Here is a 57,671-nt window from a genome sequence, read left to right on the forward strand (position 1 = left end):
GACACCCCCATCATCACCCTCGACGCACGCCGCCGGGACAGCGCCAAGAGCGCCCTCATCACCCTCGTCGAACACGCCCTCCTCGCCCGACTCCGGTGACGAGCGGCACGGAAAAGGGCCCACCACGTCCGTGGCGGGCCCTTTCTGACTGACCGTCGGCTTTCCCGGTGTGCTCAGAGCTCTGGTGCGCTCAGGCCTCCGGGTCCAGACCGGCCCGGATCAGGCCGTAGGTGTAGGCGTCCTCCAGGGCCAGCCAGGAGGCGCCGATCACGTTGTCCGCCACGCCCACGGTGGACCAGGTGGCCACCCCGTCGGTGGACTCGATCAGCACCCGGGTGCGCGAGCTGGTGCCGTGCGCGCCCTCCATGATGCGGACCTTGTAGTCCACCAGCTCCATCTTGGCCAGCGGCGGGTAGATGTGCTCCAGCGCCGTGCGCAGCGCCTGGTCCAGCGCGTGCACCGGGCCGTTCCCCTCGCCGGTGGCGATCCGCCGCTCGCCCTGGGCCCAGAGCTTCACGGTGGCCTCGTTGCCCGGACTGCCGTCCGCCAGCTGCTCGCTGATGGTCCGCCAGGACTCCAGGCTGAAGAACCGCGCCTTGCTGCCGCGCACCTCGTCGCGGAGCAGCAGCTCGAACGAGGCGTCGGCGGCCTCGTAGGTGAAGCCGAGGTTCTCCTGCTCCTTCACCTTGGCCACCACCCGGCCGACCAGGTCGCGGTCGGCGGAGAGGTCGTAGCCGAGCTCCTTGCCCTTTAGCTCGATCGAGGCCCGGCCGGCCATGTCGGAGACCAGCATCCGCATGGTGTTGCCGACCAGCTCGGGGTCGATGTGCTGGTAGAGGTCCGGGTCCACCTTGATCGCGGAGGCGTGCAGGCCGGCCTTGTGCGCGAAGGCCGAGAAGCCCACGTACGGCTGGTGGGTGGAGGGCGCGAGGTTGACCACCTCGGCGATCGCGTGCGAGATCCGGGTCATCTCGGGCAGCTTCCCGGCGGGCAGCACCCGGCGGTCGTACTTCAGCTCCAGCGCACCGACCACCGGGAAGAGGTTGGCGTTGCCGACCCGCTCGCCGTAGCCGTTGGCGGTGCACTGCACGTGGGTGGCGCCCGCGTCCACGGCGGCCAGCGTGTTGGCCACCGCGCAGCCGGTGTCGTCCTGGGCGTGGATGCCGAGCCGGGCGCCGGTCTCGGCGATCACGTCGGCGACGATCTCCCGGACGCCGCCGGGCAGCATGCCGCCGTTGGTGTCGCAGAGCACGACCACGTCGGCGCCGGCCGCGTGGGCGGTGCGGACCACGGCGAGCGCGTAGTCCCGGTTGGCCTTGTACCCGTCGAAGAAGTGCTCGCAGTCGATGAACACCCGGCGGCCCTGGGCCTTGAGGTGCTCGACGCTGTCCCGGACCATCTCCAGGTTCTCGTCCAGGGTGGTGCGCAGGGCCAGCTCGACGTGCCGGTCGTGCGACTTGGCCACCAGGGTGACCACCGGGGCGCCGCTGTTGACCAGTGCGGCCAGCTGCGGGTCGTCGGCGGCCCGGCCGCCCGCCCGGCGGGTGGCGCCGAAGGCGACCAGCTGGGCGTGCTGGAGGTCGAGCTCGGCGGCGGCGCGGGCGAAGAACTCGGTGTCCCGCGGGTTGGCCCCGGGCCAGCCGCCCTCGATGAAGCCGACGCCGAACTCGTCCAGGTGCCGGGCGATGGTCAGCTTGTCGGCGACGCTGAGGTTGATGCCCTCGCGCTGGGCGCCGTCGCGCAGCGTGGTGTCGAAGACGTGGAAGCTGTCGTGGGGTCGGCTGCTGGCCTCGGTCATGGCCGTCGGTTCTCCGTTTCGGGGAGGTACTTCTCGGTTGGTTGCCGGGATACGAATCCGGCTCCACTGTCCAGCATCCCGCGCGCCTCCCGGTGTCCCCGAGCCCCCTCGTGAGGGGCCGGTGGCCGGTCCGGGAAAACGAAAAGACCCCTCGCGGATGCGAGAGGTCTGCGCGCGGGTCTGGACGCTGGTGGTCGCTCCGCGTATCGGTGGTACGGGAGCGGTCACTGCGGACCGGCGCGCCTGCTGCTAATAATCAGCGAAAGCGAGGACACGCTCGCAGTCTGGCACACCATCCGCGATCCGGCCCCCGCGTCTCGCCATCCGGGACGTGTCGGGTCAGCCGCTCGGTCGAGCGGGATCCGGGCCGCCCCGCATCCCCGGCGCTCGGCTTCGCGGTCCCGTCCGGGCTTGCGCGAGGTCACCGGGGTCAGGGCGCCCCGGGGTGGGGCGCCCTGAGGGTGGGTCAGAGGATCTTGTGGAGCCAGCCGTGGGTGTCGGGGAGCTGGCCGCCCTGGAGGGCGAGGAGGGTCTTGCGGAGCTCCATGGTGACCGGGCCGGGCTCGCCCTTGCCGACGGTCCAGTCGGCGCGGGCGGACTTGACCGAGCCGACGGGGGTGATGACGGCGGCGGTGCCGCAGGCGAAGACCTCGGTGAGGGTGCCGTCGGCGTTGGCCTCGCGCCACTCGTCGGTGGAGATCTTCCGCTCCTCGACGGCGTAGCCGAGGTCGCTCGCGAGGGTGAGCAGGGAGGCGCGGGTGATGCCGGGGAGGAGGGCGCCGGAGAGCTCGGGGGTGACGATCTTCGCGTCCTTGCCCTCGCCGAAGACGAAGTACAGGTTCATGCCGCCCATCTCCTCGATCCACCGGTGCTCGGCGGCGTCGAGCCAGACGACCTGGTCGCAGCCCTTCTCGGCGGCCTGGGCCTGGGCGACCAGCGAGGCGGCGTAGTTGCCCGCGCACTTCGCGGCGCCGGTGCCGCCGGGCGCGGCCCGGACGTACTCCTCGGAGAGCCAGACGGAGACCGGCTTCACGCCGCCGGGGAAGTAGGCGCTGGCCGGGGAGGCGATGACCATGAAGAGGTACTCGTTGGCCGGGCGGACGCCGAGGCCGACCTCGGTCGCGAACATGAAGGGCCGCAGGTAGAGGCTCTGCTCGGCCTCCTGGGGGACCCAGGCCTCGTCCGCGCGGACCAGCAGGTCGACGGCCTCGACGAAGGCCTCGACCGGGAGCTCGGGCATGGCCAGGCGACGGGCGGAGGCGGCGAAGCGCTCGGCGTTGGCGGTCGGGCGGAAGGAGGCCACCGAGCCGTCGGGCTGGCGGTAGGCCTTCATGCCCTCGAAGATCGCCTGGCCGTAGTGCAGGGTCATGTTGGCCGGGTCGATCTCCAGCGGCGCGTACGGCGTCAGCTGGGCGTCGTGCCAACCCCGGCCCTCGGTCCACCGGATGGTGACCATGTGGTCGGTGAAGACCCGTCCGAAACCGGGGTTGGTCAGCCGGGCCGCGCGCTCACCGTCGGAGAGCGGGTGCGCGGAGGGCTTGAGGTCGAACGTGATGGGCGCCTGGGTGGGCGTACTCATGACTGTCTGTCCTTCACCGTGGGGTTGGTCCGGGCCGGTGCCCCCCTGTGAATGAACGCACGAAGGCACGGCCCACTGTCGATACTCGCATCCAGAGGGCCGTGCCGAACAGCCGGTCGGGCTGTGGTTCGTCTGGTTCCGGCCCGCGGGCCGGAGGTGCAGTCGTGCTGCTACCGGCCCGTCAGCCGGATACTCGGGCGGCGAGCGCGTCGCCGACCTCGGAGGTGGACCGGGTGCCGGAGCGCTCGGTCAGGTCGGCGGCGACGGCGGCCTCGACCTTGGCGGCCTCCTCGGCGAAGCCGAGGTGGTCCAGCAGCATGGCGACCGAGAGCACGGTGGCGGTCGGGTCGGCCTTGCCCTGGCCGGCGATGTCCGGGGCGGAGCCGTGCACCGGCTCGAACATCGACGGGAAGGCGCCGGTCGGGTTGATGTTGCCCGAGGCGGCCAGGCCGATGCCGCCGGTGACGGCCGCGGCCAGGTCGGTGAGGATGTCGCCGAACAGGTTGTCGGTGACGATCACGTCGAAGCGCTCGGGCTGGGTGACGAAGAAGATCGTCGCCGCGTCCACGTGCAGGTAGTCGGTGGTGACCTCGGGGAACTCCTGGCCGACCTCGGCGAAGATCCGCGACCAGAGGTGGCCGGCGTGCACCAGCACGTTGTTCTTGTGCACCAGGGTGAGCTTCTTGCGCGGGCGGGCGGCGGCGCGCTTGTAGGCGTCGCGGACCACGCGCTCGATGCCGAACGCGGTGTTCAGGCTGACCTCGGTGGCCACCTCGTGCTCGGTGCCGGTGCGCAGGGTGCCGCCGTTGCCGACGTACGGGCCCTCGGTGCCCTCGCGGACCACCACGAAGTCGATCTCCGGGGCGCCGGCCAGCGGGCCCTGGACACCCGGGAAGAGCTTGCCCGGGCGGAGGTTGATGTGGTGGTCGAAGGCGAAGCGGAGCTTCAGCAGCAGACCGCGCTCCAGCACGCCGGACGGGACGCTCGGGTCGCCGATGGCGCCGAGCAGGATCGCGTCGGCGCCCTTGAGCTCCTCCAGCACGGCGTCCGGGAGGGTCTCGCCGGTGCGGTGGTAGAGACGGGCACCGAGGTCGTACTCGGTGGTCTCCACCTTGACGTCGGCGGGGAGGGCGGCGGCGAGCACCTTGAGGCCCTCGGCCACGACTTCCTGGCCGATGCCGTCACCGGGGATCACTGCGAGACGAAGGCTGCGAGACATGCGGCCGACAGTACTCCGCGTCCCAAGCGGTGACATCCGATGTCCACCATTCGGACGGCGCTTGGCGGGCCGGAGCCGGCCTCCGCCACCCTATGCTCGGATCCGGACAAATGGTGACGGAACGTCAGGGGTACCTGGTCGGTGAGCGGCTGGACATCGGCGCACGGGCGCCGTGCGGAGCTGGGGTCCGCGGGGCTGACGACGGCGGCCTACACCGCCGCCGTGGCCGCGCGGCAGGAGTACCCGTTCGGCCCAGTGGCGGTGGCCGGGGCGGAGTCGGTGCCGTACCACGCGCACCTGCGGGACCTGCTGCACGGCGGCACCACCGGGGACCTGCTGTTCAACTGGGGCAGCGGCTACGGTGTCCCGTTCCTGCCCGACCTCGCCGCCTACCTGGCCAACCCGTTCTCCTGGCCCGCCGCCGCCGTGCTCCCCCGGGGCTCGATCGCGCTCGCCGCCTTCCTGGTGCCGCTGCTCAGCCTGGGCCTGGCCGCCGCCCTGATGACCCGTCTGCTCGGCCGGCTGCACCCCGGGCCCGGCTGGCAGCGGGCGCTGCTCGGCGCCGGGTACGGGCTCTGCGCCTGGGTGGTGCAGGACGGGGTGACCACGCCGGCCTGGCTCTGGGGCACCGTCTCGCTGCCGCTGCTCTGCCTGGCCGGGGACTGGTGCCTGCGCGGCCGGCACCGGCTGGTCGGCATCCTGGCGGTGGCCGCCGCCCTGGCCGGGAACCTGGTGACCGGGGTGGCCGCCATGGCGGGCGCCGGGCTGGTGCTGCTGCTCCGGCTGGTGCTGACGGACCGTCCGGCCCGGGCCCGGCTCGGCGCGCTCTGGCGGGCCGGCTCGGCCGGACTGCTCGGGGCGCTGCTGGCCGCCCCCGTGGTGACGGTGGGCCTGAAGGCCGCCCGGACCGCCCAGCCGGGACCGCTCACCGGGTACCAGGGCGCGCCCGGAGTCGCCGAGTACCTGGGCCAACTGCTGCCCGGCGGACGGCCCGGGCTGCCGCTGCCGGACGTCTCGGTGGGGATGCTCGGGCTGCTCCTGGTGGCCACCCTGCCGTTCAACCGGCGGGTCACGGTGCGGGAGCGGATCGGCTGGCCGGTGCTGGTGGTCCTGGCCGGGGTCGGCCTGGTCTGGCGCCCGGAGGTGCTGCTCTGGCACGACCCCGGGCTGACCACCGGCACCGGCACCCCGTACCTGGCGGCCTTCGTGCTCAGCGGACTGCTGGTGACGGCGGCCTGGGTCTCGCTCTCCCGGCCGCCCGGCCCGGCCGCGCTGGCGGGCGGGGCCGCGCTGGTCGCGGTGGTGGTGACGGTCGCTCAGGTCTGGGGCGGCGGGCTGACCGGGGCCGCCTGGCTGCTGGTCGCGGTGGGCGGGGCGGTGGTGGCCGGCGGCGTGTGGCTGCTCGGTCGGGGCCGGGCCGAACGGCTGGTGGCGGCCGGGCTCACGACGGCGGTGCTCGCCGGGGCCGCGTACGCGGCCTACGCGGGTGCGCCGGCAGGTGGGTCACAGCTCGACGCGGGACAGCTGCGGGAGGCGTACCGGGCCCTGCGGGCGGGCTCCGACTGGCCGGACGGGCGGGCCGATCCCGGGCCGCACGCCTTCACCGACAACGACCCGATGCTGCTGGACGGCCAGGGCGGCGGCTACCGCTCCGGGCGGCTGCCGCGGGTGACGGCGGAGCTGCTGCACGACCTGGGGGCCGGCTGGTCCGCCGGCGGGCGGCAGACCCTCAGCCCGGCGGATCCGGTGGGGCGGGCGGTGTTCGGCGTGCGGACCTTCCTGGCGGACGGCACCGGCGGGTTCGTGGTGGAGCGGGCCGCGGCCGCGGCGCCGCTGGTCACGGTGCGGGCCGGGGTGCCGGTGGTGGACGGGTCCTCGGTGTGGGCGCGGCAGGCCTCGGTGCTCGACGCGCGGGGGCTGTACGAGGTGCCGCAGGTGACGCCGGTTCAGGGCGGGCCCGCAGCACCGACCTCGCACGGCAGCAGCGGGTGGTCGGTACCGGCGGGCGGGGCGGGCTTCGAGGCGAGCTGCTCCCCCGGGTCGGCGGCGTACTTCTACGGGCCCTGGTTCGCCGGGACGGTGGAGGCGCTCGGGAGTTCCTACGTCAGCGCGGGGCAGCAGCCGGTGGTCTCGGAGCCGGTGCACCTGCTCGGGGCCGTGCCGGGTGACGGGCGGATCCGGGTGTGGCTGCGGGCCGGGGCGGTGAGCCAGGTGCCGGCGCTGCCGCTCGGCTGTCTGGCGCCGGGGGCACTGGAACGGGCGGTGGCGGGGCTGACCCCGGCGGAGCGGGTGACCGCCGGCGGGCACACGCTGACGGCCGAGCTGCCGGTCGGGGCCGCCGGCACCGCGGTCGTCGCCGCCCCGGCGGTGGAAGGCTGGACCTGCCGGGTGAACGGCGGGCCCGAACGCGCCCCCGGCTCCCTCCTCGGCCTGATCGCCGTCCCCCTCGGCGACGCCGCCACCGACGTCGCGTGCTCCTACCGCCCACCGGGCCTCACCGACGGCCTGGCCATCAGCGCGGCAGCGCTGGCCGTGCTGGCCGCGGTCGTCCTGCTCTCCCTGGCCCGCCGGCGGCCTCGGCGGTAGGCGGACACACCGGGGGCGCGGGGCTCTGCTGATGTGCGGCTGCGCCGCGTGGGCGCGCGGTGGTGGTTACCCCGGGGGCGCGGGGCTCTGCTGATGTGCTGCTGCGCCGCGTGGGCGCGCAGTGGTGGTTACCCCGGGGGCGCGGGGCTCTGCTGATGTGCGGCTGCGCCGCGTGGGCGCGCGGTGGTGGTTACCCCGGGGGCGCGGGGAACTGCGCGAGGCGGAAGGACGAGACCCGTGTGCCGGGTACGGAGGCTCACGTGCAAGTGGCTGTCCGTACCCGGCACACGGGTCGCTGTCTTCCGATGCGCGCAGTTCCCCGCGCCCCTGACCGCCCTCCGGGCGGTCAGGCCCTAGCGGAGGCGGACCACCTCGCTGCGGCGGCCGTCCGGGTTGAGGTGGTGGACCAGGAGGAGCCGGTCCGCGGCGGGGTTGCGGCGGCGGATCTCCAGGGCGGTGCCGGGCTGTTCGGGGGTGGCGATGGCGGCCGGGCCGGCTGCTCCGTTGCGGATGTCCAGCGCCGGGTTGAGGACGTCGAGCACCAGGGTGGGCTTCCCGTCCTTCAGGCCGACCGAGGAGAGCGCCTCCTTGGCGTCCGGCAGGCCGGGAGCGGCGAAGCCGGTCCAGAGGGCGTAGCGGATCCGGGAGGTGGACTGCCGCAGGCCGGGCAGCTTGTTCAGCCGGACCGGGAGGACCAGGGTGTCGCTGTCGAGCAGGTCGGTGTCGGTGTCGCCCCACCGGGCGTTGAGCGGCTGGACGTCCAGCTCCTCGCCGGTCTTGGCGTCCAGCGTCCGGGCGACCAGGACGTCGCTGCCCTTGAGCCGGTCGGCGGCCACCACCACGTCGGTCTTCTGGTCCCCGTCGGTGTCCAGCGAGGCCCGGACGGCGAACTGGCCGACGGGGGTGGGCGCCGGGGCCCAGAGCGAGGCGGCCAGGTAGAGGGTGCCGTTCTCCAGGGGCTCACCGCCGACCGCGGGGGCGTCGCTGGCGGCCCCGGCGGCCCGGAGGTTGGCCGCCCGGTCGCCGGGGCGGGTGACGCAGAGGTCCGGTGTCTTGTCCTGCTCGGCGGCGGTGCCCGGCGGGCAGTCCGGCCAGCGCGGGGCCTCGCCGCCGAGGGCGAAGGCGGAGAGCAGGCCGCCCGCTGCGGAGGGTGCGGCGGTGCCGGTGAGGGTGAGCAGCGAGCTGCTCCGGCCGAGCCGGGCCTGCTGACCGGCCGTCAGGTCGGAGGCGGCGCGCGGCGCGGCGAACAGCGGCACCCGCAGTTCGCCGGCCGTGGTGTCGGCGGGGGTGAGCAGCAGGCGGCCGGAGAGCTCGCCGCGGTAGCTGCGGGCCTTGCCGCCCTGCACCAGGTCCAGGGTCGGGTCCGGTGCGCGGTCCAGCTGCCCGGGCACCCGGAGGGTGACCTTGACCCGAGCGGTGCCTCCGGCCGGGACGGTCACCCGGCCCGGGGTCAGTTCGAAGGCGGCGCCGGGCACTTCGGTGGCCGCGGCGTAGCCGGTGCGGTACTCCAGCGGGCGGTCGGCGAAGCTGCGCAGCTCCACCTCGCGGGTGAGCTCGGTGGGGCCGGTGACCGGGACGGGGCCGAAGGAGAGGCCGACCACGCCGTCCACCGCCTCCCCGGCCGCGTAGGCGACCACGGGGGTGGCGACGGCCCGGTCCACCCGGGCCCGTCCGGCGCCGGTGCGCTCGGGGCCGTACACCGGGCCGCGCTGACCGTCGTTCAGCCAGGTGTCCCCCGCGGTGTTCATCAGTGCGGCCTTGACCTGGGCCGCCGTCCAGTCGGGGTGCGCGCCGCGGACCAGGGCGGCCAGGCCGGCCACGTGCGGGGAGGCCATCGAGGTGCCGTCCTCGCGCATGCCGCCGGAGCCGGAGCCGACCTTGGCGGACCAGATGGTCTCGCCGGGGGCGGCGAGGTCGGGCTTGACCAGGCCGGGCAGGCCGATGCCGCGGGAGGTGAAGGAGGTCAGGGTGTCGGTGCGCTGCGGCTGGTCCTGCGCCACCGCCCCGTGCAGGGGGTTGCCGGGGGTGGCCAGTTGGACCGTGACGGGGCCGGCCTGGGCGGCCTTGCGCAGGCGCTCGCCGTCGGCCCTGGCCAGGATGGCGGCCGGGATCCGGTCGTTCCCGGCGATCTCGCCGAGGTGGTCGCCGTCGGCGGCGAACAGGGTGCCGACGGCTCCGGCGTCGGCGGCGTTGTTGGCCCGGGGCGCCGATCCGCAGGCCCGGTCGGGCTCGCGGGTGCTCCAGGCGAGGACCGCGATCCGGTCCTTGAGCCGGGCGGCGTCGGCGGCGGAGAAGGGCTTGCAGCCGTCCGACTGGTCGGCGGGCAGGGCGAGCAGACCCTGCACCTCGCGGTCGTCCCAGTGCTGGTACTTGGCGCTCCAGTGCGCGGGGACGAGTCCGGCCAGGGTCTCGGGGGCCAGCACCCGCAGGCCGTCGGCGTCGCCGTGCGGGTCGACCGAGGCGGCCACGGTGAGCACCCGGGGGGCGGTGCCGGGGCTGCCGCCGATGGCGTGGACGTCGCCCTCGTTGCCGGCCGCCGCGACCACCACGGTGCCGAGTGCGGCGAGCCGGTCGGCGGTGAGGGCGTCGGCGTCGTCGGGGCCGCCGAAGGGGCTTCCGAGCGAGAGGTTGACCACGTCCAGACGGTCCGTCAGGTCGCCGTCCTGGTCCGGGTCGGCGGCCAGGTCGAGCGCCTCGGTGAGCTGGTCGGTGGAGCCGGAGCAGCCGAAGACCCGGATCGGGTAGAGCCGGGCCTCGGGGGCCGCGCCGGGGCCGACCTTGAAGCCGGCCGGGTCCAGCCCGGGCCGGTACGGGCCGCGGTAGGTGGCGCCGGAGGAGGTGACGCCGAGGCCGGCGGCGGTGCCGGCCACGTGGGTGCCGTGGCCGTTGAGCGCGCAGTCCAGCGGGTTGTCGTCGGGCACCGGGTGGCTGCCCTCGTCCGAGGAGGGGTCGTAGGCGTCGCCGACCAGGTCCTTGCCGCCGAAGACCTTCTCGGTCGGGAAGAGGCCGGCCGGCGCGGGCTTGGCGCCGTCGACGGCCTTGAAGGCCTCCTCGGTGCCGGGGCCGCCGAAGTCGGCGTGGGTGTAGTCCAGGCCGGAGTCGATGATGCCGATGCTGACGCCCCGTCCGGTGGAGCCGGTGGCACCGGCGCCGGACCAGACGGCGGGGGCGCCGGTCAGCGGCACCGAGTACGAGTTGACCCGCTCCTTGAGCGCGATCGGGTGCACCGCCCGTACCCCGGGCAGCCGGGCGAGCCCGGGCACCGCGGCGGCGGGCACGTTCACCGCGACCCCGGAGAGCAGGGTGTGGGTGCGGTAGAGCTCGTGGGCGGCGGGGACCGAACGCCGTAGGGCGGCGGCGAGTTGGCCGGCCGCCCGGTCGGTGGCCCGGCGCCGTTCGGCGCCGGCCTCGGCCCCGGCCCGGCGGACCGCCTCGGGGCTGCGGAGCTGCCGCCTGGCCTGCTCGGTGGCCTGCTGCCAGGCGGTGGCGGCGGTCTCGGTGTCGAGTTCCAGCAGGACGCTGCGGCGGCCCGCCGGGTCGGGGTCGGTCGAAGCGCGCTCGGCCGCCGCACCGGAGAGCGGTACGGCGGCGAGGGCGAGCGAGCCGGTCAGCAGCAGGGTGCCGAGCCGGACGAGGGTGCTGGTGCGCAAGGGCCTGTCTCCCCCGGCAGGGGTTGCGGTAGGCCCGCGCCGTGCGGAGCTCGATCACCCTTCCGGAGGCACCAAATTAGGATCATCGCGCCGGGTCCGGCGAGCACCGTCCCTCCTTGGAGTCGCTGTTGCACTCCTGTGGGTGACGGATCGTCAGGCGTTCGGCGCAGCGCCCGTGACCTGCGGCGCGACCCGGCGCACCAACCGGCTCAGTGCCCGGTCGAGCCGCCGTTGTCGCGGCGGTCCAGCGAGCGCTGCAGGGCGGCGTTGGCACGGGGGTCGGACTGGGCGCGGCGACGGCGGCGGGGGGCGGCGGTCTCGGCGGCGGGGGCGTGGCGGTCTGCGGTGGCGGGCATACCGAACTCCTTGGGACGTGCGCGTGGGGTGAGGGATTTCGGGTACGCCGGTCAGGGGTCGCCTGCCATGGTGCGTACGGGCACACGGGCCACGCGCCCTCGTTGGAGGGGTGGCACACCGTATGACTCCTTCACGGTACGACGCCGGACGGGTCCTGTCTGCACGGATAGTTGGATTTCCTAGTATCTGAGACGGGACTCACCCGGGAGACGCAAGAGGGCCCGGTCCGCCGAGGCGGACCGGGCCCTCTGACGTGCTGTCAGCCGAGGTTCACGGCGCGGGAGAACTGGGCGCCGATCGCCTTGGAGATCTCGGTCAGGACCTCCTGCGAGACCTCGCTGTCCACGGTGATCGAGGCGAGCGCCTCGGAGCCGTCGCGGGCGACCTGCATGCCCGCGATGTTGATGCCGGCGTCGCCGAGGATGCGGCCGAGGGTGCCGACCACGCCGGGGCGGTCCTCGTACTTGAAGAAGGCCATGTGGTCGGTGAGCGCCACGTCCACGTCGAAGGCGTCCACGCCGACGATCTTCTGGGTCTGCTTCGGGCCGGAGAGGGTGCCGGAGATGGCGATCTCCGAGCCGTCCGAGAGGGTGCCGCGCACGGTGATCACGTTGCGGTGCTCGGGGGACTCGCTGGAGGTGGTGAGGCGGACCTCGACGCCACGCTCCTGGGCGAACAGCGGGGCGTTGACGTAGGACACCGTCTCCGCCACCACGTCCTCGAACACGCCCTTCAGGGCGGAGAGTTCGAGCACCTTGACGTCGTGCTGGGTGATCTCGCCGCGGACCTCGACGTCGAGGCGGACGGCCACCTCGCCGGCCAGCGCGGTGAAGATCCGGCCGAGCTTCTCGGCCAGCGGCAGGCCCGGGCGGACGTCCTCGGCGATCACGCCGCCCTGGACGTTGACGGCGTCCGGCACCAGCTCGCCCGCGAGGGCCAGGCGGACCGACTTGGCGACGGCGATGCCGGCCTTCTCCTGCGCCTCGTCGGTGGAGGCGCCCAGGTGCGGGGTGGCCACCACGTTGTCGAAGGCGAACAGCGGGGAGTCGGTGCACGGCTCCTTGGCGTAGACGTCCAGGCCGGCGCCGGCCACCCGGCCGTCGCGCAGCGCGGAGGCCAGGGCGGCCTCGTCCACGATGCCGCCGCGGGCGGCGTTGACGATGCGCACGCTCGGCTTGACCTTGTGCAGCGCCTCGTCGCCGATCAGGCCGATCGTCTCGGGGGTCTTGGGGAGGTGCACGGTGATGAAGTCGGAGACCTCCAGCAGCTCCTCGAGCGAGAGCAGCTTGACGCCCATCTGGGCCGCGCGGGCGGCCTGGATGTAGGGGTCGTAGGCGACGATCTTCATGCCGAAGGCGGACATCCGCTGGGCGACCAGCACGCCGATCCGGCCGAGGCCGACCACACCGAGGGTCTTCTCGCTCAGCTCGACGCCGGTGTACTTGTTGCGCTTCCACTCGCCCTGCTTGAGCGCGGCGTTGGCGGGCGCGATGTTGCGGGCGACCGAGATCAGCAGACCGCAGGCGAGCTCGGCGGCGGTGACGATGTTGGAGGTCGGGGCGTTCACGACCATCACGCCGGCCTTGGTGGCGGCGGAGACGTCCACGTTGTCCAGGCCGACGCCCGCGCGGGCGACCACCTTGAGCTTCTTGGCGGCGGCCAGCGCCTCGGCGTCCACCTTGGTGGCGGAGCGGATCAGGATGGCGTCCACGTCCGCGATGGCGGTCAGCAGCTCGGTGCGGTCCGCGCCGTTGCAGTGGCGGATCTCGAAGTCCGGGCCCAGTGCGTCGACGGTGGCGGGGGACAGCTCTTCGGCGATCAGAACGACGGATTTGCTCACGACAGTGTCCTTAACTGTCCGGTTCCCGAAGGCCCTCACGAAGGTGGCGTGGCAGGGCGGGGGAAGGTGGCATGCCGCGTAGGTAGACGCACGACGCTGTGGGCCTGACGCGCACTCGGAAGTGTATCGACGGTGATGCGCCGCGGCTGCTCCCGTCCGGCGAAATCACCCGGACGGGAACAGCCGTTGTGTACAAGCGGGTTACGCGTTCTCGTCGACCCAGCTCATCAGCTTGCGGAGCTTCTTGCCGGTGGTCTCCAGCAGGTGCTCGGAGTCGGCGTTCTTGTACTCGTTGTACTTCGGCAGGCCCGCCTTGTACTCGGCGATCCAGGTGTTGGCGAAGGTGCCGTCCTGGATCTCCGCGAGGACCTTCTTCATCTCGGCCTTGGTGTCGGCGGTGATGATGCGCGGGCCGGTGACGTAGTCGCCCCACTCGGCGGTCTCCGAGATGGACCAGCGCATCTTCTCCAGGCCGCCCTCGTACATCAGGTCGACGATGAGCTTCAGCTCGTGGAGGCACTCGAAGTAGGCGATCTCCGGCTGGTAGCCGGCCTCGACCAGGGTCTCGAAACCGGCCTTGACCAGGGCGGCGGTGCCACCGCAGAGGACGGCCTGCTCACCGAACAGGTCGGTCTCGGTCTCCTCGGTGAAGGTGGTCTTGATGACGCCGGCCTTGGTGGCGCCGATGCCCTTGGCGTAGGAGAGCGCCAGGTCGAAGGCCTTGCCGGTGGCGTCCTGCTCGACGGCCACGATGGCGGGGACGCCGCGGCCCTCCTGGTACTGACGGCGGACCAGGTGGCCCGGGCCCTTCGGGGCGACCATGCAGACGTCGACGTCGGCCGGGGGCTTGATGAAGCCGAAGCGGATGTTCAGGCCGTGGCCGAAGAACAGCGCGTCGCCGGCCTTCAGGTTCGGGGCGATGTCCGCCTCGTAGACGTCGGCCTGGATCGGGTCCGGCACCAGGATCATGATGACGTCGGCCTCGGCGGCGGCCTCGGCGGCGGTGACCACGCGCAGGCCCTCCTCCTCCGCCTTGGCCTTCGAGGAGGAGCCCGCCTTCAGGCCGACCCGGACGTCGACGCCGGAGTCGCGCAGCGACAGCGCGTGGGCGTGGCCCTGGCTGCCGTAGCCGATGATCGCGACCTTGCGGCCCTGGATGATCGAGAGGTCGGCGTCGTCTTCGTAGAACAGCTCGGCCACGGGGGCACATCTCCTTGCGTGGTGGTGATGCCGGGTCCTGCAGGTCCTACCGTACGTGGACCCGGCGGGGGTGTGGGGCGGTGCTTCAGGGTGTGAGACGACAGGCCGTCAGGCCCGTGTCAGGCGCTGCGGTCCAGGGCCCGGAGCGAGCGGTCCGTGATCGAACGGGCGCCGCGGCCGATGGCCACCAGACCGGACTGGACCAACTCCTTGATGCCGTAGGGCTCCAGCATCTTGAGCATGGCCTCCAGCTTGTCCGAGCTGCCGGTGGCCTCGATGGTCACCGCGTCCGGCGAGACGTCGACCGTCTTGGCGCGGAACAGCTGGACGATCTCGACGATCTGCGAGCGCGACTCGGCGTCGGCCCGGACCTTGACCAGGACCAGCTCGCGCTGGACCGCGGCGGCCTGGTCGAGTTCGACGATCTTTATCACGTTGACCAGCTTGTTGAGCTGCTTGGTGACCTGCTCCAGCGGGAGGCTCTCCACGTTGACCACGATGGTCATCCGGGAGATGTCCGGGTGCTCGGTCGGGCCGACCGCGAGCGAGTCGATGTTGAAGCCCCGACGGGAGAACAGGGCGGCGATGCGGGCGAGCACGCCGGGCTTGTTCTCGACCAGGACGGAGAGGGTGTGCTTGGACATGGTGGTCATGGACTCTCTATCGGTTGGTCAGGGAGCGCAGTTCAGTCGAGGTCGTCGCCGAAGTCCGGGCGCACGTCCCGGGCGGCGAGGATCTCGTCGTTGCTGGTGCCGGCGGCCACCATCGGCCAGACCATGGCGTCCTGGTGGACGATGAAGTCGATGACCACCGGGCGGTCGTCGATCGCCATCGCCTGCTCGATCACCTTGTCCAGGTCCTCGGGGCGCTCGCAGCGCAGGCCGACGCAGCCCATCGCCTCGGAGAGCATCACGAAGTCCGGGATCCGGGTGCCCTGGGCCGGCGCCTCGATGCCGTCGTGCTCCGGGCCGGAGTGCAGCACGGTGTTGGAGTAGCGCTGGTTGTAGAAGAGCGTCTGCCACTGGCGGACCATGCCGAGCGAGCCGTTGTTGATGACGGCCACCTTGATCGGGATGTTGTTCAGCGCGCAGGTGACCAGTTCCTGATTGGTCATCTGGAAGCAGCCGTCGCCGTCGATCGCCCAGACCGCGGTGTCCGGCTTGCCCGCCTTGGCGCCCATCGCGGCCGGGACGGCGTAGCCCATGGTGCCCGCGCCACCCGAGTTGAGCCAGGTGGCCGGCTTCTCGAACCGGATGAACTGCGAGGCCCACATCTGGTGCTGGCCGACGCCCGCCGCGTAGATGGCGTCCGGGCCGACCAGCTGCCCGATCCGCTCGATCACCTGCTGCGGCGACAACCCGCCGTCGGGGGCCGCCTCGTAGCCCAGCGGGAAGGTGGTCTTCCACTCGTTGAGCTTCTCCCACCAGGCGGTGTAGTCGCCCTTGTGGCCGGCGTCGAACTCGGCCTGGACGGCGACGATCAGATCGGCGATCACCTCGCGGGCGTCACCGACGATCGGGACGTCGGCCGGGCGGTTCTTGCCGATCTCGGCCGGGTCGATGTCGGCGTGCACGACCTTGGCGAACGGCGCGAAGCTGTCCAGCTTGCCGGTGACCCGGTCGTCGAAGCGGGCGCCCAGGGTGAAGAGCAGGTCCGACTTCTGCAGTGCGGTGACGGCCGGGACGGAGCCGTGCATGCCGGGCATGCCCAGGTGCTGCGGGTGGCTGTCCGGGAAGACGCCCAGCGCCATCAGGGTGGTGACCACCGGGGCGCCGGTCAGCTCGGCCAGGATCCGCAGTTCGGCGCTGGCCTGCGCCTTGAGCACGCCGCCGCCGACGTAGAGGACCGGGCGCTTGGAGTTGACCAGCAGCTTGGCGGCCTCGCGGATCTGCTTGGCGTGCGGCTTGGTGACCGGGCGGTACCCGGGCAGCGAGGTCTCCACCGGCCAGCGGAAGGTGGTGGTGGCCTGCAGCGCGTCCTTGGCGATGTCGACCAGGACCGGGCCGGGGCGGCCGGTGGCGGCGATGTGGAAGGCCTCGGCGATCACCCGGGGGATCTCGGCCGGGTCGGTCACCAGGAAGTTGTGCTTGGTGATCGGCATCGTGATGCCGCAGATGTCCGCCTCCTGGAAGGCGTCGGTGCCGATCGCCTTGGAGGCGACCTGCCCGGTGATCGCGACCATGGGGACGGAGTCCATGTAGGCGTCGGCGATCGGGGTGACCAGGTTGGTCGCGCCCGGGCCGGAGGTCGCCATGCAGACGCCGACCCGGCCGGTGGCCTGGGCGTAGCCGGTGGCGGCGTGGCCCGCGCCCTGCTCGTGGCGGACCAGGATGTGACGGACCTTCTGCGAGTCCATCAGCGGGTCGTAGGCCGGGAGGATGGCGCCACCCGGGATGCCGAAGACGGTGTCCGCGCCCACGGCCTCGAGCGAGCGGATGAGGGACTGCGCACCGGTCATCGTCTCGGCCGCGCTGGGCGCGGGAGCGTGGGCGGCCGGGGTGTCCCCGCGGCGGGGGGCGGCGTGCTCGGTCATCTGCCTGTCTCTTCTCGGGTTCTGCCGTCCGCCAGGTGAGGGACCTGGTGGCGGTCGCCGGTCCTGCCTCCATCGTCCACCCGGCCCGTGTGAGGGGCTCGTACGTGGGCGAATCGGCCGGGGTATTGCCTCTTCGAACAGTTCCAGTGCAACAAAAAACCCCTCGTGCCAAGGGCATGCGAGGGGTGGCGCGTCGGTCTCTCCCGAGCGGGGCGTGTGCTGCCCGCTCTAGCCGACGCGCCCGCCAAGTACGAGAATTCGGGTGCGCATGGCACCGACCTTCCTCCTCGGCGGGGTCAAGTGTCAAGCAGGTGGGACGGAGGTCTCATCATGCGGACGTGCCCATGGACCGGGCAGCGGGAGGCGTCCGGGCAGGTCGGAGACGTTCTGGTGGTGCGCGGGCCGGCTCTGGGCCACCTCCGGGTGGCCACCCGAACGGGCGTCGGCGGCCAGGTAGGCGCGGCGCGCGGAGAGCGGCCCCAGCGGCCTCGGCAGCGGGTAGACCCGGCGCAGCAGCGCCCGGCGCAGCCGGTGCTCGTCCAGCGGCTGGGCGAAGGCCAGGCCCTGCCCCTGGCGGCAGCCCAACTCCTGCAGGACGGCGACCTGGCGCGGGTGGTCCACCCCCTCGGCGGAGGTCACCAGGCCGAGGTCGCGGCCCAGCCGCAGCGCGTGCCCGGCCAGTGCGCGGGTGAGGGTGGAGTCGGCCACGTCCTGGACCAGCGAGCGGTCCAGTTTGATCGCGTCGAGCGGCAGCCGGGCCAGCGCGCCGAGCGAGCCGCCGCCCGCGCCGAAGCCGGCCACCGCGGTGGAGACGCCGTGCCGGCGCAGCGCGTCGAGCCGGCGGCCGAGCTCGTCGGCCTGCGCGTCTGGCCCGGTGCGGGCCAGCTCGATCACCAACTGCTGGGCGGGCAGGCCGGTTTCGCGCAGCACCGCGACCACCGCCTCGTACATGCCGGGGGCGCAGAGCCGTTCGGCCGAGAGCCGGACCGAGACCGGGACGGCGACCATCCTGGGGCCGCCCCGGCGGGCCGCCGCGGTGACCGTCTCGTGCAGCATCCAGCGGGCGAAACGGGTGGCCGCGTCGCCCCGCTCGGCGGTGCGCAGGAACTCGGCGGGGGTCAGCAGCAGGCCCTGGGCGGAGCGCCACCTGGCCTGGGCCTCGACACCCGTCACGGCGCCGGTGGCGAGGTCCACCAGGGGCTGGTGGAGCAGGGTGAAGGTGCCCTCCCGGACGGCCAGCCGAAGCCGGTCCTCCAGCTCGGTGCGGCGCTCCAACTCGGCCCGCATGGCCGGGTGGTAGAGCACGACGCGCCCCTTGCCCTCGGACTTGGCCCGGTACATCGCGAGGTCCGCGTCGCGCATCAGCTCGTCGGCCCGCGCCCCGTCCTCCCCGTGGTCACGACCGTCCCGGGACGGGGAGGCGAAGGCGATGCCGATGCTGGCGGCCACGCCGAGCTCGGCCCCGCCGATCCAGTACGGCTCGGAGAGCGCCGAGCGCAGCCGGTCGGCCAGCTCCTGCACCTGGACGCGGCCGAGCCGCCCGGAGACCAGCGCGGCGAACTCGTCCCCGCCGAACCGGGCCACGGTGTCCCCGGCCCGGACGGCGCCCTGCAGCCGGCGGGCGGCCTGCACCAGCAGCTCGTCGCCGACCTGGTGCCCGGCGGAGTCGTTGACCGCCTTGAAGCCGTCCAGGTCGAGGAAGAGCACCGCGACCGTCTCGCCCTCCTGGCCACCCGTCAGGGCGGCACCCAGGCGCTCGGTGAACAGCGCCCGGTTCGGCAGGTCGGTCAGCGGGTCGTGGAACGCGTTGTGCTGCAACTGCGCCTGCAGCATGACCCGTTCGGTGACGTCCCGGCTGTTCAGGATCAGGCCGTCCCGGTACCGGTTGACGGTGGACTCGACGTGCAGCCACTCACCGCCGCCGGAGCGGACCCGGCACTCGACCCGGGCCGAGGGTTCGCCGATGCCGTCCGGCAGGCCCTTCATCAGCCGCTTGACCTCGGCCAGCACCCGGTCGACGTCCTCCGGGTGGACCAGGTTGAGCAGGTTCCCGCCGACCAGGTCCTCCGGGTCGCGGCCGTAGACACCGAGCGCGGCCGGGGAGACGTAGGAGAGCACCCCGGTGCCGCCGGAGATCATGATGACGTCGCTGGAGCCCTGCACCAGGGAGCGGAAGTGCGCCTCCTTCTGGGCCAGCTCCTGGGCCAGCGAGAGGTTGTCCAGCAGGGTGACGCCCTGACGCAGGATCAGCGCCAGGCCGACGGTGCAGGCCGCCGCCACCACCACCCGATCCAGGTGGTGGCCGCCGAGCGCGTTGTAGAGGATGCCGACGGTGCAGACGGCGGCCGCCACGTACGGGGTGAGCGCGCTGAAGGTGGTGGAGACCCGGCGGCGCGGGGCGCCGCCGACCGAGGGGTGCTGGCGGCTGGGCGCGCTGGCGGCCCGGGGCGCCCAGGGGGCCCAGGCGAGCAGCACGCTGCCGGCGAACCAGCCGGCGTCCAGCAGACCGCCGGAGTGGTAACTGCTGCGCAGCTCGGGCGAGGTGAACAGGGCGTCGCAGACCACCGTGACGGCCAGGCCGACCATCGCGGTGTGCACCGCCGCGCGGTTGCCGTCCCGGCGGCGGAAGCGCAGCCCGACCACCAGGCTGACCAGCAGGATGTCCAGCACGGGGTAGGCGAGGCCGAGGGCCAGCCGGAGCGGGTCGTCCCCCTCCCCCGCCGCGACCCGGCCGAGCGCCAGGCTCCAGCTGAGGGTGAACAGCGAGCCGGCCACCAGCCAGCCGTCCAGCAGCAGGCAGAGCCAGCCGGCGGCGGTGCGCGGGCGCTGGGCCAGCACCAGCAGGCCGGTGATGGCGAGCGGGGCGAAGAGCAGGAAGGCGTACTCGGCCGGGGAGTCCTGCGGCAGGTCGGTGCGGAGCACCACCTCGTACCAGCCCCAGGTGCCGTTCCCGAGGGCGACCATCGAGGAGGAGAGGCCGAACAGCAGCCAGGCCGGGCGGGCCGGGCCGGCCGTGGTGCAGGCGTGCAGCAGGCAGGAGAGCGCGGCGGCCAGCGCGGCGCCGGCCAGGCCGAAGTCCCCCATGAACTGGGCGAGTCGGGGGGAGCCCCAGCCGAGGGCGGCACCCACCCCGTACCCGAGGCAGAGCACCGCCAGCAGGGCTCCGGGGAGACGGACCGCGCGGAAGCTCACTCGACCTCTCCCCCACGCCGTACCGGTGTTCCCGGTCCGGACCCTACACCAATTCCGTCACTCAATGACACGCACACTCCACTTAGAGTAATGGCGACGGGTGACGACGTGTCTCGTTTCGGGACGGATCGCCCCGGTTGGCCGCAGCGCACGGGGGCGCACTGAGCCCCGCGCCCCCGTGCGCCCGGGGGCCCGGGACGCCTCTCAGGCCCCCTGGCCGAGGAGTTGGAGCCGGTGCGCCAGGGCGGCGGCCTCGCCGCGGCTGCCGACCGAGAGCTTGGCCAGGATGTTCGAGACATGCACGCTGGCGGTCTTGGGCGAGATGTAGAGCTCCTCGGCTATCTGACGGTTCGTCCGGCCGAGCGCGAGCCGGTCCAGCACGTCGCGCTCGCGCGGGGTGAGACCGAACTCCTCGGCGGGGTCGGCCGGTTCGGCACTCCGCGGCTCGGCGGCCGGGCGCGCGGCGGCCAGACCGGCCCGGGCGGTGAGCAGGGCGGCGTCCTGCCGCAGGTAGCGCCCCGAGGTGACGAGCTCCTCCACCTCGCGCAGCAGCCCGGCCGCCTCCTCCCGGCGGCCCGCCGCCAGCAGTGCCTCGGCCTGCCGGTAGAGCGCCTGTCCGAGCGGGCAGCCCAGCCCGAGGGCGCGCAGCGAACCAACCGCCGCCGCCCACTGGCCGGGGCTGTCGGCGCCCTCGGCGCGGGCGAGTTCGGCCGCCAGCAGCTCGCTCCAGGCGCGGTGCAGCTCGGTGCCGGGCCGCAGCCCGGCGGCCACCTCGGCGATCCGCCGCAGCACCACCGGCCGGCCGAGGTCGGCACTGGGCACCCCGCGCGAATCGGCCTCGGCCGCCGCTCCCTCGACCAGCACCGGCAGCAGTCCGTTGACGCAGCCGTCGGAGAGCCCGTCCCCGCCCGGGCGGTCGGCCAAGCCGTCGAGCACGGCGAGCAGTTCGGCCCTGGCGTCGAGCGGGCGCCCGGCCCGCATCGCCAGCCGGATGGCCAGCCGGGCCACCGGAAGGTCGTGCTGCGGCTGCTGGACCACCCTCCCGGCCTGCCGGGCCCGCTGGAAGTACTCCTCGGCGGCCGCCAAGTCACCCCGGTCCAGGGCGAGTTCGCTGCGCAGCCGGTCCAGGAAGGCGTGGAAGGTGCCGGCCCGGGAGTCGTCCCACTCGGCCAGCAGCTCCTCGGCCTCCTGGCGGCGGCCGAGCACCAGCAGCGCCTCCACCAGGTTCCCCGCCAGGATGGCGCCGGTGTTGGCCAGCAGGCCGTTGCCCTGCGCCACCGCCAGGCCCTCCCGGGCCAGCGCCGCGGCCTCCTCGGCCCGGCCGAGGCTGAGCTCCATGCTGGAGAGGTTGTTGAGCGCCCGGCAGAGCACGTCCACCACACCGGCCGGCCGGGCCCGCTCGACCGCCTCGTGCAGCAGCGCCAGCCCGGCCTCCGGGTCACCCAGGTTGGCCCGCAGGGTGCCGAGCGTGGTGAGCGCGTGCAGCTCGACCATCGGGGCGTCCACCGCACGGGCCAGCTCGACGGCCCGCTCGGCCATCGCCATGTCCCCCGCCGACGGGTCCAGCAGCATCACGTGACCCACCGCCAGCGCCAGCACCTCGGCCTGCACCGGTGAGGGCCGCAGCCCGGCCACCAACTGCTGGGCCCGGTCGATCTCCTCCTGCGCTCCCCCGCGCCGCAGGTGACCGAACATCTGCGCGCGCTGGATCATGAACCAGGCGGCCCGCTCCGGCTCGGCCTCCTCGTCCACCAGCTTCAGCGCCCGCTTGGCCAGGCTCAGGCCGCGGTCCCGGTCCCCGCTGCGGCGGGCGGCCGTGACCGCCTCGGCCAGCACGTCGACCAGGTACAGCCCGGCGCAGTGCGCGCCGTCGCAGCCGCAGGCCGGGAAGGTGCCCGCCCAGTCGTGCGGCCGGACGCTGGTGTCGCGGATCTCCTCCGGCACCTCGTCCCAGAGCTCCAGGGCGCGCTCCAGCATCCGCAGTTGCTCGGCGAAGGCGTTGCGGCGGCGGGCCGCCCGGGCCGCCTCCAGCGCGGTCGGCAGGGCCTTGGCGGGCTCGTGCGCGTGGTACCAGTAGTTGGCCAGCCGGGCGTCCAGCCCGTTCCCGCAGACCAGCTCGCCCTGCTGCTCCAGCACCGTGGCGTAGCGGCGGTTGATCCGGTAGCGCTCACCGGGCAGCAGGTCGTCGGAGACCGCCTCGCGGACCAGCGCGTGCCGGAAGCGGTACCCCTCGCCGTCGGTGTCCGGGCGGAGCACGTTGGCGCCGACGGCCGTGCGCAGCGCCTCGGTGAGCGACTCCTCGCCCTCGTCCAGCACCGCCTCCAGCAGGCCGTGCTCGACGTAGCTGCCGCCCTCGGCGGCGATCCGCAGCACGCGCTGGGTCTCGTCCGGCAGCGCCTCCACCCGGACCAGCAGCAGGTCGCGCAGCGATTCGGTGAGGCCGGTGTGGCAGCCCTCCTGGTGGGCGGTGGCCAGCTCCTCGACGAAGAACGGGTTCCCCTCGGAGCGTTCGTGGATGCGGTCCACCAGCGAGCGGCCGGGGGCCTCGGTGCCGAGGATGCCGGCCAGCTGGGCGGCCACCTCGGCCCGGCCGAACCGGGCCAGCTCCAGCCGCTGCACGGTGCGCAGCCGGTCCAGCTCGGCCAGGAACGGGCGCAACGGGTGACGGCGGTGCAGGTCGTCGGTGCGGTAGGTGGCGACGATCAGCACCCGGGCCCGGTGCAGGGTGCGGATCAGGTAGGCGAGCAGCTCGCGGGTGGAGCGGTCGGACCAGTGCAGGTCCTCGATCGCCAGCACGATGGTCTGCTCGGCGGACAGCCGCTCGAACAGCCGGGCGGTGTGCTCGAAGAGCCGGGCCCGGCCGAACTCGTCGTTGGGCTCGGCGTCGTCGGCCCCGAACTCCGGCAGCAGGCGGGTGAGGTGGCCCTCCATCCCCTCGGCGGCCCGTTCGAGTTCGGCCCCCAGCCCGCGGTGCAGCCGGCGCAGCGCGGTGGCCAGCGGGGCGAACGGCAGACCCTCGGCGCCGACCTCCAGGCAGCCGCCCATGGTGGTCACCGCGCCGCCCCGGCAGGCGGTGCCCAGGAACTCCTCGATCAGCCGGGTCTTGCCGACCCCGGCCTCGCCGCCGATCAGCACCGCCTGGGGCTGGCCGGCGTCGGCCCGGCGCAGCGCGGCCTCCAGCGCACCGACCTCGGTGCCGCGACCGACGAAGACCGGGCTCACCGATGTCTGCTCCATGGCGCCGAGCATGCCACAGGCCGCCGACGCGGTCCGAGCGAGTATCTCGCGGTTCGGACCGGGCCCCGGCGGCCTGTGACGGTCTGTCAGCATTTGCACTGGCTCAGCTGTGCTTGAGCTGCGGGCGCGGACTCAGGGCCCGTACCCGGCGCTGTCGCAGCGCCCTCAGCAGGCCCAGGCGCAGCGCCGGGGCGGCCTCCCGGTCGGCCTCCAGGGCCTCCCGGACCAGCGCGTCGTGGCGGGCCTGGCGCTGCAGCTCCTGCGAGCGGGCCTGGATGAGCTCGTACTCGAACATCGTGGTCTCCCCTTGTTTTCCCTTGCGGGCTCTTCGTCCTGGGTAAGAGCTTCCTCCGGTAAGGGGGGTGGCCACATCGGGAGCATGCCGCATCTCCCGGGGCGTCAGGTCCTTAGACGAGGACCGCCCGCTCCGTAGGGACGGAGCGGGCGGTCCTCGTCGTGCCTAGGACGTCCTACTCGGGCGAGACGCCGAGCTTCTCGAAGATCATGTCCTTGACCTTCGCGGCGTCGGCCTGGCCGCGGGTGGCCTTCATGACCGCGCCCACCAGGGCGCCGACGGCGGCCACCTTGCCGCCGCGGATCTTGTCCGCGACGCCGGCGTTGTCCGCCAGGGCCTGGTCGATCGCCGCGCTGAGCGCGGAGTCGTCGGAGACCACGGCGAGGCCGCGGGCCTCGATCACGGCGTCCGGCTCGCCCTCGCCGGCCAGCACGGCCTCGATCACCTGACGGGCCAGCTTGTCGTTGAGCTTGCCCTCGGCGACGAGCGCGCAGACCCGGGCCACCTGGGCCGGGGTGATCGGCTGGTCGGCCAGCTCGGTGCCGGTCTCGTTGGCCCGGCGGGCCAGCTCGCCCAGCCACCACTTGCGGGCCTGGTCGGCCGGCGCACCGGCCGCGATGGTGTCCAGGATCGGCTCGACCGCACCGGCGTTGAGGATGGACTGCATGTCCTGGTCGGACACGCCCCACTCGGCCTGCAGCCGGGCCCGGCGGACCCGGGGCAGCTCGGGCAGAGCGGCCCGCAGCTCCTCGACCCACTCGCGGCTCGGGGCGATCGGGACCAGGTCGGGCTCCGGGAAGTACCGGTAGTCCTCGGCGTTGTCCTTGATCCGGCCCGAGGTGGTGGAGCCGTTGTCCTCGTGGAAGTGCCGGGTCTCCTGGACGATCGTCCCGCCGTCGGTGAGCACCGTGGCGTGCCGCTGGATCTCGAACCGGGCCGCCCGCTCCACGCTGCGCAGGGAGTTGACGTTCTTGGTCTCCGAGCGGGTGCCGAACTTCTCGGTGCCGTTCGGACGCAGCGACAGGTTCACGTCGCAGCGCATCTGGCCCTTGTCCATCCGGGCCTCGGAGACGCCCAGCGCCCGGATCAGCTCGCGCAGCTCGGCCACGTACGCCTTGGCCACCTCGGGGGCGCGCTCGCCGGCGCCCTCGATCGGCTTGGTGACGATCTCGATCAGCGGGATGCCGGCCCGGTTGTAGTCCAGCAGCGAGTGGGTCGCACCGTGGATGCGGCCGGTCGCGCCACCGACGTGGCTGGACTTGCCGGTGTCCTCCTCCATGTGGGCGCGCTCGATCTCCACCCGGAAGGTCGAGCCGTCCTCCAGCTGCACGTCGAGGTAGCCGTTGAAGGCGATCGGCTCGTCGTACTGCGAGGTCTGGAAGTTCTTCGGCATGTCCGGGTAGAAGTAGTTCTTCCGGGCGAACCGGCACCACTCGGCGATCTCGCAGTTCAGCGCGAGACCGATCTTGATCGCCGACTCCACGCCGATGGCGTTGACCACCGGCAGCGAGCCGGGCAGGCCGAGGCAGGTCGGGCAGGTCTGGGTGTTCGGCTCCGCGCCCAGCTCGGTCGAGCAGCCGCAGAACATCTTGGTCTTGGTACCCAGCTCGACATGGACCTCAAGGCCCATCACCGGGTCGTACGAGGCGAGTGCGTCCTCGTACGAGACCAGGCTAATGACGCTCACAGCGTCCCCTTCACTTGAGTCTTGGCGGTCCGTCAGCCCAGCAGCACGTCGTCGTCCCCGAGCCGCTTGAGCTCACGGACGAGGAGCGCGGTGCCGGTGATCAGCGCGGCGGCACCGACCAGGGCGTTGAGGAGCAGGAGGTTGTCGTTCTCGGTCCGGGCCTTGCGGATGTCCTTGGAGATCGAGATCGCGCCGAACGCGCTCGTCCCGATGGACAGCCAGAGACCGGGCTTGGACTTCTTGAAGCCCTTGGCCTTCGCGATGCTGCTCACAGAACCGGTGCCTCCTCGAGCAGGGGGTGTCCCCACTTGTCGTTGAGCGCGGCCTCGACGGCGCCGCCCACGCGGTACAGGCGGTCGTCCGCCATCGCGGGAGCGATGATCTGCAGGCCGACCGGGAGATTGTCCTCCGGGGCCAGGCCGCAGGGCAGCGACATGGCCGCGTTGCCGGCGAGGTTGGACGGGATGGTGCACAGGTCGGCCAGGTACATCGCCATCGGGTCGTCGGCGCGCTCGCCGATCGGGAAGGCGGTGGTGGGGGTGGTCGGCGAGACCAGCACGTCGACGCCGGCGAAGGCCGCGTCGAAGTCGCGCGAGATCAGGGTCCGGACCTTCTGGGCCGAGCCGTAGTAGGCGTCGTAGTAGCCCGAGGAGAGGGCGTAGGTGCCGAGGATGATGCGGCGCTTCACCTCGGGGCCGAAGCCGGCCTCGCGGGTGAGGGCGGTGACCTCCTCGGCCGAGCGGGTGCCGTCGTCGCCGACCCGCAGGCCGTACCGCATCGCGTCGAAGCGGGCCAGGTTGGAGGAGGCCTCGCTCGGGGCGATCAGGTAGTAGGCCGGGAGCGCGAGGGTGAAGGACGGGCAGGAGACCTCGACCACCTCGGCGCCGAGCTCGCGGAGCAGCTCCACGGACTCGTTGAACCGCTGCATCACACCGGCCTGGTAGCCCTCGCCGGCGAACTCCTTGACCACGCCGATCCGCATGCCGCGGACGTCGCGCCGCTTGGCGGCCTCGACCACGGCCGGGACCGGGGCGTTGATCGAGGTGGAGTCCAGCGGGTCGTACCCGGCGATGGCCTCGTGCAGCAGCGCCGCGTCCAGCACGGTGCGGGCGCACGGGCCGCCCTGGTCCAGCGAGGAGGAGAACGCGATCAGCCCGTAGCGGGAGACCGAGCCGTAGGTCGGCTTCACGCCCACGGTGCCGGTGACGGCGCCGGGCTGGCGGATCGAGCCGCCGGTGTCGGTGCCGATGGCCAGCGGGGCCTGGTAGGCGGCCAGCGCCGCGGCCGAGCCGCCGCCGGAGCCGCCGGGGATGCGGGACAGGTCCCACGGGTTCCCGGTCACGCCGTAGGCGGAGTTCTCGGTGGAGGAGCCCATCGCGAACTCGTCCATGTTGGTCTTGCCGAGGATGACCACGTCGGCGTTCTTCAGACGGGCCGTCAGGGTGGCGTCGTACGGCGGCACCCAGCCCTCGAGGATCTTCGACCCGCAGGTGGTCGGGATGCCCTCGGTGGTGAACACGTCCTTGAGCGCCAGCGGCACGCCGGCCAGCGGGCTCAGCTGCTCGCCGGCCGCGCGCTTGGCGTCCACCCGGCGGGCGGCCGCCAGGGCGCCCTCGGTGTCCACGTGCAGGAAGGCGTTGACCTTCTTGTCGGTGGCATCGATCCGGTCCAGGTGGGCCTGGGCGACCTCGACGGCGGAGACCTCTCCGGCCGCGATGGCGGCGGCGGTCTCGGCGGCGGTCTTCTTGATGAGCTCGGTCACGGGATCAGTCCTCCCCGAGGATCTGGGGGACGCGGAAACGCTGCTCCTCGGCGGCCGGCGCACCGGCCAGGGCCTGCTCCGGGGTGAGCGACGGGCGCACCTCGTCCGCCCGCATGACGTTGGTCAGCGGAAGCGGGTGGGAGGTCGGCGGGACGTCCTGTCCGGCGACCTCGGAAACGCGGGCGACCGCGCCGATGATCACGTCGAGCTGCTCGGCGAAGTGGTCCAACTCTTCGGCCTGCAGCTCCAGACGCGACAGCCGGGCGAGGTGGGCGACCTCCTCGCGCGTGATGCCAGGCATGCAGCGATCCTCAAGGGTGAGTTCTGGTCAGACCGCCACGAGACATGTGTGACGGCCCATCTTTCCAGGCCCATCCTATGGGCAGCGCCGGGCGCCCGGCGCTGCCCACGGCCCGGGCGCCCCGTGCCGCTAGAGCAGTTCGACCTCGGGGGCACCGGTCCGATGGACCATCAGCCAGGCGGTGGCCTGGTCCGCCGGGAGGGCGGCGGAGACCAGCCAGCCCTGCACCGCGTCCACTCCGAGGGAGTGCAGCCGCTCCCAGGTCTCGTCGTCCTCGACGCCCTCGGCGACCACCGTCAGCCCGAGCGAGTGGGCCAGCTCGACCGAGCAGCGGACCACCGCGGCGTCGTGGTCGTCGGCCACCATCCGGGAGACGAAGGACCGGTCGATCTTCAACTCGCCGACCGGCAGCGAGCGCAGCCGCACCAGCGAGGAGTGCCCGGTGCCGAAGTCGTCCAGCGACATCCCGACCCCGTAGCGGCGCAGCTCGGCCAGGGTGTCCGCGGCCAGCCGGGAGTCGTCCAGCAGCAGCCGCTCGGTGATCTCCAACTGGAGCGCCCCGGCGGGCACCTGGTGCCTGGTCAGGTGACCGGCCACCCGGTCGGCGAAGCCCGGGTTGAGCACGTCCCGGGGCGAGACGTTGACCGCGACCTGCACCTCCAGGCCCTGCGCGCGCCAGAGCGCCAGCTGGCCGACGGCGGCCTCCAGCACGTAGTCGGTCAGCCGCGGCATCAGCCCGCTGGACTCGGCCAGGCCGATGAACTCGTCCGGGGGCACCCGGCCCTGGCCCGGCCGCTCCCAGCGCAGCAGCGCCTCCAGGCCGACCACCCGGCCGTCGAAGGCCACCTTCGGCTGGTAGTGCAGCTGCACCTCGCGGGTCTCCAGGGCCCGCCGCAGGTCGCCGAGCAGACCGATCCGGTACGGGGTGTCCAGGTCGCGGGTCTCGTCGTACTGCTCGACCCCGCTGCGGCGGCGCTGGGCGTGGCCCATCGCCACGTCCGCCCGGCGCAGCAGCGCCTCGGCGTCCTGGGCGTGGGCGGGGTAGACGCAGACCCCGGCGCTGGCCTCCAGCACCAGCAGCAGCCCGTCCAGGCGGATGGGAGCGGCGAGTTCGGCGATCAGCGCCTTGGCCATCCGCTCCAGGGTGTCCGCCCGGCCGACCCCGGGCAGCAGGACGGCGAACTCGTCGCCGCCCATCCGGGCCACCACCGGGCGGTGACTGCGCTGGATGGCGACCGGGAGGGAGGAGAAGACGTCGTCCGGATCGTCCCGCTCGGGGTTGTGCGTGCCGGAGCGCAGCGCACGGTGCAGGCGCCTGGCGATGTGCACCAGCAGCCTGTCCCCGGCGGTGTGCCCGAGCGCGTCGTTGAGCGAGCGGAAGCGGTCCAGGTCGAGCAGGATCAGCCCGACGTTCCAGTCCTCCTCGCCCTCGCCCTCGGCGATCGCCTCCTGGGCGGCCAGCAGCAGGGCGTGACGGTTCGGCAGGTCGGTCAGCGGGTCGGTCAGCTGGTCGCGGGCCCGGTCCCGGGCGATCCGCCAGGCGGCCACCAGGACCGCCAGCGGCACCGCGAACAACGGCAGCAGCTCTGGCTCGTGCCGGTAGACCAGGACGGCGAGCGGGATGAGCGGCGCCGCCCCGGCCAACAGCACGCCGAGCAGCAGGACCGCACCCGCCACCCCCTGCGGCGGGCGTGTGGGCGCGCCGCCGGTCGTACGATCCATAAGCCCTGTCCTCCGTCGGGCCCGCCCCGTTCAGGCCGCCTTTCGGTACGACACCCCCGGTGCGGTGGAGGCCAGCGTGCGGGCTTCCCCGTCGGCCCGGCTGGTGCTCCCGGGGCCGGCCACCCTTGCTGACGCAGTGTCGCCCCAAGGGTATGCCCGGGTCCGACCCGTGAGGCGGACTTTCGGACAACCTTGGACGCCGCACCGGCGGAACATCCTTCCGGAGTGCCGCCCAGTGACAGAATGCCCGGTTTCTTTCGGACAGACCCCGCTGACGAGGCATCAGAAAAGTAACGGAGTATCAGCTCTCGTCGGTCGGCTCGGCCGCCGGGGCCTCCTCCGCGGCGATCGGCTCGATCCCGAGGTGGGCCCGGGCGGCGTCGGGGCCCTGCTCCAGCAGGACGGCGAAGCCCGCGTCGTCCAGCACCGGCAGGCCGAGCTGCACGGCCTTGTCGTACTTGGAGCCGGGGTTGTCACCGGCCACCACGAAGTCGGTCTTCTTGGAGACCGAGCCGGTGACCTTGGCGCCGCGCGAGGTGAGCGCCTCCTTGGCACCGTCCCGGGTGTGGCCGGCCAGCGTGCCGGTGACCACCAGGGTGAGGCCCTCCAGCGGGCGGGGGCCCTCCTCCTCGGCGGCCTCCTCGACGAAGCGGACGCCGGCGGCGCGCCACTTCTCCAGGATCTCCCGGTGCCACTCCTCGGCGTACCACTCCTTGATCGCCTTGGCGATGATCGGGCCGACGCCCTCGGTGGCGGCCAGCTCCTCCTCGGTGGCGGCGAAGATCCGGTCCAGGTCGCGGAACTCCCGGGCCAGCGCCTGGGCGGAGACCGGGCCGACGTGACGGATCGACAGGCCGTTGAGGTAGCGCCAGAGCGGGCGGTCCTTGGCCTTGTCGAGGTTCTCCAGCAGCAGGGTGGCCGACTTCTTGGGCTCGCCCTTGAGGTTGGCGAAGAAGGTGACCACCTTCTCCTTGCCGGTCCTGTCGTCCGGCTTGGGCATGCCGGTCTTCGGGTCCAGCACCTTGGCCTTGATCGGCAGCAACTGCTCGACGGTCAGGGCGAAGATGTCCCCCTCGTTCCCGACCGGCGGCTCGGCGGGCTCCAGCGGCTGGGTCAGCGCGGTGGCGGCCACGTAGCCGAGGCCCTCGACGTCCAGCGAGGAGCGGCCGCCCAGGTAGGCGATCCGCTCGCGGATCTGGGCCGGGCAGTACTGCGCATTGGGGCAGCGCAGGTCGATGTCGCCCTCGTTCATCGGGCGCAGCCCGCTGCCGCACTCCGGGCACTCCTGCGGCATCACGAACGGCTTGGCGTCGTCCGGGCGCAGCTCCATCACCGGGCCGAGGATCTCCGGGATCACGTCACCGGCCTTGCGCAGCACGATGGTGTCGCCGATCAGCACGCCCTTGGCCTTCACCACGTCCTGGTTGTGCAGGGTGGCGTACTGGACCATCGAGCCGGCCACCTTCACCGGCTGCTCCAGCACCGCGTACGGGGTGGCCCGGCCCGTCCGGCCGATGCCGATCTTGATCTCGGCGAGCTTGCCGTTGACCTCCTCCGGCGGGTACTTCCAGGCGATCGCCCAGCGCGGGGACTTGGAGGTGGCGCCGAGCCGGCCCTGCAGGGCGATCTCGTCCACCTTGACCACCACGCCGTCGATCTCGTGCTCGACCGAGTGGCGCTGCTCGCCGTACTGCTTGACGAAGGCCCGCACCTCGTCCAGGGTGCCGACCACCCTGTTGTGCTTCGCGGTCGGCAGGCCCCAGTCGTGCAGCAGCTGGTAGGCGTGCGACTGGCAGTCGATGTCGAAGCCCTCGCGGGCGCCGATGCCGTGCACCACCATGTGCAGCGGGCGGGAGGCGGTGACCTGCCAGTCCTTCTGGCGCAGCGAACCGGCCGCCGCGTTGCGGGGGTTGGCGAACAGCTTGACCAGGGCCATCGGACGCTTGCCCTCGGCGGCCCGCTCCTCGTTGACCTTCTCGCGGCGCTCGTTCTCGGCGGCCAGCGAGGCGTTCAGCTCGGCGAAGGCCTCGGTCGGCAGGTAGACCTCGCCGCGGATCTCCACCAGGGCCGGGACGTTCTCGCCCTTGAGCTGGTGCGGGATCTCCTTGATGGTGCGGACGTTGGGCGTGATGTCCTCGCCCACCCGGCCGTCACCGCGGGTCGCGGCCTGGGTCAACTGGCCGTTCTCGTAGGTGAGGTTGACGGCCAGTCCGTCCACCTTGAGCTCGCACAGGTAGTGGTAGTCGATGCCGTCCAGTTCGCGGGCGACGCGCTCGGCCCAGGCGGCCAGCTCCTCGTCGTCCATCGCGTTGTCCAGGCTGAGCAGGCGCTCGCGGTGCTCCACCGCGGCGAACAGCTCGGTGGGGGCACCGCCGACGTTCTGGGTCGGCGAGTCGGGGGTGACCAGGACCGGGTGCTCGGCCTCGATCCGCTCCAACTCCCGCAGCAGCCGGTCGAACTCGGCGTCGGTGACGATCGGGGCGTCCTGCTCGTAGTACCGCACCCGGTGGCCGACGATCTCCGCCGCCAGCTCGGCGTGCCGCTCACGCACCTCCGCCGGTACGTCCGCCCAGCCCTCGACCGCCACCCTGGTCTCCTCCTGCTACTCCGGGTTGTCCACCAGACTCTGCGCGGCCCTCGCACTGAGTGACAGCGCCTTGCGGGCGTACGCGGGCGAAGCACCCGCCAGGCCACAGGTCGGCGTCACCAGCACACGGCGGCCGAGCAGTTCCGGGGACAGCCCCAACCTGCGCCACAACGTCCTGACACCCTGGACACTACCGGCCGGGTCCGTCATTCCCGCGTCCGTGGACGGCACCACACCGGCGAGGATCACGGTGCCGGCCTCGACCGCCTCGCCGATCTCCTCGTCCTCACGCTCCGTCAGCAGACCGAAGTCCAGCGAGATCCCGGCCACCCCGGCCCGGCGCAGCAGCGCCAGCGGGACGTCCGGGGCGCAGCTGTGCACCACCACCGGCGCGTCCAGGCCGCGGATCAGCTCGCGCAGGGTCTCCTCGGCGTGCTGGCGGTCCACCGCGCGCAGCCGCTGGAAGCCGCTGGCGGTCTTCACCGAGCCGGCCAGCACGGCCGGAAGTGACGGTTCGTCGAGCTGGAGCACCAACTCCGCACCGGGGATCCGCTTGCGGACCTCGGCCAGGTGGCGGCGCAGGCCCTCGGTGAGGGACTCCGCGACGTCCCGGCAGGCGCCGAGGTCGGCGAGGGCCTTCTCGCCGTGCTTGAGCTCGATGTTCGCGGCCAGCGTCCACGGCCCGACCGCCTGCACCTTGAGCGCTCCCGTGTACCCCTGGGTGAACTCCTCCAGGGCGTCCAGGTCCTCGCCCAGCCAGGAGTGCGCCCGCCGGGTGTCCCGGCCGGGCCGGTCGGCGAACCGCCAGCCGCTCGGCTCGGTCTGGGCGAACAGCTCCACCAGCATCCCGGCCGAGCGCCCGATCATGTCGGCGCCGGGGCCCCGGGCGGGCAGCTCCGGCAGGTGCGGCAGGAACTCCAGCGCCCCCACCGAGGTCTTCGCCGCCTCCCGGGCGTCCGTGCCGGGAAGCGAGCCGACCCCGGTGGCGGCTCCGGTCAGCTCGGGAAACACGTGTCCAGTCACGCGACGAGCCTAGTGCCCCCGGTCAGCTGCCCGGGCGGACGGTGATCTCGGTGATGGCCGCGTCCCGGGGCAGGTCGATCGCGGTGACGATCGCGGTGGCGACCGACTCCGGGGCGATCCAGCGGGTGGGGTCGTACTCCTTGCCCTCCTGCTGGTGGACCTTCACCTGCATCGGGGTGGCGGTGCGGCCCGGGTAGACGGTGGTGACCCGGACGCCGTGCGGCTGCTCCTCCAGGCGGAGCGAGTCGGCCAGCGCGCGCAGGCCGAACTTGCTGGCCGCGTACCCGCCCCAGGTGGCGTCCGCGCGCAGGCCCGCACCGGAGTTGACGAAGACCACCTGGCCGCGGGCCAGCCGGACCGAGGGCAGCAGCAGCCGGGTCAGCTCGGCGGGCGCGACCAGGTTGACGTTCAGCTGCTCCTGCCAGGCCTTCACCGGGAGGTCGCCGATCTCGCCGAGCTGGACCACCCCGGCCACGTGCAGCAGCGAGTCCAGCTCCACCGGCAGCTCCTGGTGGCCGAAGGCCCAGGAGAGCTTGGCCGGATCGGACAGGTCGCCGACCAGGGTGCGGGCGCCGGGGAAGCGCTCGCGCAGCTGGGCCGCCCGCTTGGCGTCCCGGGCCAGCAGCCAGAGCTGCTCGCCGCGCGCCGCCAGCCGCTCCGCGACCGCCTCGCCGATGCCCGAGCCGGCTCCGGTGATCAGGTGAGCACCCATCAGTTCGTCCCCTCCAGGAGTGCGATCGCCTCGGCCGGGGTGGCGGCGAAGTGCACCAGCTCGGCCAGCGGCCGGGGCAGGAAGCCCTCGGCGTCCATCCGCTCCAGCTGCAGCCGCAGCCCGGTGTAGAAGCCCTCGGTGTCCAGCACCACGACCGGCTTGTCGTGCCGGGCGTGCTTCTTGAGCTCCAGCACCTCGGTGATCTCGTCGAGCGTGCCGAGCCCGCCGACCAGCACCGCCAGCGCGTCGGCCCGCTCCAGCAGGTGCGCCTTGCGGGTGGCCAGGTCGGGAGTGGTGACCATCTCGTCGGCGCCCTCGTAGGCCTTGTGCGCGAGGAAGTCCACCGAGATGCCGACCAGCCGGCCGCCGGCCCCCCGGACCTCGTCGGCCAGCAGGCCCATCAGGCCGGCGTGCGAACCGCCCCAGACCAGGGTGTGGCCGCGCTCGCCGAGCAGGCGGGCGAACTCGGCGGCGGGGACGGTGTACTTCTCGTCGAGCGAGTAAGCGGAGCAGAAGACGGTGATGTTCATAGTGCCCCCAGGTCTATCAGGTCATCCGCCCGCCGCCGAAGGCGATTACGCCGTGACCGGGCGCCGCTCGGTGCTGGCGATGGTGGCCGAGCCGACGACCCGGGTGCCGTCGTAGAGCACCACGGCCTGGCCGGGCGCGATGCCGCGGGCCGGGGCGGCGAGGGCGACGTGCAGCTGACCGTCGGTCAGTTCCGCGGTGACGGGGACCTCTTCGCCGTGCGCGCGCAGCTGGGCGGTGTACGCGCCCGGACCGGCCGGGGGCTCGCCGCACCAGCGCGGGCGGATCGCGGTCAGACCGAGGACGTCCAGACCCTCGGCCGGGCCGACCGTCACGGTGTTGTTCACCGGCGAGATGTCCAGCACGTAGCGGGGCTTGCCGTCGGCGGCCGGGCGGCCGATCCGCAGGCCCTTGCGCTGGCCGATGGTGAAGCCGTAGGCGCCGTCGTGCTCGCCGAGCTTGGTGCCGTCGGTGTCCAGGATGTCGCCGGTGGCGGTGCCGAGGTGCTTGGCCAGGAAGCCCTGGGTGTCGCCGTCGGCGATGAAGCAGATGTCGTGGCTGTCCGGCTTCTTGGCGACGGCCAGGCCGCGGCGCTCGGCCTCCTCGCGGATGACGTCCTTGGTGGTGTCGCCGAGCGGGAAGAGCGAGTGCGCGAGCTGCTCGGCGTCGAGCACGCCGAGCACGTAGGACTGGTCCTTGGCGGCGTCCACCGCGCGGTGCAACTCCCGCTCACCGGTGGGGAGGTCGACGATCCTCGCGTAGTGACCGGTGCAGACCGCGTCGAAGCCGAGGGCGATCGCCTTGTCCAGCAGCGCGGCGAACTTGATCTTCTCGTTGCAGCGCAGGCAGGGGTTCGGGGTGCGGCCGGCCGCGTACTCGGCGACGAAGTCGTCGATCACGTCCTCGCGGAAGCGCTCGGCCAGGTCCCAGACGTAGAACGGGATGCCGATCACGTCGGCGGCGCGGCGGGCGTCGCGGGAGTCCTCGATGGTGCAGCAGCCGCGGGCGCCGGTCCGGAAAGACTGCGGGTTCGAGGACAGCGCCAGGTGCACGCCCGTCACCTCGTGGCCGGCCTCCGCCGCCCGGGCGGCCGCGACGGCCGAGTCGACGCCGCCGGACATCGCGGCGAGCACGCGCAGCCGGCCGCTGCCGGGCGAGGACGGGGCACCAGGGAAGTCAGTCATGATGCCCACCAGCGTACGCGAGGCCCCGTAGGGGCCTTCAGGGGCGCGAGGAACTGCGCAAGGCGGAAGGCAGCCCGGCGTGAGGTCGGGGCACGTCAGCCAGTTGCACGTGAGGCCGAGGTGCGGGGGAACGGCAGCACGTGCAACTGGCTCGCCTGCCCCGATCTGGCCCTAGCTCGCCTTCCGCACTCGCGCAGTTCCTCGCGCCCCTGGGTCGCTGCCCTGCCGGACCACCCTCGCGAAGCACTCCTATCGCCGGGCGGCCGCCGCCAGGCCGGCGCTGCGGGAGCGGTGGACGGCCGGGGCGATGGCCGCGGCCAGGGCGGCGACGTCGGCGGGGGTGGAGGTGTGGCCGAGGGAGAAGCGGAGGGAGGCGCGGGCCAGCAACGGGTCGGCGCCCAGGGCGAGGAGGACGTGGCTGGGCTGGGGGACGCCGGCGGAGCAGGCGGAGCCGGTGGAGCACTCGATGCCCTGGGCGTCGAGCAGCATCAGCAGGGCGTCGCCCTCGCAGCCCGGGAAGGAGAAGTGCGCGTTGGCGGGCAGCCGCCCCTCCCCCGCCGGAGCGCCGTTGAGGACGGCGTCCGGGACCTCGGCCAGCACGGCCGCGACCAGCGAGTCCCGCAGGGCGCCGACCTCGGCCGCGTACGCGGCCCGCCGCTCGACGGCCAGCCCGGCCGCCGCCGCGAAGCCCGCCGCCGCCGGGACGTCGAGCGTGCCGGAGCGGACGTCCCGCTCCTGCCCGCCGCCGTGCAGCAGCGGGACCGGCCCGACGCCCCGCCCGAGCAGCAGCGCGCCGACCCCGTACGGGCCGCCGATCTTGTGCCCGGTGACGGTGAGCGCGTCCAGGCCGGACTCGGCGAAGGAGACCGGCACCTGGCCGAGCGCCTGCACCGCGTCCGCGTGCATGGGGATGCCGAACTCCCGCGCCACGTCGACCAGTTCGCGGATCGGCTGGATGGTGCCGACCTCGTTGTTGGCCCACATCACGGTGATCAGGGCCACCGAGGCGGGGTCGCGCTCGACGGCCTCCCGCAGCGCGGCGGGGTGCACCCGGCCGTACGCGTCCACCGGCAGGTACTCGACCTCGGCACCCTCGTGCTCGGAGAGCCAGTGCACCGCGTCCAGCACCGCGTGGTGCTCGACCGGGCTGCACAGCACCCGGCGGCGGGCCGGGTCGGCGTCCCGGCGGGCCCAGTAGAGGCCCTTGACCGCGAGGTTGTCGGACTCGGTGCCGCCGGCGGTCAGCACGATCTCGCTGGGGCGGGCGCCGAGGGAGGCGGCCAGCGATTCACGGGACTCCTCCACCACCCGGCGGGCCCGGCGTCCGGCCGCGTGCAGCGAGGAGGCATTGCCGACCACCCCGAGGTGCGCGCTCATGGCGGCGATCGCCTCGGGCAGCATCGGAGTGGTGGCCGCGTGATCCAGGTATGGCATAGCGGCACAAGTGTAGGGGCCGGGCGGGCGCCGCCTCGCCGATCGGCGCCCCAGTATCACGATTTGGCCATTGCACACCGTGCAACGCGCCGTTAGCCTCCTGCCGCATCCGGGCACTGCCAGCCCGCTCAGGGAGGGGGCCGCCATGTCACAGACGGTGGACCGGGCACTGACCATCCTGGCCTCGCTCGGCCAGGGTCCGGCCTCGCTGGAGCAGGCCGCATCCCGGATCGGGGTGCACAAGTCGACCGCGCTGCGGCTGCTGCGCACCCTCCAGGAGCACGGCTTCGTGCACCGCCAGTCCGACCAGCGCTACCGGCTCGGCGGGCGGCTGTTCTCGCTGGCCCAGCAGGCCCTGGACGGGATCGACGTCCGCCAGGTGGCGGCGCCGTACCTGGCGGCGCTGAACGAGCGCTACGGGCACGCCGTGCAGCTGGCCGTGCTGGACGAGGGCGAGGTGCTCTACCTGGACAAGGTGGAGAGCCGCCACACGGACCGGCCCGGCTCCTGGGCCGACCCCTCGGTGCGGATCGGCCGCCGGGTGCCGGCGGTGACCACCGCCGTGGGCAAGGTGCTGCTCGCCGATCTGCCGGAGGATCAGCTGACGGCGTTCCTGGAGGGGCAGGACTTCACCGCCAGGACCAGCCGTTCGGTGCGCGGCCCCGAGGAGCTGCGCAGCGAGCTGGCCTCGGTGCGCCGCCTGGGCTGGGCGGTGGACGAGGCCGAGTACCGGGAGACGGTGAACTGCATCGCCGCCCCGGTGGTCGGCATCGAGGGCACCGCGATCGCCGCGTTCTCGATCTCCGCGGCGGCGGGTACCACCCCGATCGCCGAGCTCTCCAAGCTGGTGCCGGAGCTGCTCTGCACCGCCGAGGCGATCTCGCTGGCCTACGGCGGCTCCCCTACTCCTCGCTGGTGCGAGAACCGTTGCGGTGCCAAGCACGTGGTGCCCGCCAGCCGTACTTGAGCGCCAGCATCCGCAGCACGAAGGCGGTCAGCGCGGCGGCGGTGCCGGTCGCCGTGGTGAGCGCGCCGGTGGCGGTCAGCACCGCGACCATGGCCGCGCCGACCAGGGCGGGCACCGCGTAGATCTCGCGGTCCCAGCGCAGCAGCGAGGGCGTCTCGTGCGCCAGCACGTCGCGGATCACCCCGCCGCCGGCGGCGGTCAGCATGCCGAGGGCGACCGAGGAGACCGAGCCGAGGCCGTAGTCGTGCGCCTTGGCCGTGCCGGTCACGCAGAACAGGCCGAGACCGAGCGCGTCCAGGGTCTGCACGCTGCGGTTGATCCGCTCCACCTCGGGGTGCAGGAAGAAGACCACCACACCGGCCAGCAGCGGCGTGACGAAGTACCCGAGGTTGGTGAAGGCGACCACCGGGGTGGCCCCGATCACCAGGTCGCGCATCACGCCGCCGCCCAGCGCGGTGGCCTCGGCCAGCACGCAGATGCCGAAGATGTCCATGTTCTTGCGGACGGCCAGCAGGCCCCCGGACAGGGCGAAGACGAAGATGCCGATCAGGTCCAGGGTCTGCTGGACGTCGGGCGGGAAGAGCTGCGAAGTCACCGTCAATTCTTACCGCGCCGTCACCCGAACGGGGACGAGCCGCCCCGCAGGTCAGTCCGCCGCCACCCGGCCGACGGCCAGCAGGGCGGCCACCGGGAGCTCCACGGTGTCGTCTCCGGCCGCGTACCGGGCGGCCAGGCGCAGGTACGCCCGCTCGATCCGGGCGGCCGTCTCGGGGGGCTGACCCTCGATCAGGGAGGAGGTGAGCACGGTGCCCTCCAGCACGTCCTTCCACCACTGCCCCGGGTCGACCCGGTGGGTCCAGCCGACCCGGTGCACCGCCACCTCGGTCAGCCCGGCCGAGCGGAGCAGCTCCGCGAAGGCCTCCGGGGCCGCGTACGGGGCGAACGGGGCGTCACCCGGCAGACCGGCCGGCCGGGTGGCCCCGGCCTCGGCGAAGGCGTCGAAGAACAGTCCCTGGGCCCGGTTGGCCGCCAGGGAGTCCCAGCAGGACAGCGCGATCCGCCCGCCGGGGGCCACCACCCGGGCCAGGTCGCGGACGGCCGCCACCGGGTCGGGCACGTGGTTGATCACGAAGGCGCCGACGGCGGCCTCGAACTCCCGGTCCGCGAACGGCAGTCCGGGCAGCGACGCGGTGACCGCCCGGGGCAGCACCCGGGCCGCCTCGGCCACCATCTCCTCGACCGCGTCGGTGGCCGTCACCTCGGCCCCGAGGGCCGCTGCGGCCAGGCCCAGCCGGCCGGTGCCGCAGCCCACCTCGAGCACCCTCGTGCCCGCGCCGACGGCGGCCTCGGCGAGCAGGCGGGCGTGCAGTCCCGCCGTCATCGCACCGAAGCCGCCGTCGTAGGTACCACTGCGCCGCGCCCAGCCGCCGCGCTCGAACTCCTGGAAATCCACCACGTGTTGAACAGCCCATCTGTGACCGGAGTGACCCGGTCGTGCCGACGGGCAGTCTAGGCGGAAACGATCAGGAGTTCTCGGGGAAGTGGCAGGCCACCTGGTGCCCGGCCTTGGGCGCGACCAGGCGCGGCTCCTCGGTGGCGCAGACGTCCTGGGCCTTCCAGCACCGGGTGCGGAAGCGGCAGCCGCTCGGCGGGTTGATCGGTGACGGGACGTCACCCGTCAGCCGGATCCGCTCGCGCTGCTCCTTGCGCCGCGGGTCCGGCACCGGGACCGCCGACATCAGCGCGTTGGTGTACGGGTGCATCGGCGCCGAGTAGAGCGAGTCCCGGTCGGCGATCTCCACCACCTTGCCGAGGTACATCACCGCGACCCGGTCGGAGACGTGCCGGACCACCGAGAGGTCGTGCGCGATGATCAGGTAGGTCAGGCCGAGCTCGTTCTGGAGGTCGTCGAGCAGGTTGACCACCTGGGCCTGGATGGAGACGTCCAGGGCCGAGACCGGCTCGTCCGCCACGATCATCTTCGGCTTCAGGGCCAGCGCGCGGGCGATGCCGATGCGCTGGCGCTGACCGCCGGAGAACTCGTGCGGGTAGCGGTTGTAGTGCTCCGGGCTGAGGCCGCAGAGCTCCAGCAGGTCCTGCACCGCGCGCTTGACGCCGTGCTCGGTGGAGACCTTCTGGAGCCGGAACGGCGCTCCGACGATGGTGCCCACGGTGTGCCGGGGGTTGAGCGAGGAGTACGGGTCCTGGAAGATCATCTGGATGTCGCGGCGGAGCGGACGCATCGCCGAGACGCCCAGGTGCGTGATGTCCCGGCCCTCGAACTCGACCTTGCCGCCGGTCGGTTCGTCCAGCCGGGTGACCAGGCGGCCCATGGTGGACTTGCCGCAGCCGGACTCGCCGACCACGCCGAGGGTCTCCCCGGCGCGGACCTCGAAGTCGATCCCGTCCACCGCGCGGACGGCGCCGACCTGACGGCGCAGCAGACCCTTGGTGATCGGGAAGTGCCTGGTCAGACCGGTCACCCGGAGCAGCGGCTCACGGTCGGAGGCCGGCGCGGGAGCGGGCACGGTCGCCGCCGTCGTCGATGAGTCCGTCATGGGGTCTTCTCCTGAGGGGTGGTACGGACGACGCTCACAGCCGGGGCGCGATCTCTTCGGTGAAGATGCGGTGCCGCTCGGCGATCGGCAGGTGGCACGCGGCGAGGTGGCCGGGCGCGGCCTCGGCCAGCTTCGGCAGCTCGGAGGTCGAACGGCCGGCGGTGCGGTCCGCGTACGGGCAGCGCGGGTGGAAGGCGCAGCCGGAGGGCACGTTGATCAGGCTGGGCGGGGTGCCCTTGACCGGCACCAGGCGGTCCTGGAGCGGTCGGTCCAGCCGCGGCATCGAGCCCAGCAGGCCCCAGGTGTACGGGTGTTCGGGGGACTCGAAGAGCGTCCCGGCCGGCCCGCGCTCCACGCACTTGCCGCCGTACATCACCAGGATGTCGTCGGCCAGCTCGGCCACCACGCCCAGGTCGTGGGTGATGATGATGACCGCGGAGCCGAACTCCTTCTGCAGGTCCCGGATCAGGTCCAGGATCTGCGCCTGGACGGTGACGTCCAGGGCGGTGGTGGGCTCGTCGGCGATCAGCAGCGAGGGGTCGTTGACCAGCGCCATGGCGATCATCGCGCGCTGGCGCATGCCGCCGGAGAACTCGTGCGGGTAGGAGTCCACCCGCTTGTCCGGCTGCGGGATGCCGACCCGGTCGAGCATCTCGATCGCCCGGGTGCGGGCCAGCTTCTTGGAGGTGCCGGGGTGGTGGGCGCGGTAGCCCTCGACGATCTGGGCGCCGACCGTGTAGTACGGGTGCATCGCGGTCAGCGGGTCCTGGAAGATCATCGCCATCTTCTGGCCGCGCAGCTCGCGCACCCGGTCCGGGCCGGCCGCGATCAGGTCCTCGCCGTCCAGCCAGACCTGGCCGGTGATCCTCGGTGCGCCGCGCTTGCCCATCCGGTGCAGGCCCATGATGGAGAGCGAGGTGACGGACTTCCCGGAGCCGGACTCGCCGACGATGCCGAGGGTCTTGCCCTTCTCCAGCGAGAAGGTGAGCCCGTCCACCGACTTGACCAGGCCGTCGTCGGTGGGGAAGTGCACCCGGAGGTCCTTGACCTCCAGGTAGGCCGAACCGGGCTTCGCCGAGGCGGACTTGTCGATCTGGATCTCGGTCATGCGAGCCTCACCCGGGGGTCGACAGCGGCGTACAGGATGTCAACCAGCAGGTTGGCCAGGATGATGAAGAAGCCGGCGAAGAGCGTCACGCCCATGATCACCGGCAGGTCACTGGCGGCGATCGAGGAGACCGCCTCGTAGCCCAGGCCGCGGAAGTTGAAGGTGGACTCGGTGAGCACCGCGCCGCCGATCAGGCCGCCGAGGTCCATGCCGAAGACGGTCAGGATCGGGGTCAGGGTGGAGCGCATCGCGTGCTTGCGGATCACCGTGCCCTCGCCGAGGCCCTTGGCCCGGGCGGTGCGGACGTAGTCCTCGCCCAGCACCTCCAGCAGCGTGGCCCGGGTGAGCCGGGCGTAGTTGGCCGCGTAGAGGAAGGCCAGGGTGACCCAGGGGAGCACCAGGTTCTGGAACCAGGCGATCGGGTCGTCGGCGAACGGCACGTAGTCGTTCGGGAAGACGCCCAGCTGGTAGACGAAGACCGCGCTGGCCAGCATGCCGGTGAAGTAGATCGGCAGGGAGACGCCGGCCAGGGCCGTGGTCATGGTGAAGCGGTCGAGCAGCGAGCCGCGCTTGAGCGCGGAGATCATGCCGGTCATGGTGCCGAACACGACCCAGATGATCGAGGCGCCGAGGGCCAGCGAGGCGGTGACGCCCAGCCGGTCGAGCAGCACCGGGAAGACCTCGCGCTCGGTCTTGAACGAGTAGCCGAAGCAGGGCGCGGAGCAGTGGGTGACGTCCACGCCGGTGCTGTAGTCGCGTCCGAGGACCAGGCCCTTGAGGAAGAGCCAGAACTGCTCGATGACGGACTTGTCGAGGCCCATCTTGTGACGGATGCCCTCGATCGCCGCGGGGTCGGCGATCTTGCCGACGTAGAGCAGCGCCGGGTCGCTCCCGGTCAGTTTCGGCACCATGAAGAAGATGCCGAAGGTGACGGCCGCAACCACCACCAGCATGGCGACGACATTGACGAGCCGTCGGATGATGTACACGAGCACTGCGGTCGACGCCGCCCCCGGGCCGGGCGCCCTCGTGGGGCGCCCGGCCCGGGCGGCGTCTTCACCTGCCCTTCGGACTAGCTGTGCGAACTACGGGACTGGGCAGGTCACTTGCCGTCGTTGGTACCGAGGGCCTGGAAGTCGACCATGCCGAACGCGTCGTTGATGAACACGTTGGTCAGGCGCGGGTTGCGGTAGTTGAGCGCGCGGTCCGCGACCACCGGCAGGTAGACGGCCATGTCGGTCACCTTGTGGTTGATCTGCTTGTAGATCTCGGCGGCCTTGGCGGGGTCGGCCTCGGCGGCGGCCTTGTCGAACAGGGCGTTGACCTCAGGGTCGTTGGTCTCGGGGTAGTTGCTGTTGCCGTTGGCGGTGATGAAGCGACCGTCCATCAGCGGCTGCATGTAGCCGTCGCCCTTCGGGTAGTCGGCACCCCAACCCGCCACGATCAGACCGTAGTTCTTGTTCTTCACGACCTCCGGCGAACCGGCCACCGAGGCCAGCAGCTTGCCGTCGTACTGGTCGATGGTGATGTCGACGTTGATCGCCTTCAGCGCGGTCTGCAGGGCGACGGCGGACTTGACCTCCTTGTCCTTGTTGCCGCGGACCGCGATGGTGGCCTTGAAGCCGTCCGGCTTGCCACAGGCCGCCAGCTCCTCCTTGGCCTTCGCCACGTCGGGCTTGCCGTCGACCAGGGTGAAGGGGTCGTAGTTGTCCGAGCCGAGGATGTTCGGGGGCAGCATCGAGCCGTACGGCGAGCCGGCCACCGAACCGCCGCGGGCGGTCTGCAGGGCGGTGGTGTCGGCCGCGAACATGACCGCCTTGCGGCAGTGCTCGTTGTCGAACGGGGCGATCTTCGGGACCATCGCGATGTAGCGGATGAACCCGTTGAACGGGTCGTCGGTGTTGGCCTTGAGCTTGTCGTTGGTCAGCACCTGGGCCTGAGCGGCCTGGGAGAGGCCGGTCTGCGCGAAGTCGAGGTCGATCGAGCCGTCGAGCAGGCGCTTGTCCATGTCGTCGGCGTTGGTGGTGATGGTCAGCTTCACCACGTCCGGCAGCGCCTTGCGGAACGGGTCGGTGGTCGGGTCCCAGTTCTCGTTGCGGACGAACTCGACGGACTTGCCGGGCTCGATCGACTTGAACTTGTACGGGCCGGAGGAGACCGGCTTCTCGCCGTACTTGGAGCCGGTGTCCGCCTTCGCCGGGACGGGCGAGGCGGTGCCCATCGCGAGCAGGTACGGGAAGGCCGAGTCGGACTTCGCCAGCTTGAAGACGATCGTGGCGTCGTCCGGGGTCTCGACGGACTTCAGGCCCATCTTGTCCGGGGTGGTGTCCGTGTACGGGCCCTTGTAACCCTGGCCCTGGTCGAGGCTGTTGACCAGGTAGGTCGGGCCGCCGGAGATGACGTCCTGGGCGAAGACGCGCTCGATGCCGTACTTGATGTCCTTCGAGGTGATGGCCGAGCCGTCCTCGAACTTGATGCCCTTCTTGAGCTTGAAGGTGTAGGTCTTGCCGTCGGCGGAGATCTCCGGCTTGGCGGCGGCGAGGTCCGGCACCAGCTCCAGACCGCCCTTGCCCGGCTTCGAGTCGAAGGCCAGCAGGGTACGGGCGTAGAAGCGCTGCATGTTCCAGATCGACGCGTAGTACGCGCGGCCCGGGTCCCAGGAGTCGGCGTCGGTGGTGCTCCAGAGGTTGAGCGTGCCGCCCTTCTTGTCGGACGGGTTGAGCACCTTGTCGACGGCCGCGTTGAAGCCGCCGGCCGACGCCGACTTGGAGGCGCCGTCGCCGGTGCCGCCCTTCTTGTCCGCGCTGCCACCGCAAGCGGTGAGGGTGACGGCCAGCGTGGCCACCAGGGCGGCGGCGGCGAGCGTCCGGTTTCGCGTCATGGGTACTTTCCTCCTGATGGTCGTACTGGGGTGGAACAGTCTCGAAAGGTCCTGTTTCGGCAGGCAGTTGGCGTGGGAGCCTGCCCGGGCCGGCTGACCGGCGGTCAGTTGCCCTTGGGGTCGAGCGCGTCGCGCAGCCCGTCGCCGAACAGGTTGAAGGCCAGCACCGTGATGAAGATGGCCAGGCCCGGCACCACCATGTAGGTGGGGTCGACCTGGTAGATCCGGGTGGCCTCGGAGAGCATCTGGCCCCAGGACGGGGTCGGGGGCTTCACGCCCGCGCCGAGGAAGCTGAGGGCGGCCTCGCTCAGGATGTTGGTCGGGATGATCAGGGTCGCGTAGACCAGGATCGGGGCGACCAGGTTGGGGAGCAGCTCGCGCAGCAGGATGTGCGGCCAGCCGGCGCCCAGGCTGCGGGCGGCGTCGACGAACTCGCGCTCGCGCAGCGACAGGGCCTGACCTCGGACGATGCGCCCGATGTAGGGCCAGCCGAAGAAGCCGATCACCAGCACCAGGATCGCCATCCGGACGGCGCTGCCCTCCAGGCCCAGAACGGAGTTGGGCATCACCGAGACCAGCGCGATGGAGAACAGCAGCTGCGGGAAGGCCAGCAGGACGTCCATCACCCGGCTGATCACCGCGTCGACCCAGCCGCCGAAGTAGCCGGCCGCGATGCCCGCCAGCACGCCGATGACCACCGACACGCCGGCCGCCAGGAAGGCGACGGTGAGCGAGATCCGGGCGCCGTAGACGATCCGGCTGAACACGTCGCGGCCGAAGGTCGGGTCGACGCCGAGCAGGAAGTCGCTGCTGATGCCGCCGAACGCCCCCTTGGGGAGGCCGAGATCGGGGTTGATCTGATCCGGGTGCGGTTCGTCCACGGGGTGCCCGAACAGCGAGGTGAGCACCGGCGCGAAGACCGCGGCCAGGATCAGCAGCAGCACCACGACGCCGCCGGCCAGCGCGACCTTGTCGCGCTTGAGGCGGTCCCAGGCGATCCGGCCGGGTGACCGGCCCTCGATCCGCTTGGCCGGGGCCGCGGGGGCCTCCGGAGCGTCGGTGCTCTTGGTGGAAGTGCTCATGTGTCTTTCGTTTCCCCTCGCCGACGGTGGCCGGCCACGGTGCCGTACGTACGCCGAGCACCGGGCCCGGGTAGGGCCCGGACATGGGTACGGTCCGGAATCGCGATTGCGAAAGGTGCTGAGAAGCAAGGGAGTTGCCGGGCAGCTCAGGTAAGCCCCGCACTGCACTGCGCAGACTCTCTGGCATCGGGGAGGCCTTACGCCAGACCTGACAACCGAAGGATGCCCAACTGTGATCTGTCCGCATGCACGGCCGTGTCCTGGCGAATAAGGCTCTTCACACAGGTGTTACTCGACTGTCAAGATGCGTGCGAAGGACTGCTCGTACACTTCGTCAACTGCCCCTGCGGGAACGGGGAAAAGCCCTGCTCAGCGCCAGGGCTGGTGCGGCCAGTAGCCCTGGGGCGGGTGGTTCGCCGACTCCCGGTCGAAGAACGGACGGGCGAAGGCGCGCAGCCACATCGCCACCGGGTCCAGCTCGTCGGCCAGCAGCACGGTGGAGACCGCGAGCCCGGCCGGGGCGTGCGCCACCGCACGCTGCACCAGCGCCCGGGCCGCCTCCACGGACGGCGGCGAGGTGTCGTAGAGGTCCAGGCCGACGGCCAGGTAGGCCTCGCCCACGGCCGGGCGCACCCAGGCCTGCCGCAGCGCCCGCAGCGGGCGCACCGCCGCCGCCTCGCGCTGCAGCTGGGCGTAGAACTGCGGGGCCTGCACGGCCGGTTCGGCCAGCTGGAGCGGACCAGCCGGCAGCCGGTCCAGCCCGCCGGCGATCCGGCGCAGGTCGGCCCAGGGCACCCCGACCCCGCCACCGGGCACGTGCGGATTGAGCCACAGGCCCCAGCGGGTGCGGTACAGCGCGTGGGCGATCTCCATCCCGGAGATCACCTCGTGGCTCCTGGTCCAGCCGCAGAGCGCCAGCTGCTCGGGGGAGGTGACGGCGGGGGCGTAGCCGTGCCCGCCGATCTCCATGTTCCCGTACTGGGCGTCCGGGCTGCCCGGCTGCCCGTGCCAGAGCAGCATCCAGACCCGGCCGGCCGCCAGTGCCCCCAGCAGCCGCTCGTAGGCGTCGTAGCGCTCCGGCGCGACCTCGCCGAGGGCGCGCTCGATCGCGCCGTCTGCCGCCGCTCCCGCGCTCATGCCGTGCTCCGCCCGCCGTCCGTCCCGCCTTCGGCCAGCGTGGCCGTCCGTGGTTGTCGGGGGAAGCCTATTGGCCGAGCCCGACAGCCGTCATACCGCCGCCCCGTACCGGCGCGTAACGGTTCGGTGGTCAGTTCGGGTCCTCCACCGGTCCTCCACCGGTCTCAGACCGGGACGGCGCCGGACCTGACGTAGAACGGACGGACCCGGGTGAGCATCCACTCCACCACCGGGTCGGCGACCAGGTCGAGCAGCACCAGGTGGACGCCCCACGGCGGCGGCATGGTTCCGAGCGCCCGGCCCAGCGCCTCGTTGACCTGCGCCGGATCGGCCGGCCAGGCCGGGTCCAGCTGCACCCCGACGAACAGCACCGGGGCGTCCAGCTCGACCCCGGCCAGTGCCCGACGGGCCGTCAGGACTCCTGGCAGCTCGGCCAGTTCGGTGATGGCCGCACCGAGGAAGGCGTACGGCTCCTCGGCCGGCTCGGGCTCGCGCAGCGCCACCCGGGCGCCGCCCTCCGGCTGCTGTTCCCAGCGCTCCGCGAGCGGCCCGCGGCGCAGCTCGCCGACCCCCTCCGGCGGCACCGGGATGCCCACCGGCGCCTCCGGGTTGACCGCGATCCCGACCCCGATCGGCAGCCCGCGGGCGAACTCCCAGGCCGGGGCCACCGCGAACGGCACGCCCGGCGCGATCTGGAGGAAGAGCTCCTGCGAGGAGAACACCGGCACGTACGGGGATCCGGCCAGCTCGATCGTCGGCAGGTCCAGCCCCTCCCCCTGCGGGTCGGCCCCGGCCGGCAGCGGGATCCAGACCTGACTGCGCGCCAGCACCTCGATCACCCGCGGCGTGGCCCCCGGGTCGCCCAGCGCCGCGGTCAGCACCTGCTCCAGCTCGTTGACCGGCCAACTCCCCCCGGCCGGCGCGCTGCCGGGCTCCGCCCACCCCTGCACTCCGGTCTCGCCCGGCTGGTTCATCGGTCGCGCCCCTCTGTAGCTGTGCGGCCTCAGCCTAGGGCTTCCGGGCGGGGCGGGTGACGAGGTCGGGGGCAGACCTGACCCAGCGGGCGGGCCCCTCTCCCGTCCCGGTCCGGTCTCGTGCCATGATGACCCCGCTCGACAACTTCACACTGGCCGCTCGAACCCGCGCGGGAGAGTCCGGAGTGCGCCCCGTGCGCAGGGCCGGCGCCGAAGGAGCAAGTCCTCCCCGGAATCTCTCAGGCACCCCTACCGCACGGGCGAGGCAGATCTGGAAAGTGGACACGGCCGCGCCGTGCGCCCACCCACGGTGCAAGCCGCCATCCTTGGATGGGCGGTGAAGCTCTCAGGTTGTGACGACAGACGGGGAGACTCCACCCCCGCATGCCCGTTTCCGGCCAAGGAGTCCCGTCGCCATGTCCCCTCGCCTGACCGCGCTCGACGCACTGCACCGCTCGCTCGGTGCCACCATGACCGACTTCGCCGGCTGGGACATGCCGCTGCGCTACGGCAGCGAGCGCGAGGAGCACCTCGCGGTCCGCACCAAGGCCGGCCTGTTCGACCTCTCGCACATGGGCGAGATCACCGTGACCGGCCCGCAGGCCGGCGAGCTGCTCGACTTCGCCCTGGTCGGCCACATCTCCGCACTCGGCGTGCTGCGCGCCCGCTACACCATGATCTGCCGCGAGGACGGCGGCATCCTGGACGACCTGATCGTCTACCGCACCGGCGACGCCGAGTACATGGTGGTGGCCAACGCCTCCAACGCCCAGGTGGTGCTGGACGCGCTGACCGAGCGCGCGGCCGGCTTCGACGCCGTGGTCCGCGACGACCGGGACGCCTACGCCCTGCTCGCGGTCCAGGGCCCGGAGGCCAACGGCATCCTCGGCTCCGTCACCGACGCCGACCTGCCGGGCCTCAAGTACTACGCCCTGCTGCCCGCCACCGTGGCCGGCAAGGACGTCTGGCTGGCCCGCACCGGCTACACCGGCGAGGACGGCTTCGAGGTCTTCTGCGCCCCCGCCGACGCCGAGCACCTGTGGAACGCGCTGACCGAGGCCGGCGCCGACGCCGGCCTGGTCCCCTGCGGCCTGTCCTGTCGCGACACGCTGCGCCTGGAGGCCGGCATGCCGCTGTACGGCCACGAGCTCTCCACCGAGCTGACCCCCTTCGACGCCGGCCTCGGCCGCGTGGTCAAGTTCGAGAAGGAGGGCGACTTCGTCGGCCGCAAGGCCCTGGAGGCCGCCGCCGCGCAGGCCGAGTCCAACCCGCCGCGCAAGCTGGTCGGCCTGGTCTCCGACGGCAAGCGGGTCCCGCGGGCCGAGTACGCCGTCGTCAGCCCGGACGGCACCCCGATCGGGCGGATCACCTCCGGCGCCCCCTCCCCCACTCTGGGCAAGCCGATCGCCATCGCCTACGTGGACGCGGCGCACGCCGCCCCCGGCAGCGCGGTCGCGGTCGACGTGCGCGGCAAGCACGAGCCGGTCGAGGTCGTGGCGCTGCCGTTCTACAAGCGCGCCCGCTGACCCCTCGTCACCTTTCGAAACCCCCGGTCCGCTCAGCGGACGGCTTCGCCCTACCCTCTTGCGATCCTGGAGAATGACGTCATGAGCAACCCCACGAACCTGCAGTACACCGAGGAGCACGAGTGGCTGACCACCGCCGAGAGCGGTGCGGTCGCGACGGTCGGCATCACCAAGCACGCCGCCGACGCCCTGGGTGACATCGTCTACGTCCAGCTGCCCGAGGTCGGCGACGAGATCACCGCCGGTGAGTCCTGTGGCGAGCTCGAGTCCACCAAGTCGGTCAGCGACCTGTTCTCGCCCGTCACCGGCACGGTGACCGAGATCAACCAGGCCGTCATCGACGACCCGGCCTCGGTCAACAGCGACCCGTTCGGCGACGCCTGGCTGTTCAAGGTCGAGATCGCCGAGACCGGCAAGCTGCTGACCGCTGCGGAGTACGACGCCTTCATCGGCGCCTGACCCACTGGTAGACGGGTGGCGGCCGCAGCGCGGCGGCCGCCACCCTCCCGGTCCACTGCCCGCACCGCCTTACGGGAAGACCCAACATGACTGTCCTGAACCAGTCCCTGCACGCGCTCGACCCCGAGATCGCCGCCGCGGTCGACGCCGAGCTGCACCGCCAGCAGACCACCCTCGAGATGATCGCCTCCGAGAACTTCGCGCCCGCCGCGGTGATGGAGGCCCAGGGCTCGGTCCTGACCAACAAGTACGCCGAGGGCTACCCCGGCCGCCGCTACTACGGCGGCTGCGAGCACGTCGACGTGGCCGAGCAGATCGCGATCGACCGGGTCAAGGCGCTGTTCGGGGCGGAGTACGCCAACGTCCAGCCGCACTCGGGCGCCTCCGCCAACCAGGCCGCGCTCTTCGCCATCGCCCAGCCCGGCGACACCATCCTGGGCCTGGACCTGGCGCACGGCGGTCACCTGACCCACGGCATGCGGCTGAACTTCTCCGGCAAGCAGTTCAACGTGGTCGCGTACCACGTGGACGAGGCCGGGCTGGTCGACATGGCCGAGGTCGAGCGCCTCGCCAAGGAGCACCGCCCCAAGGTCATCATCGCGGGCTGGTCCGCCTACCCGCGCCAGCTGGACTTCGCCGAGTTCCGCCGGATCGCCGACGAGGTCGAGGCCTACCTGTGGGTCGACATGGCCCACTTCGCCGGCCTGGTCGCCGCCGGTCTGCACCCGAACCCGGTCGAGTACGCGGACGTGGTCACCTCCACCACCCACAAGACCCTGGGCGGCCCGCGCGGCGGCATCATCCTGGCCAAGCAGGAGTTCGCCAAGAAGCTCAACTCCTCGGTCTTCCCCGGCTTCCAGGGCGGCCCGCTGGAGCACGTGATCGCGGCCAAGGCGGTCTCCTTCAAGGTCGCCGCCTCGGACGACTTCAAGGACCGTCAGCAGCGCACCCTGGAGGGCGCGAAGGCGCTCGCCGCCCGCCTGCTGCAGGACGACGCCAAGGCGGCCGGGGTCTCCGTGCTCTCCGGCGGCACCGACGTCCACCTGGTCCTGGTCGACCTGCGCAACAGCGAGCTCGACGGCCAGCAGGCCGAGGACCGCCTGCACGAGGTCGGCATCACGGTGAACCGCAACGCCGTCCCGAACGACCCGCGCCCGCCGATGGTCACCTCCGGCCTGCGGATCGGCACCCCGGCCCTGGCCACCCGCGGCTTCCAGGCCGAGGACTTCCGCGAGGTCGCGGACGTCATCGCCGAGACCCTGCTGCCCTCCTTCGACGAGGCCAAGGCCGAGTCGCTGAAGGCCCGGGTCACCGCGCTGGCCGCGAAGTACCCGCTCTACCCGGAGCTGTAGTCCCCCGGTGGCCTGACGGTCACCCGTCTTTTCCGGGGCACCGCGCACACTGGAAACGTGGCGCGCGGTGCCCCGTGCCATGCCTGCCCGTTCCACCCACGAGACCAGACAAGGACGTCACCTCCGTGGCCATCAGCGTCTTCGACCTCTTCTCCATCGGTATCGGCCCCTCCAGCTCGCACACCGTAGGACCGATGCGCGCGGCCCGGATGTTCGCCCGCCGCCTCAAGTCCGAGAGCCTGCTCGCGCAGACCGTCTCCGTCCGGGCCGAGCTGTTCGGCTCGCTCGGCGCCACCGGCCACGGCCACGGCACCCCCAAGGCCGTCCTGCTCGGCCTGGAGGGCAACTCCCCGCGCACCGTCGACGTGGACCAGGCCGACCTGGACGTGGACCGGATCAAGGCCGAGAAGCGCCTTCACCTGCTCGGCGTCCAGGACATCGCCTTCGACCCGGACACCCAGCTGGTGCTGCACCGCCGCAAGAGCCTCCCGTACCACGCCAACGGCATGACCCTCTGGGCCTTCGACGCCGAGGGCGCCACCCTGCTGGAGAAGACCTACTACTCCGTCGGCGGCGGCTTCGTGGTGGACGAGGACGCGATCGGCGTCGACCGGGTCGTGCCCGACGACACCGCGCTGCGCTACCCCTTCCGCACCGGCGAGGAGCTGCTCCGGCTCACCCGGGAGACCGGCCTGTCGATCTCCGGCCTGATGCTGGAGAACGAGAAGGCCTGGCGCTCCGAGGCCGAGATCCGGGCCGGGCTGCTGGAGATCTGGCGGGTCATGCAGGAGTGCGTCTCGGCCGGCATGAACCGCGAGGGCATCCTGCCCGGCGGCCTGAAGGTCCGCCGCCGGGCCGCCTCCGGCGCCCGCGCGCTGCGCGCCGAGGGCATCGGCCCGGCCAACGCGATGGAGTGGGTGACCCTCTACGCGATGGCGGTCAACGAGGAGAACGCCTCCGGCCAGCGGGTGGTCACCGCCCCGACCAACGGCGCCGCCGGGATCATCCCGGCCGTGCTGCACTACTTCATCAACTTCATCCCGGGCGCCGACGACGACGGCATCGTCCGCTTCCTGCTGGCCGCCGGCGCGATCGGCATGCTCTTCAAGGAGAACGCCTCCATCTCCGGCGCCGAGGTCGGCTGCCAGGGCGAGGTCGGCTCGGCCTGCTCGATGGCGGCCGGCGGCCTGGCCGAGGTGCTCGGCGGCTCCCCCGAGCAGGTCGAGAACGCGGCCGAGATCGGCATCGAGCACAACCTCGGCCTCACCTGCGACCCGGTCGGCGGCCTGGTCCAGATCCCCTGCATCGAGCGCAACGGCATGGCCTCCGTGAAGGCCGTCACCGCCGCCCGGATGGCGCTGCGCGGCGACGGCCGGCACCACGTCTCCCTCGACAAGGCGATCAAGACCATGAAGGAGACCGGGGCCGACATGAAGATCAAATACAAGGAAACCAGCCGCGGCGGCCTCGCCGTGAACGTCATCGAGTGCTGACCCGGGTCCTTCGGTGACCTGACCGGAACGGGCACGGACTGTCGGGTCCGGGCCCGTTCCGCTTTTCTACGGTGGGAGCACAAGGGAAGGAGACCCTGGTGCTGGAAGGCCTGAACCGGGCGCTGGACCACCTCGAGGAGCAGCTCGAACTGCCGCTCGACGTGGCGGAGTTGGCGCGGATCGCGACCACCTCGGAGTACCACTTCCGGCGGCTGTTCTCGGCGCTGGCGGGCATGCCGCTCTCGGAGTACGTGCGGCGCCGGCGGCTGACGCTGGCCGGGGCCGAGGTGCTGGCCGGGGAGCGGACGCTGCTGGAGGTCGCGGTCCGGTACGGGTACGGCTCGGGCGAGGCGTTCGCGCGCGCGTTCCGGGCCGTGCACGGGGTCGGGCCCGGTGAGGCCCGGCGGCGCGGGGGCGAGCTGACGGCCCAGCCCCGGCTCTCCTTCCGACTCGTCGTCGAAGGGAACAGCAGCATGCGGTACCGGATCGCGCACAAGCCGGAGTTCACCCTGGTGGGACGGATGGCCCGGGTCCCCCTGGTGCACCGCGGGGAGAACCCGCACATCGCCGCGTTCCTGCGCGGCCTCGGGCGGGCCGAGCTGGAGCGGATCGCCGGGCTGGCGGCTCCCGGGGCGGAGCCCGCCGGGATGCTCTCGGTCTGCGACGGCCTCGACCCGAGCCGGGCCGAGGGCACCGAACTCGACTACTACCAGGCGGTGGTGGCGCCGGATCCGGTGCCCGAGGGCTTGGACACCCTGGTGGTCCCGGCCGGGGAGTGGGGGGTCTTCGAGACCTCCGGCCCGTTCCCGCAGGCCCTCCAGGAGCTCTGGCGGGACGTCTTCACCCAGTGGTTCCCGTCCGGTCCGTACCGCAGCCGCCCGGGGCCCGAGCTGCTCGCGCTCGGGTCCTTCCCGGACGGCTCCGACACCACGGCCCAGCTCTGGATCCCGGTGGAGCGCTGAGGCCCTGACGGACGGTCGGCCCGAGTCAGTCGCCGGTGGTGCCGTCGGCCATCTCGCGCAGCAGGTCCAGGTGGCCGTTGTGCCGGGAGATCTCCTCGACCAGGTGGAAGAGGATCCAGCGGAGGTTGATCCGGGTGCCGCCGCGGACGGTGCCCACGGCCCAGGTGTCGAGGTCGAGCTCGCCCACCAGCGAGCGGTACCGCTCGATCTCCTCCTGGTACTCGGCGACCAGGGTGGCGATCGGCACCTCGGCGCCGATCCGCATCTCCCGGTCCGGGTCGTCCTGGGTCCAGGGCCCGCGGTCCTCGCCGCCGAGCAGCACCACGTCGAACCACCAGTGCTCCACCCACCGCAGGTGGCTGATCAGCCCGCCGAGGGTCATCAGCGGCGACCCGGGCAACGGCGCCTTCCCGGCGTCCGCCGGGTCCAGCGCGTCGACCTTGGCCAGTGCGGTGGCCCGGGCGTAGTCGAGGAAGGTGAGCAGCGTGGTGCGCTCATCGAGGGTCTGGGGCATATCGGTACGAGTCATCGCGCCGCATCATGGCGGAGGCCGGGCGCGATGTCGACTGAATAATCAAAGGAAGGCGGGCGAATCTATGCGATTAGCGAAGGTGAAGTAGCTTACAAACCTTTCGTTCGATTTTGCCCACATCCTGAGACCGTGCGATAGTCAGTGCATCGACACCCGCGCGGCACGCACCCCCCTGGCCGGCGCGGTGACATCTGCAGGGGCCCCCGCGCCGCACCACGGCCACCCGGGGGCCCCGCACTGTTTTCCGGACCCGCCGTCAGCCCTGGGCGCGGTCGCGGATCTTGAGTTCGAACCAGACGCCCTTGCCGCGCGGCAGCAGGTCGGCACCCCAGCGCTCGGCGAGGGTGTTGACCAGGAGCATGCCGTGACCGGTCTCGCTGCCGGGCTCGGCGAGGACCAGACAGGGGAGGGCCCGGGAGGAGTCGCGGACCTCGACGCGGAGCCAGCCGGGGCGACGGGTGAGGCGCAGGCCGATGGTGCGGCCGCCGGTGTGGCGGACGGCGTTGGCCATCAGCTCGCCGGTCAGCAGCTCGCCGACCTCCAGTAACTGGTGGAGCCGCCAGCCCTGCAGGACGGTGAGGACCACCCGCCGGGCGGTACCGACGAGTTCGGGGCGGGAGGGGAGGAAGACCTCCTCCTCGGCGGCGACTTGGGCGCAGAGGCGGCCGAAGTGCACGCGCTCGACCTCCTGCGGGCTGAGTCGTTCCAGAGTCTCCAGGGCGAGCACCCCACCTTCCGCGATGTCCGACGGGCCGTCAGCAGTCGCTCCGGCTGCCGGAAGTGATGCCCACTCTGCTTCGCCCCATCCCGCCATGCGCCAATCATTGCGGACTGCGAGCGCCCGCGTACTGACAATGAGTAAACGATCACTATTCGGCTGGCATATGACAGACGCAACGCTCCCCCGACTCGCACAGCAGAACGGCCCGGACCCCCAAAAAGGGGCCCGGGCCGAACAGTTGAGCCATTCTCCGGTGCGCAGGAGGCCTACCAGGCGCTCCACGCCATGGTCCAGCCGCTGAGCCCGTTCTCACCGGAGACCGTCTTGCCCTTGGCGTTCTGGATCTTCACCACGTCACCGACGATCGAGTCGGCGAAGAACTTGCCGGCCGTGGAGCCGTCGCTGCCGCCCTTGGTGTCCTGGAGGCCGATGCAGCCGTGGCTGGCGTTGTACTTGCCGAAGGCGCTGCCCCAGTAGTTGCCGTGCACGTAGGTGCCGGTGTTGGTCAGCCGCATGGCGTGCGGGACGTCGGAGATGTCGTACTCCGAGCCCTTGATGTTGGAGACGGTGGCCGAGTTCATCCGGGTCACCTTCTCCTTGCTGGAGATGACCATCGTGCCGTTCCAGGACGGGTTCTGGTCGTCCCCGGCGGTGATCGGGATGGTCTTGGAGACCTTGCCGTCCCGCTGCACCGTCATCTGGTGGGTGGCCGCGTCCACCACGCTGATCTGCTCCCGGCCGATGGTGAACGGCTCGTCCCGGTCCACGTCGCCGAAGACCCCGGGCGAGACCTCGACGTTCTTCAGCCGGTACTTGATGGTCACCTTGGTGCCCGGCTTCCAGTACTTCTCCGGCCGGAAGTCCAGCCGCTGGGTGCCGAACCAGTGGCCCTTGACCACGGCGCCGTTGCTGCTCTCGAAGGTGATGCCCTTGAGCACCGCCTCCTTGTTCTTCACCGGCTTGGAGAAGTTGACCGAGACGATCATCCCGACGCCGTAGGTGCCGCCGTCCGAGATGTTGTCGTTGCTGGAGACCAGCTTGGCCGGGGTGAGCGTGGTGAAGCTGGAGGTGGTCGCGGAGACCAGTCCGTCGGTGTCCTTGGCCTGGGCGCTCACCTGGTAGGTCATGCCGACCTTGAGCGGGCCGTCCGGCTTCCAGCTCTTGCCGTCGGCGGCGGTCTTGCCGGGCACCGCCTTGCCGTTCTTGTCCGTCACCTCGACGGTGGTCAGGGTGCCCTGGGCGACCGCGACGTTCAGCGCCTCGTTCGGGTTGACGTCCTGGGAGCCGTCCTTGGGGGTGACGGTGAGCACCGCGGCCGAGTTCTTCGGCGTGCTCTCGGCGGGGCCGGAGGCCGCGCCCGAGGGCTGGCCGGAGCCGCCGTCCGCGGCCTGGCCGCCGGTGGCCGAGGAGCCGCCCGAGCTCCCCGAGCCGGACGAGCCCCCCGAGCCGCCGCAGGCGGCCGTCAGCAGCAGCGCACCTCCGACCAGGACGGCCACGGCGGCCCGTCGGCCTCTGACTATCGCGGCGTCGGCCGCTCGCACCGGCTTCACTCTGCGCTCCCCATCCGGATGTCCACGCCTTCTATACGCGTCGGCCGGTGGTTCGGTTGCACCCGGCCCGGGCGCGGTGTGCGAAGGATATCCGGGGAGTTCCGGTGAACTCCGGGCGGGAGGGTGGTGAAGGGTCGGTGCCGGTCAGCGCAGGCCGAGCGCGCTGCCCGCCCGCCACTGGTCCCAGCTGAGGTTCCACCCGTTCAGGCCGTTGTCGGCGGGCACCCGGTCCCCCTGCCGGCCGCGCACCTCGATCACGTCGCCGATGCCGGACTGCTCGAAGAACCAGCCGGCCGGGGAGGAGTCCGAGCCGCCCTTGACGTCGGCCAGGCCGATGCAGCCGTGGCTGGTGTTGGCGCTGCCGAAGACGTCCCGGGAGGCCCAGTAGTTGCCGTGCACGAAGGTGCCGGAGGCGGTCAGCCGCATCGCGTGCGGCACGTCCTTGATGTCGTACTCGTCGCCCAGGCCGACGGTCTGCGAGTTCATCCGGGTGACGGAGAACTTCTCCGAGATCACCATGGTGCCCAGGTAGGTGGAGAACTCCGGACTGCCGCCCGAGACCTTCAGGGTGCGCAGCACCCGCCCGTCCTGACGGACCGTCATGGTGTGCGCGTCCAGGTCGACGGTGGAGACCACCGAGCGCCCGACGGTGAAGTGCACGTCCTTGGACTGGGTGCCGTAGTCCCCCGGGGCGCCCTGCACGTCCTTCAGCCGCAGCGACAGCGTCACCTTGGTGCCGGCCGCCCAGTACTTCTCCGGGCGCAGGTCGAGCCGCCGGCCGCCGAACCAGTGCGCGGCCACCGGCACCGGCGGGTCCGCGGTGACCGAGACCGCCTTCTCCACCGCCGCCCGGTCGGTGATCGGACGGGTGAAGCGGAGCGAGACGGGCATCCCGACCCCGACGGTGGAGCCGTCCTCGGGGGTGAAGAAGGCGGCGAAGGTGTGGTCGGGGGCGAGCGTGGCGAAGGCCACGTGCTGGGCCGCCTTCAGCCCGGCCTGGTCCTCGGCCACCGTGTCCAGGGTGTAGGCGGTGGCCAGCGCGAGCCGCCCGTCCGGCACCCAGGAGCCGTCCGGGCCGACCTTCCCCGGGACCTCGGTGCCCTTCTGGTCGGCCAGGCGGACGGAGACCAGCCTGCCCTGGGCCGCCGTCACCTTGACCGGCCCCTCGGCCGGCACCTCCTGCGCCCCGTCGGCCGGGGTGCTGGTGATCACCGCCCGGGAGACCGCCGGGCTCGCCGACGCGGCGGCGTCGGTGCTCGGAGCGACCTGCCGCTCGCTGGTGCAGGCGGTCAGCAGGCAGAGCCCGACCGCCACCACGACCGCCACCCGGGAGCGCATGCCGTTCCTCCGTACCTACCCCAGCCGTCAACAACCGCCCGGCATAACGACCCTGATCCCGTGCGGACACGTGGGAGCCGATTCCCGCAGGAGACGTCGGAACGGGTCGGCACGCGACAGAATCGTTCAACGACACGATCCGTCACGTGACAGCGACAGCCGATCAGGGAACAAGAGCTAGGCGGGGCCCGGGACGTCCCGCGCTGGGAGAGGTGCGGCCGATGACGGCTTGGCAGCGGCGGGAACGGGCGGAACACGGCGCGATCGACCCGGCGGTGCCCTGGCCCGGCAGCTGGCAGCCGCTCGGCGCGCGCTTCCGGACCGACCAGGACGGCAGCCGGGGCACCAACTTCGCGCTCTGGGCGCCGGACGCCGAGGGGGTCGAGCTCTGCCTCTTCGCCGAGGACGGGACCGAGACCAGGCACCCGCTCACCGAGCGGACCTTCCAGACCTGGCACGGCTACCTGCCCGGGGTGCTGCCCGGCACCCGCTACGGCTACCGGGTGCACGGCCGCTGGGACCCGTGGACCGGAGCCCGGTGGAATCCGGCCAAACTCCTCCTCGACCCGTACGCCCGTGCGGTGGACGGGAGTTACACCGCCCAC

44 protein-coding genes, 1 pseudogene and 1 riboswitch (1 of these 46 running past the window's edge) are annotated in these 57,671 nt (G+C 72.4%); of the genes and pseudogenes, 9 read left to right on the forward strand and 36 right to left on the reverse strand.

Going from position 1 to position 57,671, the window contains the following annotated elements; all coding sequences use genetic code 11:
• Positions 1-99, forward strand: a pseudogene (locus ACWEPF_RS12515) (ATP-binding protein); the annotation flags it as partial.
• 91 nt (positions 100-190) lie between these two features.
• Here ACWEPF_RS12515 and cimA read toward each other — a convergent pair.
• The 3 genes from cimA to ACWEPF_RS12530 all read right to left on the reverse strand — a co-directional run bounded on the left by cimA (position 191) and on the right by ACWEPF_RS12530 (position 4,596).
• Positions 191-1,798 (reverse strand): citramalate synthase, encoded by a 1,608-nt coding sequence (cimA, locus tag ACWEPF_RS12520; RefSeq protein WP_452172553.1) that lies wholly within the window; start codon positions 1,796-1,798, stop codon positions 191-193.
• Between the two features lie 466 nt (positions 1,799-2,264).
• Positions 2,265-3,377, reverse strand: coding sequence for a branched-chain amino acid aminotransferase (locus tag ACWEPF_RS12525; RefSeq protein ID WP_452172554.1), 1,113 nt, complete (start codon positions 3,375-3,377; stop codon positions 2,265-2,267).
• A 181-nt stretch (positions 3,378-3,558) separates the two neighbouring features.
• Entirely contained in the window at positions 3,559-4,596 is a 1,038-nt protein-coding gene (locus ACWEPF_RS12530; RefSeq protein ID WP_452172555.1) for a 3-isopropylmalate dehydrogenase, read from the reverse strand.
• A 141-nt stretch (positions 4,597-4,737) separates the two neighbouring features.
• Between ACWEPF_RS12530 and ACWEPF_RS12535 the strand changes: the two genes are divergently transcribed.
• Positions 4,738-7,182: a YfhO family protein gene (locus ACWEPF_RS12535; protein WP_452172556.1), complete on the forward strand. Its 2,445-nt coding sequence runs from the start codon at positions 4,738-4,740 to the stop codon at positions 7,180-7,182.
• A gap of 353 nt (positions 7,183-7,535) precedes the next feature.
• Here the strand turns inward: ACWEPF_RS12535 and ACWEPF_RS12540 are convergent, their stop codons facing one another.
• The 20 genes from ACWEPF_RS12540 to ACWEPF_RS12635 form a co-directional block, all read right to left on the reverse strand.
• Entirely contained in the window at positions 7,536-10,832 is a 3,297-nt protein-coding gene (locus tag ACWEPF_RS12540; RefSeq protein ID WP_452172557.1) for a S8 family serine peptidase, read from the reverse strand.
• Positions 10,833-11,041: 209 nt separating this feature from the next.
• Entirely contained in the window at positions 11,042-11,188 is a 147-nt protein-coding gene (locus tag ACWEPF_RS12545; RefSeq protein ID WP_345290229.1) for a hypothetical protein, read from the reverse strand.
• 260 nt (positions 11,189-11,448) lie between these two features.
• Positions 11,449-13,029 (reverse strand): phosphoglycerate dehydrogenase, encoded by a 1,581-nt coding sequence (gene serA, locus ACWEPF_RS12550; RefSeq protein ID WP_345290228.1) that lies wholly within the window; start codon positions 13,027-13,029, stop codon positions 11,449-11,451.
• A gap of 201 nt (positions 13,030-13,230) precedes the next feature.
• The gene (gene ilvC, locus ACWEPF_RS12555; RefSeq protein WP_345290227.1) at positions 13,231-14,229 is read right to left on the reverse strand and encodes a ketol-acid reductoisomerase; all 999 of its coding nucleotides are present in this window, start codon (positions 14,227-14,229) and stop codon (positions 13,231-13,233) included.
• Between the two features lie 119 nt (positions 14,230-14,348).
• Entirely contained in the window at positions 14,349-14,873 is a 525-nt protein-coding gene (ilvN, locus tag ACWEPF_RS12560) for an acetolactate synthase small subunit (protein ID WP_345290226.1), read from the reverse strand.
• Between the two features lie 41 nt (positions 14,874-14,914).
• The gene (locus ACWEPF_RS12565) at positions 14,915-16,762 is read right to left on the reverse strand and encodes an acetolactate synthase large subunit (RefSeq protein WP_452172558.1); all 1,848 of its coding nucleotides are present in this window, start codon (positions 16,760-16,762) and stop codon (positions 14,915-14,917) included.
• Positions 16,763-17,065: 303 nt separating this feature from the next.
• Entirely contained in the window at positions 17,066-19,954 is a 2,889-nt protein-coding gene (locus tag ACWEPF_RS12570; protein ID WP_452172559.1) for a putative bifunctional diguanylate cyclase/phosphodiesterase, read from the reverse strand.
• Between the two features lie 204 nt (positions 19,955-20,158).
• Positions 20,159-23,191, reverse strand: coding sequence for a helix-turn-helix transcriptional regulator (locus ACWEPF_RS12575; protein ID WP_452172560.1), 3,033 nt, complete (start codon positions 23,189-23,191; stop codon positions 20,159-20,161).
• A gap of 103 nt (positions 23,192-23,294) precedes the next feature.
• Positions 23,295-23,486, reverse strand: coding sequence for a hypothetical protein (locus ACWEPF_RS12580; RefSeq protein WP_345290221.1), 192 nt, complete (start codon positions 23,484-23,486; stop codon positions 23,295-23,297).
• 175 nt (positions 23,487-23,661) lie between these two features.
• Positions 23,662-25,173, reverse strand: a complete 1,512-nt coding sequence (gatB, locus tag ACWEPF_RS12585; protein ID WP_345290220.1) for an Asp-tRNA(Asn)/Glu-tRNA(Gln) amidotransferase subunit GatB — start codon at positions 25,171-25,173, stop codon at positions 23,662-23,664.
• A gap of 32 nt (positions 25,174-25,205) precedes the next feature.
• Positions 25,206-25,445, reverse strand: coding sequence for a hypothetical protein (locus tag ACWEPF_RS12590; protein WP_345290218.1), 240 nt, complete (start codon positions 25,443-25,445; stop codon positions 25,206-25,208).
• Positions 25,442-26,935 (reverse strand): Asp-tRNA(Asn)/Glu-tRNA(Gln) amidotransferase subunit GatA, encoded by a 1,494-nt coding sequence (gene gatA, locus ACWEPF_RS12595; protein WP_452172561.1) that lies wholly within the window; start codon positions 26,933-26,935, stop codon positions 25,442-25,444. The genes ACWEPF_RS12590 and gatA overlap by 4 nt, the downstream gene beginning before the upstream one ends.
• Positions 26,936-26,939: 4 nt before the next feature.
• The gene (gatC, locus tag ACWEPF_RS12600; protein ID WP_035845952.1) at positions 26,940-27,236 is read right to left on the reverse strand and encodes an Asp-tRNA(Asn)/Glu-tRNA(Gln) amidotransferase subunit GatC; all 297 of its coding nucleotides are present in this window, start codon (positions 27,234-27,236) and stop codon (positions 26,940-26,942) included.
• Between the two features lie 129 nt (positions 27,237-27,365).
• Positions 27,366-28,958, reverse strand: a complete 1,593-nt coding sequence (locus tag ACWEPF_RS12605) for a putative bifunctional diguanylate cyclase/phosphodiesterase (RefSeq protein WP_452172562.1) — start codon at positions 28,956-28,958, stop codon at positions 27,366-27,368.
• Positions 28,959-29,259: 301 nt separating this feature from the next.
• Positions 29,260-31,545, reverse strand: coding sequence for an NAD-dependent DNA ligase LigA (gene ligA / locus ACWEPF_RS12610; protein WP_452172563.1), 2,286 nt, complete (start codon positions 31,543-31,545; stop codon positions 29,260-29,262).
• 15 nt (positions 31,546-31,560) lie between these two features.
• A complete protein-coding gene (locus ACWEPF_RS12615) occupies positions 31,561-32,568 on the reverse strand; it encodes a methionine synthase (RefSeq protein WP_449795555.1) in 1,008 nt (335 codons plus the stop codon).
• A gap of 22 nt (positions 32,569-32,590) precedes the next feature.
• The gene (locus tag ACWEPF_RS12620) at positions 32,591-33,280 is read right to left on the reverse strand and encodes an SDR family oxidoreductase (RefSeq protein ID WP_452172564.1); all 690 of its coding nucleotides are present in this window, start codon (positions 33,278-33,280) and stop codon (positions 32,591-32,593) included.
• Positions 33,280-33,810 carry an LOG family protein gene (locus ACWEPF_RS12625; RefSeq protein ID WP_452172565.1) on the reverse strand — a complete coding sequence of 177 codons (531 nt, stop codon included), beginning with the start codon at positions 33,808-33,810 and terminating at the stop codon, positions 33,280-33,282. The genes ACWEPF_RS12620 and ACWEPF_RS12625 overlap by 1 nt, the downstream gene beginning before the upstream one ends.
• Positions 33,811-33,855: 45 nt before the next feature.
• Positions 33,856-34,992, reverse strand: a complete 1,137-nt coding sequence (gene mnmA, locus ACWEPF_RS12630; protein WP_452172566.1) for a tRNA 2-thiouridine(34) synthase MnmA — start codon at positions 34,990-34,992, stop codon at positions 33,856-33,858.
• Between the two features lie 249 nt (positions 34,993-35,241).
• Positions 35,242-36,426, reverse strand: coding sequence for a cysteine desulfurase family protein (locus ACWEPF_RS12635; RefSeq protein ID WP_345290205.1), 1,185 nt, complete (start codon positions 36,424-36,426; stop codon positions 35,242-35,244).
• Positions 36,427-36,571: 145 nt separating this feature from the next.
• Here ACWEPF_RS12635 and ACWEPF_RS12640 point away from each other — a divergent pair, with 145 nt between their 5' ends.
• Complete coding sequence (locus ACWEPF_RS12640) at positions 36,572-37,393, forward strand: IclR family transcriptional regulator (protein WP_345290204.1); 822 nt, start codon at positions 36,572-36,574, stop codon at positions 37,391-37,393.
• Here the strand turns inward: ACWEPF_RS12640 and ACWEPF_RS12645 are convergent.
• The 9 genes from ACWEPF_RS12645 to ACWEPF_RS12685 all read right to left on the reverse strand — a co-directional run bounded on the left by ACWEPF_RS12645 (position 37,329) and on the right by ACWEPF_RS12685 (position 47,133).
• Positions 37,329-37,988, reverse strand: coding sequence for a trimeric intracellular cation channel family protein (locus tag ACWEPF_RS12645; protein ID WP_345290203.1), 660 nt, complete (start codon positions 37,986-37,988; stop codon positions 37,329-37,331). The two genes, ACWEPF_RS12640 and ACWEPF_RS12645, sit on opposite strands and share 65 nt — an antisense overlap.
• Before the next feature lie 51 nt (positions 37,989-38,039).
• Positions 38,040-38,849, reverse strand: a complete 810-nt coding sequence (locus ACWEPF_RS12650; RefSeq protein WP_452172567.1) for a class I SAM-dependent methyltransferase — start codon at positions 38,847-38,849, stop codon at positions 38,040-38,042.
• 67 nt (positions 38,850-38,916) lie between these two features.
• Positions 38,917-39,951, reverse strand: coding sequence for an ABC transporter ATP-binding protein (locus ACWEPF_RS12655; protein WP_345290201.1), 1,035 nt, complete (start codon positions 39,949-39,951; stop codon positions 38,917-38,919).
• Between the two features lie 34 nt (positions 39,952-39,985).
• Positions 39,986-41,059 (reverse strand): ABC transporter ATP-binding protein, encoded by a 1,074-nt coding sequence (locus ACWEPF_RS12660; RefSeq protein ID WP_452172568.1) that lies wholly within the window; start codon positions 41,057-41,059, stop codon positions 39,986-39,988.
• The gene (locus tag ACWEPF_RS12665; RefSeq protein WP_345290199.1) at positions 41,056-42,054 is read right to left on the reverse strand and encodes an ABC transporter permease; all 999 of its coding nucleotides are present in this window, start codon (positions 42,052-42,054) and stop codon (positions 41,056-41,058) included. Before ACWEPF_RS12665 ends, ACWEPF_RS12660 begins: the two co-directional genes overlap by 4 nt.
• Before the next feature lie 107 nt (positions 42,055-42,161).
• Positions 42,162-43,940 (reverse strand): ABC transporter substrate-binding protein, encoded by a 1,779-nt coding sequence (locus ACWEPF_RS12670; protein WP_452172569.1) that lies wholly within the window; start codon positions 43,938-43,940, stop codon positions 42,162-42,164.
• Between the two features lie 104 nt (positions 43,941-44,044).
• On the reverse strand, positions 44,045-45,022 hold the full coding sequence (locus tag ACWEPF_RS12675; RefSeq protein ID WP_345290196.1) for an ABC transporter permease: 978 nt from the start codon (positions 45,020-45,022) through the stop codon (positions 44,045-44,047).
• Between the two features lie 369 nt (positions 45,023-45,391).
• Positions 45,392-46,159, reverse strand: coding sequence for an enhanced serine sensitivity protein SseB C-terminal domain-containing protein (locus tag ACWEPF_RS12680; protein ID WP_345290195.1), 768 nt, complete (start codon positions 46,157-46,159; stop codon positions 45,392-45,394).
• A gap of 164 nt (positions 46,160-46,323) precedes the next feature.
• Complete coding sequence (locus ACWEPF_RS12685) at positions 46,324-47,133, reverse strand: enhanced serine sensitivity protein SseB (RefSeq protein ID WP_449795561.1); 810 nt, start codon at positions 47,131-47,133, stop codon at positions 46,324-46,326.
• 161 nt (positions 47,134-47,294) lie between these two features.
• Positions 47,295-47,398: riboswitch (glycine riboswitch) on the forward strand.
• Positions 47,399-47,549: 151 nt separating this feature from the next.
• Here ACWEPF_RS12685 and gcvT point away from each other — a divergent pair.
• The 5 genes from gcvT (at position 47,550) to ACWEPF_RS12710 (ending at position 52,925) form a co-directional block, all read left to right on the forward strand.
• On the forward strand, positions 47,550-48,659 hold the full coding sequence (gene gcvT / locus ACWEPF_RS12690; RefSeq protein WP_452172570.1) for a glycine cleavage system aminomethyltransferase GcvT: 1,110 nt from the start codon (positions 47,550-47,552) through the stop codon (positions 48,657-48,659).
• Between the two features lie 81 nt (positions 48,660-48,740).
• Complete coding sequence (gcvH, locus tag ACWEPF_RS12695) at positions 48,741-49,118, forward strand: glycine cleavage system protein GcvH (protein WP_345290191.1); 378 nt, start codon at positions 48,741-48,743, stop codon at positions 49,116-49,118.
• Between the two features lie 86 nt (positions 49,119-49,204).
• Positions 49,205-50,470, forward strand: a complete 1,266-nt coding sequence (gene glyA / locus ACWEPF_RS12700) for a serine hydroxymethyltransferase (protein WP_345290190.1) — start codon at positions 49,205-49,207, stop codon at positions 50,468-50,470.
• Between the two features lie 125 nt (positions 50,471-50,595).
• On the forward strand, positions 50,596-51,963 hold the full coding sequence (locus ACWEPF_RS12705; protein ID WP_345290188.1) for an L-serine ammonia-lyase: 1,368 nt from the start codon (positions 50,596-50,598) through the stop codon (positions 51,961-51,963).
• Positions 51,964-52,061: 98 nt separating this feature from the next.
• Positions 52,062-52,925, forward strand: a complete 864-nt coding sequence (locus ACWEPF_RS12710; RefSeq protein ID WP_452172571.1) for an AraC family transcriptional regulator — start codon at positions 52,062-52,064, stop codon at positions 52,923-52,925.
• Positions 52,926-52,950: 25 nt separating this feature from the next.
• Here the strand turns inward: ACWEPF_RS12710 and ACWEPF_RS12715 are convergent, their stop codons facing one another.
• The 4 genes from ACWEPF_RS12715 to ACWEPF_RS12730 all read right to left on the reverse strand — a co-directional run bounded on the left by ACWEPF_RS12715 (position 52,951) and on the right by ACWEPF_RS12730 (position 57,066).
• A complete protein-coding gene (locus ACWEPF_RS12715) occupies positions 52,951-53,454 on the reverse strand; it encodes a DinB family protein (protein WP_449795564.1) in 504 nt (167 codons plus the stop codon).
• Positions 53,455-53,713: 259 nt separating this feature from the next.
• Complete coding sequence (locus tag ACWEPF_RS12720; RefSeq protein WP_380150119.1) at positions 53,714-54,184, reverse strand: ATP-binding protein; 471 nt, start codon at positions 54,182-54,184, stop codon at positions 53,714-53,716.
• Between the two features lie 260 nt (positions 54,185-54,444).
• The gene (locus tag ACWEPF_RS12725) at positions 54,445-55,728 is read right to left on the reverse strand and encodes a L,D-transpeptidase (protein WP_345290183.1); all 1,284 of its coding nucleotides are present in this window, start codon (positions 55,726-55,728) and stop codon (positions 54,445-54,447) included.
• Positions 55,729-55,872: 144 nt separating this feature from the next.
• The gene (locus ACWEPF_RS12730; RefSeq protein WP_452172572.1) at positions 55,873-57,066 is read right to left on the reverse strand and encodes a L,D-transpeptidase; all 1,194 of its coding nucleotides are present in this window, start codon (positions 57,064-57,066) and stop codon (positions 55,873-55,875) included.
• Between the two features lie 221 nt (positions 57,067-57,287).
• Between ACWEPF_RS12730 and glgX the strand changes: the two genes are divergently transcribed.
• Positions 57,288-57,671: the start of a glycogen debranching protein GlgX gene (gene glgX / locus ACWEPF_RS12735; protein WP_345290180.1), read on the forward strand. 1,812 nt of this gene lie beyond the right edge of the window; only the first 384 of its 2,196 coding nucleotides appear in the window; it begins with the start codon at positions 57,288-57,290; its stop codon lies beyond the right edge, outside the window.

The organism is Kitasatospora sp. NPDC004289, assembly GCF_053602875.1.

What these genes read in the sequence shown, in the direction of transcription:
- ACWEPF_RS12730 (WP_452172572.1), bottom strand. Translation starts at nt 57,066, where the DNA reads ATGCGCTCCCGGGTGGCGGTCGTGGTGGCGGTCGGGCTCTGCCTGCTG.
- ACWEPF_RS12605 (WP_452172562.1), bottom strand. Translation starts at nt 28,958, where the DNA reads ATGGATCGTACGACCGGCGGCGCGCCCACACGCCCGCCGCAGGGGGTG.
- ACWEPF_RS12545 (WP_345290229.1), bottom strand. Translation starts at nt 11,188, where the DNA reads ATGCCCGCCACCGCAGACCGCCACGCCCCCGCCGCCGAGACCGCCGCC.
- gcvT (WP_452172570.1), top strand. Translation starts at nt 47,550, where the DNA reads ATGTCCCCTCGCCTGACCGCGCTCGACGCACTGCACCGCTCGCTCGGT.
- gatC (WP_035845952.1), bottom strand. Translation starts at nt 27,236, where the DNA reads ATGCCTGGCATCACGCGCGAGGAGGTCGCCCACCTCGCCCGGCTGTCG.
- cimA (WP_452172553.1), bottom strand. Translation starts at nt 1,798, where the DNA reads ATGACCGAGGCCAGCAGCCGACCCCACGACAGCTTCCACGTCTTCGAC.
- ACWEPF_RS12525 (WP_452172554.1), bottom strand. Translation starts at nt 3,377, where the DNA reads ATGAGTACGCCCACCCAGGCGCCCATCACGTTCGACCTCAAGCCCTCC.
- ACWEPF_RS12575 (WP_452172560.1), bottom strand. Translation starts at nt 23,191, where the DNA reads ATGGAGCAGACATCGGTGAGCCCGGTCTTCGTCGGTCGCGGCACCGAG.
- ACWEPF_RS12620 (WP_452172564.1), bottom strand. Translation starts at nt 33,280, where the DNA reads ATGGGTGCTCACCTGATCACCGGAGCCGGCTCGGGCATCGGCGAGGCG.
- ACWEPF_RS12655 (WP_345290201.1), bottom strand. Translation starts at nt 39,951, where the DNA reads ATGACGGACTCATCGACGACGGCGGCGACCGTGCCCGCTCCCGCGCCG.
- ACWEPF_RS12680 (WP_345290195.1), bottom strand. Translation starts at nt 46,159, where the DNA reads ATGAGCGCGGGAGCGGCGGCAGACGGCGCGATCGAGCGCGCCCTCGGC.
- ACWEPF_RS12640 (WP_345290204.1), top strand. Translation starts at nt 36,572, where the DNA reads ATGTCACAGACGGTGGACCGGGCACTGACCATCCTGGCCTCGCTCGGC.
- ACWEPF_RS12565 (WP_452172558.1), bottom strand. Translation starts at nt 16,762, where the DNA reads ATGACCGAGCACGCCGCCCCCCGCCGCGGGGACACCCCGGCCGCCCAC.
- ACWEPF_RS12715 (WP_449795564.1), bottom strand. Translation starts at nt 53,454, where the DNA reads ATGACTCGTACCGATATGCCCCAGACCCTCGATGAGCGCACCACGCTG.
- ACWEPF_RS12660 (WP_452172568.1), bottom strand. Translation starts at nt 41,059, where the DNA reads ATGACCGAGATCCAGATCGACAAGTCCGCCTCGGCGAAGCCCGGTTCG.
- ilvN (WP_345290226.1), bottom strand. Translation starts at nt 14,873, where the DNA reads ATGTCCAAGCACACCCTCTCCGTCCTGGTCGAGAACAAGCCCGGCGTG.
- ACWEPF_RS12675 (WP_345290196.1), bottom strand. Translation starts at nt 45,022, where the DNA reads ATGAGCACTTCCACCAAGAGCACCGACGCTCCGGAGGCCCCCGCGGCC.
- mnmA (WP_452172566.1), bottom strand. Translation starts at nt 34,992, where the DNA reads ATGACTGACTTCCCTGGTGCCCCGTCCTCGCCCGGCAGCGGCCGGCTG.
- glyA (WP_345290190.1), top strand. Translation starts at nt 49,205, where the DNA reads ATGACTGTCCTGAACCAGTCCCTGCACGCGCTCGACCCCGAGATCGCC.
- gcvH (WP_345290191.1), top strand. Translation starts at nt 48,741, where the DNA reads ATGAGCAACCCCACGAACCTGCAGTACACCGAGGAGCACGAGTGGCTG.
- ACWEPF_RS12635 (WP_345290205.1), bottom strand. Translation starts at nt 36,426, where the DNA reads ATGCCATACCTGGATCACGCGGCCACCACTCCGATGCTGCCCGAGGCG.
- ACWEPF_RS12625 (WP_452172565.1), bottom strand. Translation starts at nt 33,810, where the DNA reads ATGAACATCACCGTCTTCTGCTCCGCTTACTCGCTCGACGAGAAGTAC.
- ACWEPF_RS12530 (WP_452172555.1), bottom strand. Translation starts at nt 4,596, where the DNA reads ATGTCTCGCAGCCTTCGTCTCGCAGTGATCCCCGGTGACGGCATCGGC.
- ACWEPF_RS12685 (WP_449795561.1), bottom strand. Translation starts at nt 47,133, where the DNA reads ATGAACCAGCCGGGCGAGACCGGAGTGCAGGGGTGGGCGGAGCCCGGC.
- ACWEPF_RS12580 (WP_345290221.1), bottom strand. Translation starts at nt 23,486, where the DNA reads ATGTTCGAGTACGAGCTCATCCAGGCCCGCTCGCAGGAGCTGCAGCGC.
- ACWEPF_RS12670 (WP_452172569.1), bottom strand. Translation starts at nt 43,940, where the DNA reads ATGACGCGAAACCGGACGCTCGCCGCCGCCGCCCTGGTGGCCACGCTG.